This window comes from Lysobacterales bacterium (assembly GCA_016721845.1).
Lineage (GTDB): Bacteria > Pseudomonadota > Gammaproteobacteria > Xanthomonadales > Ahniellaceae > JADKHK01.
Map to the genome: position 1 here is coordinate 1,258,529 of JADKHK010000013.1, position 57,080 is coordinate 1,315,608.

Genomic DNA, 57,080 nt, shown 5'->3' on the forward strand with positions numbered 1-57,080 from the left:
TTCGTCCACAGCTGGCCGACGGCATGGAACACCATGGTCTGGCCGTCGGGACTGGTTGCGACGTCGCGGATCATCTTCGCGGTGAATTCGCCCGCATCGAGTTTCTGTTCGAAGCGCAGGGGCGCGGCGACGGTCTGGTCGACGGCGGCACTGAACGGAATCGCGGTCGGCGCACCGGATCGGGCATCGACATGCCAGATCTTGCCCTGCGCCCAGATCACGACAGCGCTCGAATCCGGCAGCCACTGATAGTTCGCATACGGGCCGAACACCGCCCAGCCTTCCTGCTGGTCGTGCGACAGGCCATTCCACAGCGGTTTCACCTCGCCACTCGCAAGATCGATCGTGTGCAGCACCGATTTGTCGGCGACGCGCTTCACGAAGGCCAGCGTCTTGCCGTCCGGCGAAGGCTGCGGACGCACCGCGCCGCCGGGCGTCGCGACGATGGTCTCGATCTCGCCGGTCTCGCGGTCCAGACGCTTGATCGCGTAGACCACACCGTGTGGATTCTTGTTGTACTCGAACGTGCTGCCGCCGCTCACGTCCTCGGAGAAATAGATGTAGCGGCCATCGGCGCTGACCGCCGGCTCGCCGAGATCCTGCTGGTCGTTCTTCTTCTTGGTCAGTTGCAGCCCGGCACCGCCGCTCTTGTGGAACATCCACAATTCGCCGGCACCGAGCGAACGCTCCGACGTGAAATGCTTGCGACCGACCAGGTACTGGCCATCGGGCGTCCACGCCGGATTGTTGAGCAGGCGGAAGTCCTCCTTGCTGACCTGGGTCGCAGCACTGCCATCACGCTTTGCACGCCACAGGTTGTTGCCGCCGGCGCGGTCGGACGTGAATGCGATCTCGCTGCCATCGGGCGAAAAGCGCGGCTGCACGTCCCAGGCCGGACCGGAACTGATGCGCTTCGCGTTGCCTCCGGCGATCGGCAACGTGTACAGATCGCCGAGCAGCGAGAACACGATGGTCTGGCCATCGCGGCTCACGTCGAGGTCCATCCAGGTGCCTTCGTCGGTCGTGAACCTGATCTGCTTCACCGGACCATGCGCCGCATTCACGTCCCACTTCGGCGCATCCTTCTTGTCGCCGGCATTCGCCGCAACGGAGAGCGCCAAGGCCACGGCCAACACGAGGGAACGATGCAGCATGCGAATCTCCGGCCAGGAAAGTCGGTCATGCTAAACGATGGTCCATGAAGATGGCGCGGCCGATCGTCACAGGCAGCGCACGGCTGATCCGAATGGCCGACGCCCGGCGCAGGGCCGGGCGTCGTGCGACCGATCGGACGGGATCAGGACTTGCCGTCGACCGTGATCAAGTCGCGGTTCTTCTCGACCAGCTTCAGGCCGATGCCCTTGACGTCGACGAGTTGGTCGACCGACTTGAAGGGGCCATTGGCCTTGCGGTATTCGACAATGGCGGCGGCCTTGGCCTCGCCGATGCCATTGAGCGCGGTCAATTGTTCGGCGCTGGCGGTGTTGATGTTGATCGGCGCGGCGAACACGCCGAACGAGGCGAAGCCGAGGACGAGGGCGAGGAACAGCGACTTGATCATGTTCATGGTGTGTCTCCAGTAATTGAGTGCGGGTTCCGGCGCAGGCATTGCCTCACCGGATGTCGCACATTCTGGAGATCGATCCGTAGCGATTCCTGCGCGCAGATCGGAAGCACGCATCAGTGAAGACCGATGGCCGCCTGCGACAATTCGCAGTTCGGAATCGCGACCCGCAAAACGCGAAGCCCGCCGTGCGGCGGGCTTCGCTGCCATCACCTCAAGGCGGGTCAGGCCTGGGGTGCGGGCGCTGCTTCGACCGGGCCGGCCGTCGGCGCATTCGGCTTGCCGCTGTCGTCGCCCTTGTTCCAGTCACGCGGCGGGCCGGGCTTGCGGCCCTCCATGATGTCGGTGATCTGGTCGCCGTCGATGGTTTCCCATTCCAGCAGCGCATCGGCCATCGCATGCAGCTGCACGAGATGATCGGTCAGGATCTGCTTGGCGCGGTGGTATTCGCGGTTGAGGATGCTGCGCACCACTTCGTCGATGCGCCGCACGGTGTCGTCGGATACCGATTTGTGCTGCGTTACCGAACGACCGAGGAATACTTCCTCTTCCTCGTCGCTGTAGGCCACCGGACCGAGTTCGTCGGACAGACCGTACTTCGTGACCATGTTGCGGGCAAGTTGGGTCACGCGCTGGATGTCGTTCGAGGCACCCGTGGTGACCATTTCCGCGCCGAAGATGATCTCCTCGGCCACACGGCCGCCGTACAGCGACGCCATGCGGCTTTCGAGGTACTGCTTGCTGTGGCTGTAGCGGTCCTGCTCGGGCAGGTACATGGTCACGCCGAGCGCACGGCCGCGCGGGATGATCGAGACTTTGTAGACCGGATCGTGGTCCGGCACCATGCGTCCGACGATGGCATGGCCGGCCTCGTGATAGGCGGTGAGCTTCTTCTCGTCCTCGCTCATCACCATCGACTTGCGCTCGGCGCCCATCATGATCTTGTCCTTGGCGCGCTCGAAGTGCTCCATGCGCACGTTCTTCGCGTTCTCGCGCGCCGCGAACAGCGCCGCCTCGTTGACGAGGTTGGCGAGGTCGGCGCCGGAGAAGCCCGGTGTACCGCGGGCGATGCGCGACGGATCGATGTCGTCGCCCAGCGGCACCTTGCGCATGTGCACCTTGATGATCTGTTCGCGACCCCGCAGGTCCGGCAGCGGCACCACGACCTGGCGGTCGAAACGGCCCGGACGCAGCAGCGCCGGATCAAGCACGTCCGGTCGGTTGGTCGCGGCGATGACGATGATGCCTTCGTTGCCTTCGAAACCGTCCATCTCGACCAGCAGCTGGTTCAGGGTCTGCTCGCGCTCGTCATGGCCGCCGCCGAGACCGGCGCCGCGATGACGACCGACCGCATCGATCTCGTCGATGAAGATGATGCACGGTGCGTGCTTCTTGGCCTGCTCGAACATGTCGCGCACGCGGCTCGCGCCGACGCCGACGAACATCTCGACGAAGTCGGAACCGGAAATGGTGAAGAACGGCACCTTGGCCTCGCCCGCGATCGCCTTCGCGAGCAGGGTCTTGCCGGTACCGGGAGAACCGACCATCAGCACGCCGCGCGGAATGCGGCCACCGAGACGCTGGAACTTGCCGGGATCGCGCAGGAATTCGACCAATTCCTTGACGTCGTCCTTGGCTTCGTCGACGCCGGCGACATCGGCGAAGGTGATCTTGACCTGGTCCTCGCCCTGCAAGCGGGCGCGCGAACGACCGAAGGTCATCGCACCGCGGCCACCGCCACCGCCCTGCATCTGGCGCATGAAATAGAACAGCACGCCGATGAACAACAGGAACGGCAAAGCATTGAGCAGGAAGCTCAGCACGATGCTGTCCTTCGGCACCGGCTTCTGCACGATTTCGACCTTGTGCTTGATCAGGTCGGCGAACATGCCGAAATCGCGCACCGGCGCGATCGTCGTGAACTTGTCGCCGCCCTTGCGCTCGCCCGAGATGGTGCTGCCATCCTCGGAGATCGTGACCCTGGAGACGCCGTCATTGCGCACTTCGGCCAGGAATTCCGAGTACGCGAGTTCATCGCGACTGCCGGTTCCCTGGCTGAGGCTCTGGAACACCGACAGCAGGACCACCAGGATCACCAGCCACAGCAGGAGTTGTTTCGCCCAGTCGTTCAACACTGTCTTGCTCCTTCATCATTCTCTGTTCGAACTCGCCGCCGCCGCACGGAAGCCGCTGCACAGCGCGTAAACCTCGGGGCTGCGTGCCCGCGAGGCCTTCGGCTTGCGCATCGTCACTTTGGTGTAACGCTTGCGCAAGTCCCGCACGTAATCGTCGAATCCGACGCCCTGGAACAACTTCACGAGGAAGGTACCACCCGGCTTCAGATGAACCTCGGCAAAGTCGCGGGCCAGCTCACACAAATGCATGGTGCGCGCCTGATCCACCGAATCGACACCGCTCATATTGGGGGCCATGTCGGACAAGACAAGATCGACCGGACGACCGCCGACCATGACCTCGAATGCCTTCAGCACGGTGTCTTCACGAAAGTCGCCCTGCAGGAACTCGACGCCGGGAATGCTCGGCATGTCGAGGATGTCGAGCGCGATGACATCGCCGCTTCGGCCGAGTTCGCGCCTGACCATCTGTGACCACCCCCCCGGTGCGGCACCGAGGTCGACCACGACCATGCCCGGCTTGAGCAGATGGTCGCGCTCGATCAGTTCTTCCAGCTTGTAGGCCGCGCGGGAGCGCACGCCCTCGGACTGGGCGCGTTTCACGAACGGGTCGGAGAAGTGTTCCTTGAGCCAGCGATGACTGGACTTGCTGCGCGCCACGGGCGGTTCGGGGAGGAGTCAGGGCCGCGCATGATACCCTCGCGCCCGTTTTCTTTCCTGAAGGTGTGCCCGTGGCACTCGACGCTCTCCAGCTCCGCTTCCTGCGCGGCCTCGCGCATGACCTCAATCCGGTCGTGATGGTCGGTCAGAAAGGCATGTCCGATGGTGTGCGCGTCGAACTCGACGAGGCGCTGTCGCGTCACGAACTGGTGAAGATCCGCGTGATCGCCGAGGAACGCGAGGAGCGCGACGAGATCATCAAGGCACTGGCCCGCGACACGAAGTCCGAACTGGTGCAGAAGGTCGGCCATACCGCGACGTTCTATCGCCGCGCCAGCAAACCGAAAATCCTGATGCCGGGCGAGAAGCCGGCGAAGCGGGAAGAGGGTTTCGGCGAGCGTCCGGCGCGCGATGGCCAACGTCCGTTCCGTGCACGTCGCGACGATGTCGGCGGCGGTTACGGCGAACGCCCGAAGCGCGCGCACGATCCGGCCGATACGCGTCCGGCGCGTCGCGAGGACACCCGACCGCCGCGCCGCGAAGGTGGCAAGTACGCCAAGCCGCCCGCGCGCAGCAGCGCCGGCGGTTTCAACAAGCGTCCGCCGCGCGCCGAGGACATCGTCGGCGGCGCGCCTCGCCGCGAGCGCAGCTTCGGCGGTCGTGCCGACGGCCCGACCCATCGCACCGCGCGCCCGCCCCGTGACTTCGCGGACCGCCCGAAACGTGACTTCGGTGACCGTCCGGCACGCCCGGCCGGCAACTACGCGGACCGCCCGAAGCGCGACTTCGGTGATCGTCCGGCCCGCCCGGCACGTCCCGCGGGCAACTTCGCCGACCGGCCCAAGCGTGATTTCGGCGACCGCCCGGCACGCCCGGCCGGCAACTACGCGGACCGCCCGAAACGCGACTTCGGTGATCGTCCCGCCCGCCCGGCACGTCCTGCAGGCAACTTTGCCGATCGACCCAAGCGTGATTTCGGCGACCGTCCGGCACGCCCGGCCGGCAACTACGCGGACCGCCCGAAGCGTGATTTCGGTGATCGCCCGGCGCGTCCCGCGGGCGCCAAGCCGGCGTACAAGTCCGCACGCCCGGCGTACAAGGCTTCATCGCCGAAGCCTGCGGGCAAACCGGCGGGGTCGCCCTACAAATCCCTGGGCGCCAAGCGCCCGAAGCGTGAAGCCGACGAGGACTGAGTCGCTCGATGCAACTCAGCCAGGAAACGCAAACCGGCGGCGACCACGTCCGCTTCGTGGCCTCCGACCGCATCCTGCTTGCCAGCGGTGAACGCCGCGGCAGTTTCGTGATCGCCGCCGGCGTCGATACCTTCGACTGGCCGGTGCGCAACGCGAAAGCGATGGCGCCCGGTGACTGCGATGCCTTGCTCGCGCTGCAACCTGCGGTCGTGATCGTCGGCACCGGTGCGACCCAGGTATTTCCATCGCGCGAGATCATGGCCGTCTTTCTGACCCGCCGCGTCGGCGTCGAATTCATGGACAACGCCGCCGCCGCGCGCACGTTCAACGTGCTGCTCGGCGAAGGGCGCAAGGTCGCGGCCGCGTTCATTCTGCCCTGATGCCGCTGCTGGCGGCATTCGCTAACATCCAGGCGATGCCCCGAGCCGATCGCCAAGCCCATGGATGCTGAGCGCTGGCGCGCCGTGCGCAAGCTGCTCGACGGCGCGCTGGACCGCGAGGGCGTCGAGCGCGTCGCCTTCGTCGAAGACATCGCCGACCCCGGCCTCCGCGCCGACGTCGTGCGTCTGCTCGGCAAGCACGAAATCACCACGCCGCTGGATCGTCCGGTGGTCGACCTGGTCGCGCCCGCCATGGCCAACGATGTGCGCGAGCGCGATTGGGACCGCGAACAGGTCGGGCGGCGCATCGGTGCCTTCGTGCTCGACGACCTGCTCGGCTCCGGCGGCATGGGAACGGTGTATCTCGCGCACCGTGTCGACGGCCGCTTCGAACAAAAGGTCGCGATCAAGCTGGTGCTGACCGCGCACGCGGGCCTGCGCGACCGCTTCCGCAAAGAGCAGGAAATCCTCGCCGGCCTGCGCCATCCGAACATCGCGCAGCTGATCGATGGCGGCGAAGCCGACGACGGCACGCCCTTCCTGGCCATGGAATATGTCGAGGGCGTATCGATCACCGACTATTGCCGCGACCACCTGCCCGATGTCGAAGGCCGCCTGCGCCTGATGCTGCGCGTGGCCGGCGCGCTGGCGCATGCGCACCGCAGCCTGGTGATCCATCGAGACATCAAGCCGTCGAACATCATTGTCACCCGCGACGGCCATCCGAAACTGCTCGACTTCGGCATCGCCAAGCTCATCGGCGAGGAACGTTTTCGCCCGGTCACGGCGCAACGCATCGGCCCGATGACGCCGCAGTACGCGGCCCCGGAACAATTCCGCGGCCAGCCGATCACGGTCGCCACCGACATCTACCAGTTCGGCGTGTTGCTCTATCGCATCATCACCGGCCGCTTGCCCTACGACGCGAATCCCGAAGACGCCCACGCCTGGGGCCGCGCCGTGGTCGAGACCGATCCGGTCACCCTCGGTCGCGCGCTTGCGCGCCGCGGCGGCGATGCACCGACGACGCGGGATGCGGTGCGCACCCTCGGTCGCGAACTCGATCGCGATCTCGATGCGATCGTGCGCACCGCGCTCGCGAAGGAGACGAATGCCCGCTACAGCTCGATCGACGCGTTCGTCGCCGACCTCGAAGCCTTTCTCGACGGCCGTCCGGTGCAGGCACGACATGGCGGCACGCTGTACCACGCGACCCGGTTCATGCGTCGCCACCGTATCGCGATCGCCGCTGCCGGCCTGACCGTGTTCGGCTTGCTCGGCCTCAGTGCCTATGCCTTGCAGCAGGCCCGTCAGGCACGCTTGGAAAGCGAACGCGCGCGCGCCGCGGTCGCGTTCGTGCACGAAGTCTTCCGTGCGGCCGATCCGGCCAATGGCCGTGGTGGCGCACGCAGCGCCACCGACATCCTGGAAGCCGCTGCCGCCCAGATCGAGCCCACCTTGAAGCGGCAGCCGGAATTGCGCGGCCCGATCGCCGTGGTGATGTCCGGCGCATTCTTCAACATGGGCGATGCGCGTCGTGCCATGACCCTGATCGAGCGCGCGATCGAGGACATGCGCCAGTTCGACGACACGCCGCCTCTGGAACTGACTGCCGCGCTGGAGCTTGGCGCCGCGGTGGCACAGCGCAACGGCCGCCTTGAGCAGGCGATTGCCTGGCTGGACGAAGCCGATCGGATCGACCTGCCCGTCGGCCCCACGACACGTCGCATCCGCGATGGCCAGGCCAATACCCGCTACAACATCGCCCGCGACGGCGGCGATCCTGCCGCTGCGCTGAGAGTCGCCGAGGCGGCACTGCGGGCGACGGAGGCGGCAACCGGCGAAGAACGCGAACGCCTGCGCAGCCGAGCGCTGCATCGGGTCGGCGTCTCGTTGCGCGACATGGATCGATTCTACGAATCGGAGGCCACCCTGCGCGAGGCCATCGACCTGTGCCAGAAACAGTTCGGCGACAACGATTTCCGGACCTTGCGCGCCCGCCAGTCGCTGGGCTGGATGTTCATCGGCCGCGGCCAGCCGGCGCGCGCACTGGGTGAACTGGAGCCCGTTGGCGAACGTCTGCGCGAACTGTTCGGCGAGCGCAGTCAGGACTACGGCGCGAACCTGCACAATCGCGGCCTGGCCTACCGCGCCCTGGGCCAGCTCGATCGCGCCTACGACAGCTTCCGCGCCTCGGCCCAGGCCTACTCGGCCTCTTCCGCTGCCGGCGCCGCGCAGATCGGCTGGGCACTCTGGAATGCCGCCAGCGTCCGCAGCGAACAGGGCCAACACGCGGCGGCGCGCGAGATCTACGACGACATCGAAGACAACTGGCGCAACTCGATTGCCGAGGACGCGCGCGCACGTGCCTTGCTGTACATGGCGATCACCGAAAACCGCATTGCCCTGGGCGCATTCGGCGAAGCCGAAAGTTATGCGGACCGCGCCTACACCACGCTCCGTCGCAGCGACGGTGAATCGATCGATTCGACCAAGGCGCTGGGGTTGCTCGGTGATGTTGCTGCGGCGAGACAGGATGCACCGCGAGCGGTGGCGCGCTACGAAGAAGCGCTCGCCATGCTCGGCCGGGTTGCGCCCGATCAAACCGAACTGCGCGACCAATGGCAACGGCGCATGGCCAGCCTGAGCCCCCACTGACCGGCAAACCCCGATCGGAATGTCCCTGCGTTGCTGCCCTTGCCGGACCGGATCCGGTCACTACGGGGACAGCCATGATCAGTTACGCCGCCGACTTCGACACCCGCCGCATCAGCCCTGCCCGCACCCTCGCCATCGCTGTCGCGCTGGTCCTGCACATCGCCGCCTTCGCCCTGCTGATCGCACCGGTGCGGCCGCCGGCACCCGACCTTGCCTTCGACGTGCCGGACATCCAGATCGTGATGCCGGAACGCCTGATCCCGCCGCCGCCCTTGCCGCCCGTCGTCCCGGCCACGCCGCCACGGACGACACCCGTGGCGGAACGCCGCACGCCTGCACCCGTGCTGATCCCGAATCCCGAGCCGGCGCAAACCCGGGACGATGTCGTACAGGAAATCGTGCCGCCGACGCCGGATCCGGTCGTCGATGGCGCAGGCGACACGGGGGACGCGTTCACGCCGGCACAAATCGGCAGCCTGTCCTATCTCGAAGCCGCCGCGCCGCGCTATCCGCTGGCAGCGATCAAGCGCCGACTCCAAGGCGAGGTGCTGCTGATCGTGACCGTCGGCCCCGATGGGCGCCCGGAAGCAGTCGACGTCCAGCGCAGTTCCGGTCACGCCATCCTCGACCGTGCCGCCATCGATCAGGTGCAACGCCGCTGGCGCTTCCGTCCGCTGATCGTCAACGGCCTGCCGACCCGCGCCCGCGGCCTGGTGCCGATCCGTTTCGACCTGCTCGATCGTTAGACCGAATCCCGCGCCCTGGCCCGCAGCCGGGCCAGGGCCTCGGCCTCGATCTGGCGTACGCGTTCGCGCGATACGCCCAGTACCTGCGCCACTTCCGCCAGGGACTGCGCGGCATGTTCGTGCAGGCCGAAACGACGCTCCAGCACTTCGCGACTGCGCGCGCTCAGCTCCGACAACCACACATCCAGGCGCGCATCGTTGGCGATCTCGCCGAGCCCGTCACCCTCGCCTTCGTCCGGCATCGCCACCAGTTCACCAAGCACGCGCTCGTCGTCTGCAGCGAGCGCGGCATCGAGCGAATCGACACGGGCATTGAAGCGATACAGGCGCGCGACCTCGGCAACCTCCTTGCCGGCCGCCTTGCCGATTTCATCCAGGGTCGGCGCACGACCGAGCGTACGCGTCAGCTCGCGACTGGTGCGCAACACCTGGGCCAGTTCACGCAGCACATGCACCGGCAGGCGCACCGCACGGGTCTGCCGCATCAACGCGAACTCGATGGCCTCGCGGATCCACCACATCGCATAGGTCGAGAAGCGAAAACCACGACCGGGATCGAATTTCTCGACCGCGCGGATCAAGCCGAGATTGCCCTCGGCGATCAAGTCGATCATCGGCAAGCCACGCCCGAGATAGGCGCGCGCGGCATTCACCACCAGGCGCAGGTTGGCTTCGATGAGCGACTGCCGCGCTGCCAGCTCGCCGCCGCGAGCGCGTCGCGCGAGGTCGCGTTCGGCCTCGGCATCGAGCAGGGGAATCAGTCCGATTTCGTTGAGATAGACCGTGGTTGAATCGCGCTCGACCACGTCCTTGTCCGCCGGCCCGAGCCACTCGAACAAGTCGTCGGTCGGCAATTCGTCGTCGGGCGGCCGTTGCATCATGGCGTCAGCGGCTGGGCAGATAGCCGAGCGGATCGACCGGCTTGCCGTTGTGGCGGACTTCGAAATGCAACATGTCGATGCCGCCGCGCCGGCCCATTTCCGCAATGGGCTGGCCCGCCTTGACCTTGCTGCCCTCCAGCACCAGGCGCTTCTGGTTGTGGCCATAAGCGCTGAGGAAACCCGGGCTGTGCTGCACGATCACGAGTTCGCCGTAGCCGATCAGGCCATTGCCGGAATACACGACCTGACCGTCCGCTGCGGCGAGCACGGCCTGTCCCAGGCTGCCGCCGACATCGATGCCCTGCTGGGTCGGGTCGCCTTCGACGAAGCGGCCAATCAGGCGTCCGTCGGCCGGCCAGCGCCAGCGCACGCCATCACGGGAACGGATCGGCGCCTTCGGATTGACCACGGCACGCGGCGTGGTATCGACCGCAACGGGCGATACCGCCACCGGATCGGCCGCCGGCGTGGACACGGGCGCCGGCGTTTCCGCGACGACAATCGCCGATGCGGCCGGCGGCGGACCGGGTTCGACCGGGGTCGGCGCGGTGGCCGGCAAACCGATTGCCGCAGCCGGCGAATGGGCAGTCGTCGACGCCTCCGTCGCTGGCGCACTGTCATCAACGATCGCGAACGTCTGCGTGTTGCCGGTGTCGCTGGCCGGGGTGTCCGGTGTCGTCACCGGCTGCATCGGCACGGCCGCGACCTCGACCTGATGTTCGCGCGGACGGCCGGGTGCGACGGGTACGGCCGGCGGAACCGCGGTCGCAGCCGTCGCCGTCACCCGGGTCGTGCGCGAGGGTGGCGTCAGACGCAGACCCTGGCCCGGATAGATCGTGTGCGGCGGGTTGATGTTGTTCCAGGCTGCGAGATCGCGGACATCGAGCTTGTTGCGGAACGCGATGCCGTACAGGGTGTCGCCGCGCACGACCGTGTAGTCGGCCGCCTGCGCCGATGGCGGTGTCTGCACTCGCGCAGGCCGCGCCGCCGTGCCGGGCGCCGGCGCCGTTTCATGCGTTTCCACCGAAACCCGCGGCTCGAAGCCCGCGCATCCGGCCAACAACACGGTCAACACAGCGAATCCCTGCAGACGCATGCTCATCCCTTCCACACGAACAACGCGGCCACGCCGGCCAAGAGCAACACCAGCGCCGTCCAGCCGACCGGTTCGATATATCGATGCAAGGCGCGCTCGGCACGCTCGCCGCCCAGCCGGATCGCTCCGGCCACCAGATACACGCGCTTGCCGCGACCGATCACGACGGCGGCAACGAACGGCAGCAGCGGCATCGACACCGCGCCCGCGGCGATCGTGAACAGCTTGAACGGGATCGGCGTGAAGCCGCCGACCAACATGATCCAGAAGCCATGCTCGCGCAGCGAATCACGTGCCTGATTGAACGAATCGCCGAAACCGAGTTCGATCAGATGGGGTTCAACCAGACCGATCGCGAACAGCCCGAGCGCGTAGCCGATGAAGGCCCCCAGCGTCGATCCGAGCAGACTGAGGCTGGCGTAACGCAGCCAGGCTTTCGGCTGCGCCAGCGTCATCGGTGCCAGCATCACTTCCGGCGGCACCGGAAAGAAGATGGCCTCGATGAAGCTGATGAACGTCAGCCACAGCGGCGCATGCCGATGCCGCGACCAGCCCAGCGCCTTCTGATACAGGGGCTGGAAGACCGCCATCAGATCCGGCCTCCGAGCAGGGGCACGAAGCTGACCGGCTCCAGCATCGACTCGTGCAGGCCATCGGCGTCGCGGGTCACGCGCATCAGCTTCTGCTCGCCGCCCTGCGGACCGACTGGTGCGATCAGCACGCCACCGGGCGCGAGCTGCTCGGCCAACAAGGGATCGATGTATTCGCCGGCGGCCGTCACGATGATCGCGTCGAACGGCGCCTCTTCCGGCCAGCCGCGACGGCCATCGTCATGGCGAGTGCGAATGTTCTCGATGCCGATGCTGCGGAAGCGTCGGCGCGCGTTGCGCAGCAGCGATTCGATGCGTTCGACCGAATACACCTGCGGCACCAGATACGACAGCACGGCCGCCTGATAACCGGAGCCGGTGCCGATTTCGAGCACCTTGCGCGGATTCGCGGCAACGACGTGCTCGGTCATGCGTGCGACGATGTACGGCTGCGAGATCGTCTGCCCTTGCCCGATCGGCAACGGCGAATTCTCGTAGGCACGCACTTCCAGACCTTCATCGACGAACAGGTGCCGCGACAGGTTGCGCATCACGTCGAGCACGCGGGGGTTCTGGATCCCGAGCGTGCGCAACTGTTCGACCATGCGGTCGCGCGCACGTTGCGAGGTCATGCCGAGACCCGCCGGGTCGCGCCGCATCATCATGCGCGCTTGGCCCCCAGGGTGTTCGACAAGGCACCGACCCAGGAGGCGACATTTTCCAGCGCGGTGTAGCGCGTCAGATCGACCTGCAACGGCGTGATCGAAATGAAACCGCGACGCACCGCATCGAAATCGGTACCGGGACCGGCGTCCTGCTCCGGACCTGCCGGGCCGATCCACCAGATGTCGCGCCCGCGCGGGTCGTTGGCGCGCACGCAGGGTTCGGCACGATGGCGATGACCCAGTCGCGTGACTTCGAAGCCGGCGATCTCGTCCCAGGGCCGGTCCGGCACGTTGACGTTGAGAATCGTGTCGGCCGGCAACGGATCGGCGACCAGTTTCTTGACGATCGCCAGGGCCGCGCGCGCGGCCGTGGCGTAATGCTTCGGATCATGGTCGCGCGAGGCCAGCGACACCGCGACCGCGGGATGGCCGAGGAATCGGCCCTCCATCGCTGCCGCGACCGTGCCGGAATACAGCACGTCGTCGCCCATGTTGGCCGAGGTGTTGATGCCGGACACGACGATGTCGGGTTCGTCCTCAAGCATTCCGCACAGGGCGAGATGCACGCAGTCGGTCGGCGTGCCCGCAACGCGGTAGCGGCCGGATTCGAGCTCGATCACGCGGATCGGGCCATCGAGGGTCAGCGAATTGCTGGCGCCGCTGCGGTCGCGGTCGGGCGCGACCACGGTGACCTTGCCGAGCGCACGCATGGCATCGGCGAGGATGCGGATACCGGGCGCGTCGACGCCGTCATCATTACTAACCAGGACATGCATGTTCGGGAGCTTCCGGAAAACGGCCAATGATAGCCGAGCCGCCATTGCACCGACGCGCCGCAGGCACCAGTTCTGCTACAACCGGTTCAATCGCCATTGATCCCGCCCGATGTCCAAGCAACGTCCCGACCCGCGTTCAGCGCCCGCCAGACCGCCCCCGGTCGCCGAGGAGGACCGTGCCCTGTTCCTGGACGCGATCGGCGCAGTGCGCCGCATCGAGACCGACCGCCTCGATGCGCGCGCACCGGGTCCGAAGCCGGAACCGGTGCAATCGCGACGCGACGATGCGCGCGTGATCGAGGAGCTGCTGCGACCGCTGCCGAGTTCGCTCGACCCGGACGCGGCCGAACCCTTGCGTTATCTCAAGAACGGCATCGCGCCGCGCGTGCTGCTCAAGCTCGGACGCGGCCAGTACAGCGTGCGCGACGAACTGGACCTGCACCAGATGACGGCAGTCGTCGCCAAGGACGCGATCTCGCGCTTTCTCGCCGAGTGCAAGTCGCGCGACTTCCTGTGCGTGAAGATCATCCACGGCAAGGGCCTGCGCTCGAAGCACGACGGCCCTGTCCTGAAAGCCCTGACCGACCGTCTGCTGCGCCAACGCGGCGACGTACTCGCCTTCCGTTCGGCACGCTGGAACGACGGTGGCAGCGGTGCGGTGATCGTGTTGCTGAAGGGCAATCGCTGAGCGCCACCACGGACGCGCTGTGGTAGTTTTTCCGGCACGGGAGTCGCCATGAAAGCCAAGCCCAAAGCCAAAGCCAAACGCATCGTCGTCAGCGCATCGGAACTGCGAAAGCTCGACGCAGCAGCGCGCAAGCGCGACCTTCGCGCGATGGCGGAGCATCCCGATTCGCCGGTACCGCTGTTTCTGGAAGCCAAGGCGCCCGGCGTACGTATCAAATGGCACGGGCGGATCTGAAGCCACTTAACCGTAGCGAGCGCTCGGAGATCATCGCGGCCGGGCCCAAAGGCATACTTGTCGGCGGCATGGCGCTGGCATTCTGGGCAGACGAATTCAGTGTTCTTCCTTCCGGATTGCTGGAAGCTGGAATTACCTTCGATGTCGATTTTCTCGGAACCCGCAAAGAGGCGGAGACAACGGCCAACCAGCTTGCTGGATTGATGCCGGGCCGAGTGGAAATTCTGCTTCCGGACATCGATCGTCAGACGGCGAATTCGGCGAAGATTCTCGTCCAGACGTTTCATGATCGCACCACTGCATTGGAGATCGATTACGTGTCCGGTCTCTTCGGTTTTACCCCAGAAGCCGAGCAGCGGCTAAGAATGCGCGCCTTTTCCGTCGAGACATCACGCGGCAGCGTCAAAGTAATGCATCCGATCGACTGCCTGATCAGTCGCGTGATGAATCTGGATGGCCTGCCCAGCAAGCAGAATCCTGCCGGCGTCGCTCAATGCCGACTCGCCGTCACGGTGACGCGAGCGTTCATCCATCGAGCGTGTGGTGATCCGTCGAGACAGGTGATGAAAACTGCCTTGAAAGCAGCAGAAGTAGTTGCGGAACTCGCAATGCTTGCGCCAGCGAGAAGAATCGCCAACGAGTACGGCATCGACTTGCTCGAAGCAATTCCTGCCGATGCGATTCGTTCGGAACAGTTCCAATTGCAGCGCTGGCCGCAGATCCAGCAAGCCGTCGCCGAAGGCATCGAGAAACTGAAGCGCCAGCGCGAACGGCGGCGCAAGCGTGCGAAGACGGGCTGATCCGCAAACGACAACGCCCGCACGGGGCGGGCGCGTCGTCGCGGATATCGCGAGTATCAGGGCTGTGGCTTGCGTGCCGGTGCGGCGACCGTCATCTGGTCGCGGTTCTTGGAGACGGTCTTGTCGCCGATGCCCTTCACGTTCGCGAGCTCGTCGACCGACTTGAAGCCGCCGTGTTCGCTGCGATAGGCGACGATGGCCTCGGCCTTGGCGGCGCCGACGCCGTTCAGCGTTTCCAGTTCCGCGGCGCTGGCGGTATTGAGGTTGATCTGCGCGGCGAAGGCGGCGAGAGAGGCCAGCGACAGCGACAGGCCGAGGACAAGGGACTTGATCAGGTTCATGGCGTGGATTCCTTTTGAATGGTTGAAGGTCGTGCCGGTGTGCTCACCGGACGGACACCATTCTGCGGATCTCGCCCTTGCCCTTCCTGCGTGCGGATCGGAACGCGGGCTGCGTGTTCCGAGCGACATCGACTAGGAGATTTCCGAGACGCTCAACGGGGCGGCAGCATGCCGCCCGGACCACCCATGCCGCCCTGCCCCATCATGCCTTTCATGTTGCGCATCAGGCCCTTGAGCCCGCCGCCGGAGAGCTTCGACATCATCTTCTCCATCTGCTGATACTGCTTGAGCACGCGGTTCACATCGGCCGGCTGGGTGCCCGAACCACGTGCCACGCGCGCCTTGCGCGAACCATTCAGCAGATCGGGATGACGGCGTTCCTTCTTGGTCATCGATCCGATGATGGCGATCATGCGGTCGACGTCCTTGTTGTTGACCTTGTCCTTCAGGTTCTGCGGGATCTGGCCCATGCCCGGCAACTTGTCGATCAACCCGGTCAAGCCACCCATGTTCTGCATCTGCAGCATCTGGTCGCGCATGTCGTTGAGGTCGAACTTCTTGCCCTTCATCACCTTTTCGGCGAGTTTCTGGGCTTTCTCCTGATCGACCTTGCGCTCGACTTCCTCGACCAGACTGAGCACATCGCCCATGTCGAGGATGCGCGACGCGGCGCGATCCGGATGGAAGGGTTCGAGCGCGTCGGGTTTCTCGCCGGCACCGACGAACTTGATCGGGCGACCGGTGATGTAGCGCACCGACAGCGCCGCGCCACCGCGGGCATCGCCGTCAGTCTTGGTCAGGATGACGCCGGTCAGCGGCAACGCGGCGGCAAAGGCCTTGGCGGTGTTGGCGGCATCCTGGCCGGTCATCGAGTCGACCACGAACAGGGTTTCGATCGGCTTGGCGGCCTCGTGCACCGCGGCGATTTCTTCCATCATCGCGCCATCGATCGCGAGACGACCGGCCGAGTCGATGATCAGCACGTCGGCGAAACTCTTGCGCGCATCGTCGAGCGCGCGGTTTACGATCGTGACTGCGGCCTCGCCGGGTTCGCTGGGATGGAACAAGGCATCGACCTGTCCAGCCAGTGTCTTCAACTGGTCGATCGCGGCCGGACGATAGACGTCGCAGCTCACGACCATGACTTTCTTCTTCTTGCGCTCACGCAGGTGTTTCGCGAGCTTGGCGACGGTGGTGGTCTTGCCCGCGCCCTGCAGGCCGGCCATCAGGATCACCGCCGGTGCCGGGCAATTCAGGTTCAGCTCGCTGTTCTGGCTGCCCATCACCGCGGTCAGTTCCTGCTGCACCACTTTCACCAGGGCCTGGCCCGGCGACAGGCTTTTCAGCACATCCTGGCCGACGGCGCGCTGCTTGATGCGTTCGACCAGCGCCGATACCACTGGCAATGCGACATCGGCCTCGAGCAGGGCGATGCGCACGTCGCGCATCGCCTCGCGGATGTTCTCCTCGGTCAGGCGCGCGCGACCGCGCAGCTTCTGGATGGTCGAGGACAGGCGATTGCTCAGGGATTCGAACATGACGGAACCAGCGGAAAAACGGGCGCGGAGTATAGCCGCAGCAGACAGCGGCCACTCCCGCCCTGCGGCCGCCCATGCCAAACTGAGCGGATGACACTCGCGCTCGCCCTGTTTGCCGCTCTGCTCTACGCGCTTGGCGCCGCGGCCGCATTGGCGCCTGCCGCCCGGCCCGAACGCCTGCGCTGGGTCGGCCTGTTCGGCTGGGGTGCCTGGATGGCGCACGCCACGATCCTGGGCTGGCGAGCCAACCACCATGGCGTCGACTTGCAGTTCTTCAGCGCCCTGTCACTGGTCGCCGCGGCCTGCGTGCTGGCGCTGCTGGTCTTGATGCGCTGGCAGCGCCTGCAGCGACTCGCGGCGGTCGTGTTCCCGATCGCCGTCGTGGCCGTCATTTCGGCCGCCCTGTTCGATCGTGCCGCGACGGGCAACGAGATCGATGACTGGCGCATTGCGGCACATGCCCTGCTCGCCCTGCTCGCCTTCGCCACGCTCGCGATCGCGGCGGTGGTCGCGATCCAGCTCGGCGTCCAGGACCACGCATTGCGCACGCACCGGCTATCGCGCTGGTTTTCGGGTGCGCCGCCCCTCGTCCAGGTCGAACAGCTGCTGTTCCAGCTGATCGGCGCCGGGTTCCTGCTGCTGACCCTGGCCCTGGTCACCGGCGTGCTGTTTGTCGAGGACCTGATGGCCCAGCATCTCGCGCACAAGACCGTGCTCTCGGCGCTGGCCTGGGCGGTGTTCGGCGTGTTGCTGTTCGGGCGCATGCGCTTCGGCTGGCGCGGTCGGCGCGCGGTACGTTTCGTGCTCAGCGGGATCGTGTTGCTGGTGCTCGCCTATTTCGGATCGAAGTTCGTGCTGGAACTGGTCTTGCAGCGCCAAGGCTAGGCAGAAATTCCGCGACGGCGCGCACACTTCGGCAAACTTCCTGAGCTAGACTCTCGCCTCGTTTCCGTCACGATCGAGCGCATGTCGAATCCTTCCGGGTCAGAACGTCGTCGCTTCCACCGCTTCCGGTTCGAGGGCAGCGTCAAGCTGTATTCGGACCGCGCGATGTGGGACGCCGAACTGATCGATATCTCGCTCAAGGGCGCCTTGACCACACGCCCGGCCGACTGGTCGGCCAAACCGAATTCGATGCATCGCATCGAACTGCGCCTGGGTGACGGCCTCAAGATCAGCATGGGTGCAAGTTCGGCCCATGCGACCGAAGACAGCATCGGCTTCCGCTGGGAAAAAATCGACCTCGACAGTTTCACCCAATTGAAGCGCCTGATCGAGTTGAATCTGGGCGATCCCGAGCGCCTCAATGCGGAGCTGTCGGCGCTCGGTTAGGCGAGATAGCGGCCGGAAGCCGCTCTCACGTCATTGTTTCGGCGCCGGTTCGGCGATCAACTTTTCCAGCATCCCGACCAGTTCCTGGTCGTCCGGCTTGGTGCGGGTGCCGAAACTCTTGACGACCTTGCCGTTGCGGTCGACGAGATACTTGTGGAAGTTCCAGCTGGGCTGTTCGCCGGTGGCTTCCTTGAGCCGCTTGTAGAGCAGGCTGGCATCGGCGCCCTTCACCTTCGTCTTCTCGAACATCGGAAATTTCACGCCGTAGGTCAGCGTGCAGAATTCCTTGATTTGCTCCTCGGTGCCGGGTTCCTGGCCCATGAATTCGTTGGACGGAAAACCGAGCACGGAGAATCCTTGTGCCTCGTATTTGGCGTGCATCGCCTCCAGGCCTTCGTACTGTGGCGTGAAGCCGCACTTGCTGGCGGTATTGACGATCAGCAGGACCTTGCCATCGAACTTCTCGCACAGATGCACGGGTTCCTTGCCCGCCAGCGGGCGCATCGAGACGTCGAGCAGGGGACTGCAAGCCAGGGCCAGCGGTGCAGCCAGCGTCATTGCAACGGCGAATATCCAGCGTTTCATGGTCGATCTCCTGTGGGCGAAACGAATCTAACCGGTCAGATGCATGACCGATGTCATGGTCGACTCCTTTCGGGTTGACGAATCGAAACTAGGTGTTATAGTTCACTACAACACGCAACCGCAGGAGCGCCCGCCATGACCACCAGCCTTCTCGATCTCGCCCTGAGCCTGCTGCTCAGCACCGCCGCCAGCATTGGCCAACCTGCGCCTGCTGCGCAGTTGCTGGATGCCGCCCCGACGAACATCGGCGGGCCGTCCAGCGCCGAGGCCGCCGCCACGCGCCGCCAGGCACGCGCTGCACGCGTCAGCCTGATGGACCCCTATTACAGCTTCAGTCGCGCCAAGCGCGCCGCCGCAAAGGACTGATCCATGTCGATGCAATGGAATGAAAGCGCGCCGATCTACCGCCAACTGCGCGACTACATCAAGGCGATGATCCTCGACGAGGCCCTGAAGGAAGGCGACGCCCTGCCGTCGGTGCGCCAGGTCTCGGCCGACTTCCAGCTCAACCCGATCACGGTGTCGAAGGCCTATCAGGAACTGGTCGACGAGAATCTCGTCGAGAAGCGCCGCGGCCTCGGCATGTATGTCAACCAGGGTGCGCGCGACGCCCTGCTGAAGAACGAACGCGAGCATTTCATGCGCGAGGAATGGCCGGTATTGCGTGACCGGCTGCGTCGCCTCGGGCTCGATCTCGCAACGCTGACGACGATGAACACCACTGGGGAATCGAAGCAATGAACAAGGTCATCGAAGCGCGAGGACTGCGCAAGCGATACGGCAAGACCGAAGCGGTCAAGGGCGTCGATCTGAGCATCGAAGCCGGCAAGATCGTCGGACTGATCGGCCCGAATGGCGCCGGCAAGACCAGCGTGCTGAAAGCGATGCTGGGATTGACGGATTTCGAGGGCGAACTGAGTGTCCTCGGTCGCAACCCGCATACCGAGCGCCATGCACTGATGCAGGACGTCTGCTTCATCGCCGATGTCGCCGTGCTGCCGCGCTGGATCCGCGTGCGCGAGGCCATCGAATACGTCGAAGGCGTGCATGCACGCTTCTCGCGCGCCAAGTGCGAAGCCTTCCTCGCCAAGACCAAGCTGAAGCCCGAGATGCGCGTGCGTGAAATGTCCAAGGGCATGATCGTGCAGCTGCACCTGGCCCTGGTCATGGCGATCGACGCCAAGCTGCTGGTGCTCGACGAACCGACACTCGGCCTCGACGTGCTGTATCGAAAGGATTTCTACCAGACCTTGCTGAACGACTACTTCGACAGCGAGAAGACGATCATCGTCACTACGCACCAGGTCGAGGAGATCGAACATATCCTGACCGACGTGTTGTTCATCAAGGACGGCGTGATCTCGCTGTCGGCGACGATGGACGAGCTTGGCTCGCGCTTCACCGAGGTGATGGTGCCGGCCGACAAGCGCCAGGCCGCGCTGGCGTTCAAGCCGCTGGACGAACGTCAGGTCTTCGGCAAGTCGATCCTGCTCTACGACGGCGTGTCGCGCGATCAGCTCGATGCGCTCGGTGAAACACGTACCCCCGGCCTTGCCGACATCTTCGTGGCCACGATGAAGGGAACCTATCAATGAACACGTTCGTGACCCAACTGAAACGCGAATACTGGGAAAACCGCGGCGGTTTCTTCCGCGCGCCGATGATCGTCGTCGGGGTGGTCGTGCTGATCACGATCATGGGCCTGATCACGGGCCAGGCGTCGATGACCGACAACGTGAAGATCATCGGCATTCCGATCGCGAAATCCATCGCCAGCATGCCCGCCGACAAGCTCCAGCAGTTGGCGACGGGCATCAATGTCGGTCTGGCCGGCATGTCGATGCTGGTGCAGTTCGCGCTCGGCATCGTGCTGTTCTTCTATCTGATCGGCTCGTTGTTCGACGAACGCAAGGATCGCTCGGTGCTGTTCTGGAAATCGATGCCGGTGTCGGACCTGCAAACCGTGCTGATCAAGATCGTGGCCGCCACCTTGCTCGCGCCGGCCATCGCCTGGGTCGCCGGCATCCTGCTGCATCTGTTGATGCTGGGTGTCATCGGTTCGTTCTTCTGGTTCAACGGCATCAGCCCGGTGAATCTGCTGTGGGGCCCTGCCGAACCGCTGAAGCTGTGGGGCGTGATGCTGATCGGCATTCCGGTGAACGCACTCTGGGCACTGCCGAGCATCGGCTGGCTGATGCTGGTGTCGAGCTGGGCGCGCGGCAAGCCCTTCCTGTGGGCGGTGTTCGTCCCGGTCATCACCGGCATCCTGCTGACCTGGTTCGACGCGCTGTCGACGCTGTCGATCCCGGACACCTGGTACTGGAAGGAAGTGTTCGCCCGCGGCCTGTTCAGCATCTTCCCTTGGACCTTTGACGCTTCCGGTGCTTTCCGCTTCGGCCTCGAATTCTCGAAGGACAGCACGCCCGCCGACGTGGTTTCGTTGCAGTCACTAGGCATGGTGCTGACGATGATGAAGACCTGGCTTGGCGCCGCCGTCGGCATCGCGATGATCGCCGGCGCGGTGTACTTCCGTCGCTATCGCGAGCTGACCGACTGAGTCCCACTCGCCTGCCGAACGCCCCGCCGTGCGCAAGTATGGGCGGGGCGTTCCATTTAAGGGATCGACCGCTGCTAGGATACCGTTGACGGTATTTTCCTGACGGTATTCTTTATGAAAACCTCGATCGACATCGATGAAGCCCTGCTCGAACGCGCCCGCAAGCGCGCACGGCGCGATCGCGTCACCATCAAGCAACTGGTGGAGACCGGGCTGCGGCTGGCGCTACGCGAACCATCAGTTGATCGCTCGAAACCTGACTATGTCTGGCCTTCGGCCAGTGCCGGGCTGAACCAGCCACTCGGGACCTGGTCGGTCAACGAGATGATCGACGCCGTTCGCGACGACGCGTTTCCGTCACCGTGATCGCCGTAGACACCAACATCCTCGTCTATGCGCATGTCGAACACCTCGACCGCCATCGTCCCGCACGTGCAGCCATCGAGCGTCTGATTGCACGCGGCAAGCCTTGGGGCATTCCGTGGCCCTGCGTGCACGAATTCCTGGCCGTCATCTCGAACCGGAAGTTCCACGCCGACGCGCCGAATGTCCGCTCAATGCTCTCGATCATCGACCGCTGGCATGAAGCACCCGGATTGCATTTCATCGGCATCGGCGATCAACACTGGACGCATCTGCGCCGGTTGCTGGAACATGCCGACGTGCGCGGCGGGCAGATTCACGACGCGCGCATCGCCGCCGTCTGCGAGGAAGCCGGGGTCACCGAGTTGTGGACCGCGGACCGCGATTTCTCGCGTTTCCCAGGTCTGCGCGTTCACAACCCGCTGTAGCGGTCAGCCCCCCGCCGAACTGCCGAACGACCCGCCACGCGTGAGCGTGCGCGGGTCGAGCAGTTTCTGCAGCTTGGCGCGCGGCCAGCCGGTCTCTTCGACAGCGACATCAAGCACCGGCCGGCCTTCCTTGTAGGAACGCTTTGCAATGGCGGCGGCGCGTTCGTAGCCGATCAGCGGATTCAACGCGGTCACGAGAATCGGATTGCGGGCCAGCGCTTCGTCGATGCGCGCGTGCCGTACCGTGAATCCGGCGACGGCCTTGTCGGCCAGCAGGGTCGAGGCGTTCGACAGCAATTCGATCGACGTCAACAGATTCCACGCGATCACCGGCAGCATCACGTTCAACTGAAAGTTGCCGCTGGCCGCGGCGAATGTGATCGCGGCATCGCAACCGATCACCTGCGCGGCCACCATCGCCGCAGACTCCGGAATCACCGGATTGACCTTGCCCGGCATGATCGACGAACCGGGTTGCAGGGCCGGCAGTTCGATTTCGCCAAGCCCCGCCAACGGACCCGAATTCATCCAGCGCAGGTCGTTGGCGATCTTGGTCAGCACGATCGCGGCACTGCGCAACACGCCCGACAGTTCCACCGCCGCGTCCTGGCTGGCGATGCCGTAGAAGCGGTCGCGATGCGCGGCGAACGCGACGCCAGTCTGCGCCTTCAACGCCTTGCAGACTTCGCCACCGAAACGCTTCGGGGCATTGATGCCGGTGCCGATGGCGGTGCCACCGATCGGCAACTGGCGTGTGCGTTTCAGCGCGTCGGCGAGCCGCGCTTCGACTTCGGAAAGCTGAGTCGCCCAGGCACCAAGTTCCTGGTCGAAACGCAGCGGCATCGCATCCATCAGGTGGGTGCGTCCGGTCTTGGCGATCTTCGCGAGTTCGCGCGCCCGCCGCTCGATGGTCTGGCGCAGATGCACCAGGGCCGGCCGCAGGCGTACGCTGCATTCGAGTACCGCCGCGACCTGGATGCAGGACGGAATCACGTCGTTCGATGATTGCGCCATGTTCACGTCGTCGTTCGCATGCACGGTCTGGCCGAGCGCCTGCGACGCGAGCCGAGCAATCACCTCGTTCGCATTCATGTTGCTCGACGTGCCCGAACCGGTCTGGAACACGTCGACCGGGAACGCGTGATCGAACTCGCCTTTCGCCACGCGCGATGCCGCGACGCGGATCGCCTTCGCGCGCGCCTTCGGCATCGCGCCCAGCGTCGCGTTGGCCTCGGCACAGCTGGCCTTGAGCAATCCGAGTGCGCGCAGGAAGGCGCGCGGCATGGTCCAGCGGGACACCGGAAAGTTGTCGACGGCGCGCTGCGTCTGGATGCCCCAGAGTGCGTCGGCGGGAATCGCGAGTTCGCCGAGGCTGTCGGTCTCAGTCCGGGTGCTTCCGATGCGCGTCTGGGTCATGGGTGGCTCCGATGGATGCCGCATCTTCGCGCGATGATTGCGGCATTGCGAATTATCTGAGCGCACCTTCCGATTCGCCCGCAAGACGACGCGAGCACGCTTGCGGAGACTGCAGGTATCCGACCTAGGAGTTCGCCATGCGTCTGTTCCTACTGTTCCTGCTGGTCTGCGCCCTGCCCTGTCATGCCGGCAAGCTGTTTGCGTGTCGGGATGCAGACGGCCGGATGAGTTTCGTCGATCACGGCTGTCCGGGGGCACGCGATCGCCATGAGGTCATCTTGCCGGCCGCTGTCGCGACGGCCAAGTCGCTCTCGGACGCGGACGCGAAGCAGATCGCCGCATGGGAAAAGGCGTCGAACGCCCGGCTTCCGGCCTCGCTTGGCGGTACCACGCGATCCGGAACCGGCACCGCCGGGCGCGACCGCAACCCGCGTCGCGCACGCGACGACGCTTGCTCGACGGCAAGGGCAGCCCAGACCAAGGCCGAACGCGAGCGCAGCTTCCAGACGGGTTTCGACGAACGCCGTCGGCTATCGGATGCGGTGCTGTCGGCCTGCGGATTGCGCTAAGTCATCCCGTCGCCATGCGGTGCTTCGCTAGAATCGCGGCCTCTCCCGTTCCGGATGACCGCGATGTCGCTCGATCCCCTGATCGCCCTGTGCCCGCTCGATGGCCGCTACGCCAGCAAGATGGAGCCGCTGCGCGGCGTGTTCAGCGAATACGGCCTGATGGCCCGGCGCGTGCGTGTCGAAATCGAATGGCTGATCGTGCTGGGCAGCGAACCCGCGATTGCCGAAGTCCCGGCCTTCGACGACGCCGCCAAGGCGCAATTGCGCGCGATCGGCGCCGGTTTCGGGCTGCCGGAAGCGGCCCGCGTCAAGGTCATCGAGGCAACCACCAACCACGACGTCAAGGCGATCGAATACTTCATCAAGGAGCGCATGGCCGAATGCCCGGCATTGGCGCCGTATCGCGAATTCGTGCACTTCGCCTGCACCAGCGAGGACATCAACAACCTCGCCTATGCATTGATGCTCAAGGATGCCCGCGATGCGGTCTTCGCACCGACCCTGAAGCGCCTGCGCGACAAGCTGGCGCAACTGGCGAAACAGGCCGCCGCCAAGCCGATGCTGTCGCGCACGCATGGCCAGACGGCGTCGCCGACGACGCTCGGCAAGGAAATCGCGAACACTGTCGCCCGCCTCGACCGCCAGTGCGCCCAGCTCGACGCCTGGCAGTCGCCGGGCAAGATCAATGGCGCCGTCGGCAACTACAACGCCCATGCCGTCGCCTATCCGGAAGTCGACTGGCGGGCGTTGTCGCACCGCTTCGTTGCATCGCTCGGCCTGCAATGGAATGCGTACACGACGCAGATCGAACCGCACGACGGCATCGCCGAGATCAGCGACATCCTGCGGCGCATCGACACGATCCTGATCGATTTCTGCCGCGATGCCTGGGGTTACATCTCGCTCGGCTACTTCAAGCAGATCGTCAAGGCCGGTGAAGTCGGTTCCTCGACGATGCCGCACAAGGTCAACCCGATCGACTTCGAGAACGCCGAGGGCAACTTCGGCATCGCCAATGCCTTGTTCGAACACTTCGGCAACAAGCTGCCGATCTCGCGCTGGCAGCGGGATCTGACCGATTCCACCGTGCTGCGCACGCTCGGCGTCGCCTTCGGCCATGCCCTGGTCGGGCTCGATGCGCTGATCCGCGGCCTGACCAAGCTCAGCATCAACGACGAGCGCCTCGCCGCCGACCTCGACGCCAACTGGGAAGTGCTGGCCGAGGCGATCCAGACCGTCATGCGTCGCTACGGCCTGCCTGAACCCTACGAGCAATTGAAGGCACTGACGCGCGGCAAGGGCATCTCGCGCGAGAGCCTGCGCGAATTCATCGCCGGTCTGGAACTGCCCGAGGATGTGAAACGCAGCCTGATGGTCATGACCCCGGCCGATTACACCGGCCTCGCGACGGAGCTGGCCCATGCGATCTAGAGCGACCAACCCGCGTCCGGCGATCGAGGTGCATGCGCAACCGGGGCAGCCACTCGGCATGTCGGTCGAGAAATTTTGTCGACCTACTGGCAGAAACGCCCGCTGTTGATCCGCGGCATGCTCGGCGCCGATTTTGCGTCGCCGATCACGCCGAACGACCTCGCCGGCCTGGCCTGCGAACCGTATGCGCTGGCACGCCTGGTCACCCACGATCCGAAACGCGATCGCTGGACACTTGAATGCGGCCCGTTCGAGGAAGCGCGCTTTTCGAAGGTGCCGAAGTCGCACTGGACCTTGCTCGTGCAGGATGTCGACAAGTGGGACCGGGATGTCGGTGCGCTGCTCGCGCACGTCGATTTCCTGCCGCGCTGGCGCATCGACGACATCATGATCTCCTACGCCGTCGAGGGCGGTTCGGTTGGCGCCCATGTCGATCAATACGACGTATTCCTGATTCAGGGCCTGGGACAACGCCGCTGGCAGATCGATGTCGAACCGAATGCACCGAGAGAATTCCGGCCCGATGTCGAACTGAAGCAACTCAAGCAGTTCACGCCCTCGCATGACTGGGTGCTGTCGCCGGGCGACGTGCTCTATCTGCCACCGGGCGTGCCGCATCATGGCGTTGCGCTGGACGAGTGCATGACCCTGTCGATCGGCATGCGCGCGCCCTCCGAAGCGGAATTGCTGGTCGAACTGTCGGATCAGATCGCGGAAACCCTCGACGAAGCCCAGCGCTACAGCGATCCGGAACTGCATGCACGCGGCGACGCCCATGCCATCGACGCCAGCGACGTCGGTCGTGTCCGCCGCGCACTGTCGCGATTCCTGCAGATGGACGACGACGCACTCGGTGCCGAGTTCGCGCGCTTCATCACCCGCTACCGCAACGCCCAGACCCCGGCACCGCGCCCACGCCCGCTGACTGCCGCGCAGTTTGCGGCCCGCATCGGCAAGGGCGCGGCACTGGCACGACATCCGTTCGCGCGCATGGCGACCTGTGCGGGCAAGCGTGGGCGGGTATCGGTGTATCTCGCCGGCCAGGCTTTCGACACCAGCGCGCGGATGGCACGATTGCTGGGCGGCGACGAGATCGTGGCGCCTTCCGTGACCGCGCTGAACGACGCCGAACGCGCCGATCTGCTGAAATGGCTCAACCTCGGCCTGATCGGATTCGTGTCATGACTGCGAACCTGCGCGTTGTCGATGCCCATTACCCGGCCGATTTCGAACGCCTGCGTGCCGTGCGCGAACCGGTCTTCGTGATCGAGCAGCATTGTCCGATCGAAGAAGAATGGGACGCCCTCGACGCGCCATCGGCGCATGCCCTGGTGTTGAACGAGCGCGACGAACCCGTGGCCACCGGCAGGCTGACCCCGGACCACAAGATCGGCCGCATGGCGGTGCTCGCCGATTATCGCGGCAGCGGTGTCGGCGCGCTGATCATGGAACACCTGATCGCCAAGGCCCGCGCGCTCGGTTATCCCGAACTGGCATTGTCCTCGCAGGTCCATGCCATTCCGTTCTACGAGCGCTTCGGCTTCATTGCCGATGGCCCGGAATACCCGGACGCGAACATCCCGCACCGGATGATGTATCGGCCGCTGCCAGCGACGTCACCGACCGGCCTGATCCAGTTCGATCGCGCCGCCGCCGCACGCGTCACCGCGATGGACCTGATGCGTGCGGCGCGCCATCGCATCGGCATCGCCAGCCATTCGCTCGACGCCGAACTGTTCGACCACGACGCGGTGATCGCGCTGATCAAGCGTGTCGCGATGTCCGGGCGCGGCGCCCGTATCCAGATTCTGGTCGAGGACATCACGACCGCGGTGCAGAACAGCCATCGCCTGGTCGGCTTGGCGCAGCGCCTGTCCAGCCTGGTCGAAGTCCGTCGGGCGAACCGCCGAGCCGATCCCGAATTCGGACCTGCCGTCGTGTTGAGCGACCATGGCGGCTGGCTGCGCCGCCCCGACCCGACTCGCTTCGAAGGCGAGGCCTGTCTCGACGACCGCCCGCGTGCCCGCGAAATGTGGCTGTCTTTCGATCGTTCCTGGGAACGCGCCGAGCCGGAAAGCGCCGTCCGCGCGCTGAAACTTTAGTCGCATTGCCCTGGAATCGCCGCCCGCAGCGGAAGGCCTTGCGGCTATAATCGCGGGCCGTTTCCGCGCCGCACCATTTGCGTGCGCAAGCCTCGGATTCCCTTCATTTTTTCGCTGCATCGACAGCAGAGTGACCGGCATGAGTCTTCTCGAACAATTCAGGGCGTCGTCCCAGCTCGGTACCGGCAATGCCGCGTACGTGGACGAGTTGTATGAACTCTGGCTGGCTGACCCGAACGGGGTCGGCACGGAATGGCAGCGTTACTTCGACACCCTGAAAGGCCGCGAAGCCGGTGATCGCGCGCACGGCCCGGTGATCGCCGGATTCGCCGAGGCCGCGAAGCAGCGCCCGGCCTTGGCCGCCACCGCGCCGGCCAGCAACGAATACGCAGAGAAGCAGGCGGCTGTGCTGAAGCTGGTGACCGCCTATCGATCGCGCGGACATCTCGGTGCCGCGCTCGACCCGCTCGGCATGACCGCCAAGCCGGAAGCGCCTGACCTCGACCTGCCTTTCCACAGTCTGTCGAACGCCGACCTCGATACCGAATTCACCACAAACTCCCTGGTTGGCGCGCCCCGCATGACGCTGCGCAACCTGCTGGCCAAGCTCAAGGCGACCTATTCGAACACGATCGGCGCCGAGTTCATGCACATCAGCGACTCGGTACAACGGCGCTGGTTCTACGATCGGCTTGAAACTGCGGCTGGCCGCTTCGGCTTCGACGTCGCGAAACGGCAGCGTCTGCTCGAACGCCTGACCGCGGCCGAGGGACTGGAACGCTATCTGCACACCAAGTACGTCGGCCAGAAGCGCTTCTCGCTGGAAGGCGGCGAATCGCTGATCCCGATGGTCGATGGCGTGATCCAGAGCGCAGGCAGCCAGGGCGTCAAGGAAATCGTCATCGGCATGGCCCATCGCGGCCGCCTCAACCTGCTGATCAATACCTTGGGCAAGGCACCGGGCCTGCTGTTCGACGAGTTCGAAGGCAAGCACGCGCATCACACCGATCCGGCCCACACCGGCGATGTGAAGTACCACATGGGTTACTCGGCCGATGTGCGCACTCCGGGCGGCGCCGTGCATCTGGCGCTGGCCTTCAATCCCTCGCATCTCGAAATCGTCGATCCGGTGGTGGCCGGCTCGGTGCGTGCGCGCCAGGCGCGTCGCAACGACGACAGCGGCGCCCAGGTACTGCCCATCCTGATCCATGGCGACTCGGCCTTCGCCGGTCAGGGCGTGATCATGGAACTGTTCAACATGTCGCAGGCGCGCGGTTTCGCGGTCGGCGGCACCGTGCATCTGGTCGTGAACAACCAGGTCGGGTTCACCACCAGCCGCCCGGATGACACGCGTTCGACGCTCTACTGCACCGATGTCGCGAAGATGGTGGGTGCACCGATCATCCACGTGAATGGCGACGATCCGGAAGCCTGCCTGTTCGTGGCCGAGCTTGCGTTCGCCTATCGCAAGCAGTTCGCTCGCGACATCGTGATCGATCTGGTCTGTTATCGCCGCCACGGCCACAACGAAGCCGACGAGCCGGCGGCGACACAGCCGCTGATGTACCAGAACATCCGCGCCCGCAAGACCACGCGCGAACTGTATGCCGAGCAGCTTGCCGCCGCAGCGGTGATCCAGCCCGCCGAAGCCAAGGCCCTGGTCGACGGCTATCGCGCCAAGCTCGATGCCGGCCAGTCGGTGGCTGAACTGTCGAAGCCGGACGACGGCCTGCCGCATATCGAATGGCACCACTTCCACGATGGCAAGCTCGACGATGCCGTCGTCACCGGCGTCCCGGCGACAAGCTCAAGGCGCTGTCGGATCGCATCAACACCATTCCGGCGAACTGGTCCCTGCATTCGCGCGTCGCCAAGGTCTACGAAGACCGGCTGAAGATGGCCAGCGGCGAACTGCGCATGGACTGGGGCTTTGCCGAAACGCTGGCCTACGCGACGCTGATCGACGAAGGTCACAAACTGCGCGTCGACGGTCAGGACGCCGGGCGCGGCACCTTTTTCCATCGCCATGCCGTCATCCACGACCAGAAGACCGGCGAAGCGCATTTCCCGCTGCGCGCCCTGGCCGAGAATCCGAAGTCGGTGGCGGTGATCGATTCGGTGCTCAGCGAAGAAGCGGTGATGGGCTTCGAATACGGCTATTCGACCACCGACCCGCAAACGCTGGTGATCTGGGAAGGCCAGTTCGGCGACTTCGCGAACGGCGCCCAGGTGGTGATCGACCAGTTCATCTCCTCGGGTGAAGCGAAGTGGGGCCGCCTCTGCGGCATGGCCCTGTTCCTGCCGCATGGCTACGAAGGCCAGGGGTCCGGAGCACTCCTCGGCGCGCCTCGAACGCTTCCTGCAACTGTGCGCGGCGAACAACATGCAGGTCTGCACGCCGACCACGCCGGCGCAGATGTTCCACATGCTGCGCCGGCAAATGGTTCGCAACGTGCGCAAGCCGCTGGTGGTGATGACGCCGAAGTCGATGTTGCGCCACAAGCTCTCGACCTCGACCATGGAGGAATTGGCGAACGGCACGTTCCAGCGCCTGATCCCGGACAGTTACGCGAAGGACGCCAGCCTGGTGTCGCGCGTCATCGTCTGCGGCGGCAAGGTCTATTACGACCTGATCGAGGAAGCCGAAAAGCGCGCGCTGAAGGATGTCGCGATCGTGCGTGTCGAGCAGCTGTATCCGTTCCCGCGCAGCGAACTTGGTGCCGAACTGAAGCGTTTCGCGTCGGCGAAGGACGTGGTCTGGTGTCAGGAAGAACCGATGAACCAGGGTGCCTGGTACCAGATCGGCCATCATCTGCGCGCCTGCCTCGGCGACAAGCACAAGCTCCATTACGCCGGGCGCGTGCGCACGCCGGCCCCGGCCTGCGGCCACTTCTCGACCCATGTGATCGAGCAGGCTGCATTGATCGAACAAGCGCTGGTTGCCAAGCTCAACGGCGACCTGAGTCACGACTAACCTGATCCAACTTACAGAGCAGAGGACGCACGCATGTCCATCGAAGTCAAAGTCCCGGTCCTGCCCGAATCGGTGTCCGACGCCGTCATCGCCACCTGGCACAAGCAGCCCGGCGACGCCGTGCGCCGCGACGAAAACCTGGTCGATCTGGAAACCGACAAGGTCGTGCTGGAAGTGCCGGCACCGGCCGATGGCGTGCTCAAGCAGATCATCAAGAACACCGGCGACACAGTCGGTTCGCAGGAACTGATCGCGATCATCGAAGCCGGGGCCGTCGCAGCGGCACCCGCGCCCGCAGCGGTCGCCGCTGCGCCGACCGCTGCGGCTCCGTCGGTGCCTGCCGCGACGTCGGCCGAACTCTCGCCGGCCGGTCGTCGCGTCGCCGAAGAAAACAGGATCGATGCGGCCAATGTCGCCGGCACCGGCCGTGGTGGTCAGGTGACCAAGGAAGACCTGGTCAACTTCATGCGCAGCGGCGGCACCGTGACGCCGGCCGCGAAGCCGGCTGCTGCAGCGCCCGCGGCGGTTGCGGCACCGACCGGACCGCGCAGCGAACAGCGCGTACCGATGACACGCATGCGCACGCGCATTGCCGAACGCATGATGCAGGCGAAGAATTCGATCGCGATGCTGACCTCGTTCAACGAGATCAACCTCAAGGCGGTCTCCGATATGCGCAAGGCGCATCAGGAAGCCTTCGAGAAGGCGAACGGGATCAAGCTCGGCTTCATGAGCTTCTTCGTCAAGGCCGCGGCCGATGCGCTGAAGCGCCATCCGATCGTGAACTCGTCGGTCGATGGCAATGACGTGATTTATCACGGCTACAGCGACATCTCGATCGCGGTCGCCACCGAAAAGGCCTGGTCACCCCGGTGCTGCGCAACGCCGAAACCCTGGGCTTCGCCGACATCGAGAAGGCCATCGCCGGATATGCGAAGAAGGCCCGCGAAGGCGGCCTCGCGCTCGAAGACCTGCAGGGCGGCACCTTCACGATCACCAACGGCGGCACCTTCGGCTCGCTGTTCTCGACGCCGATCGTCAACCCGCCGCAGTCGGCCATCCTCGGCATGCACGCGATCAAGGAGCGCGCCATCGTCGAGAACGGCGTCGTGGTGGCCGCACCGATGATGTACGTCGCACTCAGCTACGACCACCGCATCATCGACGGCAAGGACGCGGTGCTGTTCCTGGTCGACATCAAGAACCAGCTCGAAAACCCGCACCGCATGCTGTTGGGGCTTTGAGACCATGAGCGATCAACAGTTTGATGTCATCGTCATCGGCGGCGGTCCCGGCGGGTATGTCGCGGCGATCCGCGCGGCGCAACTGGGTCTGAAGACGGCCTGCGTCGACGCCTTCCTCGGCAAGGACGGCAAGCCCGCGCTCGGCGGCACCTGCCTCAACATCGGCTGCATCCCGTCCAAGGCGATGCTCGATTCGTCCAAGCAGTTCCACAACCTGACCCACGGCTTCGCAGCGCACGGCATCAGCGCCGACAACGCGAAGATCGACGTCGGCACGATGGTCGGGCGCAAGGACAAGATCGTGAAGCAGTTCACCGGCGGCATCACGATGCTGTTCAAGGGCAACAAGGTCACGCCCTTCGCCGGTTGGGGCAAGCTGCTGCCGGGACGCCAGGTCGAAGTGACCGCGCATGACGGTTCGAAGCAGACGCTGTCGGCGACGAACGTGATCATCGCCTCGGGTTCGGTGCCGATCGAACTGCCGTTCGCGAAATTCGACGGCGAACACATCGTCGACAACGCCGGCGCGCTCGATTTCACTGCGGTGCCGAAGCGCCTTGGCGTGATCGGTGCCGGCGTCATTGGTCTCGAACTCGGCTCGGTGTGGAAGCGCCTCGGCGCCGACGTCACCGTGCTCGAAGCGCTGCCCGATTTCCTCGCCGCAGCCGATGCCGATATCGCCAAGCTCGCCAAGCGCGAATTCGACAAGCAGGGCCTGAAGATCCTGCTCGGGGCGAAGTGCTCGAAGTCCGAGATCAAGAACGGCGAGGTGCACCTGACCTGGTCCGACAAGGACGGAGAGAAGACCCAGGCCTTCGACAAGCTGCTGGTCGCGGTCGGCCGTCGCGCCTGTACCGAGAAGCTGCTCGCGGACGGCACCGGCGTGAAGCTGGACGAACGCGGTCGCGTCATCGTCGACGAGCACAACTGGACCGGTGTCGAAGGTGTTTGGGGCGTCGGCGACTGCGTGCGCGGCCCGATGCTGGCGCACAAGGCCTCCGAAGAAGGCATCGCCGTCGCCGAGATCATCGCCGGCAAGCCCGGCCACGTGAACCTCGACACCGTGCCGTGGGTCATCTACACCGAGCCGGAAGTCAGCTGGGTCGGCAAGACCGAACAGCAGCTCAAGGCCGAAGGCGTGCCGTACAAGACCGGCAGCTTCCCGTTCGCCGCGATCGGTCGCGCCGTCGCGATGAACGAGACCGCGGGCATGGTCAAGGTCATCGCCCACGCCGAGACCGATCGTCTGCTCGGCGTGCACATGGTCGGTCCGGTCGTCTCGGAGCTGATCCACGAAGCCGTGGTCGCGATGGAATTCCACGGATCGGCCGAAGACCTCGCGCGCATCTGCCACGCCCATCCGACCCTGTCTGAAGCCGTGCACGAAGCCGCGCTCGCGGTCGACAAGCGGGCGATCCACAAGGCGAATTGATCAGACCATCGCGGTGCGCTGATAGCGCAACTTGGCCTCATGCGCGCGGATCAAGGCCGCGCGCAATTCGTCGATGATGATCGGCTTGGCAACGAAATCGTTCATGCCGGCCGCGAGAAAACGTTCGCGGCTGCCGGTGAGTACATGTGCGGTCACCGCGACGATCTGCGGCGCATCCTGATGCCCGACCCGCAATCGCACCGCCCGTGACGCCTCGATCCCGTCCATTTCCGGCATCTCGACGTCCATCAGGATCAGGTCGTAGGCCTTTTTCTCGATCGCGACCAGCGCCTCGCGCCCATGATTCGCGATGTCGCAGCTGTAGCCCAGCGCCTCGAGCATCATCTGCATCAGCATCTGGTTGATCAGGTTGTCTTCGGCCACAAGAATGCTGAGCGGATGCCGTTCTGACAGCTTGGCGATGGCCTGGGCCCCGGCATCGCGGACCAGCGTCTTGGGCGCCGCATCGAATTCGTGCAGCAGCCCGAGCAATACGCTCGGCCGGATGGGCCGGATGATGGTGCCGAGGTCGCGCACCCAGTCCGGCAAATTGCGCTGGGTGACATCGCGCAGCGACACCATGCGTGCGATCGCGGGATCTCGCTGATGGCGCGCGAGGATTTCGTCGACCAGTTCCGGGTAGTCGGCGAACAGGCGGTCGTCGAGCAGCAGCAGTTGCTGCTCGACCAGGATCGATTCGGGCAGTGGATCGCTGCCATTGCAGCTCATCACCGATACCCCGAAACGGCGCAACTGGGTGACCGCCGCATCGCGTGACGTCCGATGCGGCGACGCCACCATCACCTGCACGTTGCGGATCTCCGGCAGGACGCTGCCGTGGTCCTCGAACGGCAGGCGAATGTCGAAATGGCTGCCTTGCCCGGGCAGGCTGGTCGCATTGATCTCGCCATTCATCAGTTCGGCCAACCGCCGGCAAATGGCCAGCCCCAGCCCGGTGCCGCCGTGTCGCCGCGTCATCGAACCATCGCCTTGACGGAACGGCAGGAAGACCTGGCCGATCAGTTCGTCGCTCATGCCGATGCCGGTATCGCTGACCTGGAAATTGAATTCGACGCGCCGGTCGTCCTGCGGATGCGCCTGTACGGTCAGACGGACCTCGCCCCGATCGGTGAACTTGATCGCGTTGACCAGCACGTTCACCAGGATCTGGCGCAATCGGGTCGGATCGCCACGCACGCGTCGGCAGGCTTCGGGCGCGACATCCAGGAACAGGTCCAGCCCCTTGGCCTCGGCCTGTTGCGCGACGATCTCGATCGACGACTCGATGCAGGCGAGCGTGTCGAACTCGGTCGCGTCGATCGGCATTTCGCCGGCCTCGATGCGCGAGAAGTCGAGGACATCGTTGATCAGGCGCAGCAACAGGTCGCCGCTGGAACGAATGGTTTCGAGCAGCTCGCGCTGGCGGGCATCGAGATCGGTATCCACCAGTAGCCTAGTCATGCCGAGCACCGCATTCATCGGCGTTCGCAGTTCGTGGCTGGTTGCGGCGAGAAAGCTCGACTTCGCACGCGACGCTTGCTCGGCCGTCGCCAGCGCCAGCGCCATCGCCTGGGCCTGTTCGCGCCGCTCGGTGATGTCGTACGTCACGCCGACCAGCTTGTCCGGCCGGCCATCGTGGCCGCGCACCAGTTGCCCGAGCGCCGAGAACCAGCGGCGCTGCCCGCAGTCCTTGCGCACGCCGTATTCGACTTCGTAGTGACCCTGGTCGGCGATCGCGCGCTGCATCGCGGCGTCAAGCCGCGCGGCGTCCTCGGGCTCCACGATCCGCGCGAAGTCGTCGTGTGCGCGCGGGCTGAAGCCGTAGAAATCGATATCGCGCGGTCCGCCGTGGCGGATGCCGCTGCGCAGGTCGATCTCCCAGATGTTCAGTCCGGCACCTTCGATCGCGAGCTCCTGCAAACGCCGGCTTTCGATCAGGGCCGCCTCGGCCGCCTTGCGCGCGGTAATGTCCCAGACCAGACCCGACAGACGCACGACCCGACCGCCGGTGTCGCGCATCGGGGTACCGCGCGACAGCAGCCAGTGCACGCTGCCATCCGGCCAGATCACGCGGAACTCGCTCTGGTAGTCATTGCCCGAGCGCAGGCTCTGGTCGATATCGGCCTGATGGCGTTCGAGGTCGTCGGGATGCACGCGGGTCTTCGCGGTATGGATGGTGGCCGGCGATTCGCCGAGCACCGCAAGATCGTCGCCGATGGCATGGCGCGTGCCACTCACCAGATCCCATTCCCACGAGACCATGCGCGCCGCATCCAGCGCACGCCGCAACTGAGCCTCGGATTCGCGCAGGGCAATGTCCGCGCGCTTCTGTTCTGTGATGTCCCAGGACAGACCGACCTGGCGCAGAGGGGCATCACGGGCGTCCCGCTCCAGTCGCCCCACGGCCTTGATCCAGCGCACATCGCCGTCGGCTCGCAGGATCCGGAATTCGATCTCGAACCGATCCACCGGCACTGCGCCCTCGCCCCACAGCGCGCGCACCCGCTCGCGATCATCCGGATGGGTCAGCGCGACGAGTTGCTCGCCACTGTCGATCTTGCAACCGAACAAGTCGACATCGCGTTCGCCGCCGGAGGCGCGCTGCAGGGCGAAGTCCCATTCCCAGGCATTGAAGCGGCCGGCATCCAGCGCCATCGCGCGACTCGCGGCCATGCGCTCGGATTCGATCTGTGCCAGCTTGCGCGCGGTGATGTCCCAACTGGCGCCGACCAGGCGACCGGACTGTGCGCATCACGCCCGATCACCCTCGCCACCACGCATCGCCAGCGCGGACTGGCGCCCGCACCGACGCGATATTCGATGCTGCCGTGGTCCTCGCCCGCCATCACCGCGTTCAGGGCCAGGGTGAACTGGTCGCCGTCATCGGGATGCACGAAGCGTTCGCGCATGTCGGCCAGGTCGACCGGATGGTCGCCGAACAGCTCGACATCACGCATGCCGACGACGCGACGACTGGTCGCGAGGTCGTACTCGAACAGGTTCAACTGCACCGCATCCATGACCATTTCGAGATGCCGCATCGCCTCCAGGCGTTCGGCTTCGGCGCGCTTCTGGTGCGTGGTGTCGAAATGGCAGATCACCGCCCCGCCGTCGCCACCGAGGCGCACGATCGAGAGCAGGAAATGTCGGCGCGCACGCTCGCCCTGACCGAGGCAGTACTCGTGCTCGAAGCGCATGCGGTCACCGCGCAGCACGTCGGCAAGACCACGACAGACTTCCGCGGCGTGACCACCGCCGCTGCGGGCCGAGCGTTCGCACAAGTCTCGGTAGTTCCATCCGACGACGGCTTCCGCCACCACGCCTTCGTGCAGTCGCCAGGCCCGGTTGCCCATCAGGATATTGCCCTGCGCGTCGACGACGCAGACCTGGGCCGGCAAGGCGTCGATCATCGCCAACTGCGCTTCCGACTGCGCGGCGCTGCGCGCCACCCGCAATTCGGTGCAGATCAGATGCTTGACCTTGGCGCACAGCCAGCGCGGATGCAGCGGCTGGCGCATGAGGTCCCAGTGACCGTCCGGCGGTTCCGCCAAAAGGCGATCTACGGCATCGTCGCTGTCGGCGATGAACAGCACCGGCGCAGACTCGATGCCGGGCATGCGCCGCAACTTCTCGACCACCAGCGCCCAGCCTTCGGCGTGGGCGAGATCGACCACGACGCAACGGATCGGCCACACGGTCAGCGACGCCAGCGCGCGGCCGGCATCGGTGGCGCGTTCGAGCCGCGCATCCAGTCCTGCAAGCGCCGCGGTCACCGCATCCTGAAAGGCGGGGTCGGCACTGAGGATCAAGCAGACGGGGCGTGAGCCCTCGCTCATCGCAACGGGTCCTTGATTCGTCGCCGGATTATGCCGCCGCCCAAGCCGCACGCGTGCAAATGATTGCAGCGGCCCGCGATAATGGCGGATCGACCGCAGCGGAGCCGCCCATGACCATCCCCGAACGATTCCGCGCCTACCGCGTGCATGCCGAAGGCCAGTCGGCACGCGGGCGCATCGACGACATCGGGCTGGATGACCTGATGCCGGGCGAGCTGGTCATCCGCACCGCCGGTTCCAGCGTCAACTACAAGGACGCGCTCGCCGGCAGCGGCCAAGGCAAGATCCTGCGCCAATACCCGCTGGTCGGCGGAATCGACGTCGCCGGGCACGTCATGCAATCCAGCGACCCGCGATTCAAGGAAGGCGATGCCGTGCTCGTGACCGGCTGCGGGCTGTCGGAAACCCGCGACGGCGGCTACAGCGAATACGCACGCGTCGAGGCGGCGTGGGCAATCCCGCTGCCGCCCGGCCTGAGTCTGCGCGAAGCAATGATCCTCGGCACTGCCGGCTTTACCGCGGCGCTGTCGCTGTACCGCATGGAAGCCAACGGTCAGACGCCGGAGATGGGTCCGATCGTCGTCACCGGCGCGACCGGCGGCGTCGGCATGATCGCGATCGACCTGCTCGCCACCGCTGGCTACGAGGTGCACGCGATCAGCGGCAAGACCGACCAGTTCGACGCACTGATCGCACTCGGCGCACGACAATGCATCGCCCGCAGCCAGCTCGACCTCGGCCAGCGGCCGCTGGAAACCGCGACCTGGGCCGGCGCGATCGACAATGTCGGCGGCGACCTGCTCGCAGCGCTGACCCGCGTGATTCGCCCCTACGGCAACATCGCCAGCTGTGGCATGGCCGGCGGCAGCGACCTGCACACCACGGTGATGCCCCTCATCATCCGCGGCGTCAGCGTGCTTGGCATCGCCTCGGCGGGCACCGCATACAACATCCGCCGCGTCTTGTGGGAGCGCCTGGCGTCAATGTGGAAGCCGAAACACTTGGAAACGATTCTCACGAAGACCGCAACGCTGGATGAATTGGACGGCGTTTTTGCTAGGATGCTTTCCGGCGGCTCGTTCGGACGCACCTTGGTGCAGTTTTGACGGGTTCTGCAACAACAACGACAACCATACGCAACGAGGGAGCCATGGGTCGCATTCTTATCGTGGACGATTCACCGTCGCAGATCGAAGGCCTGCGCCGCGTTGTGCAGAAACTGGGTCATGACGTCATCACGGCCGAAGACGGCCAGCAGGGCATCGAAGTCGCCAAGCGCGAATTGCCCGACCTGATCCTGATGGATGTGGTCATGCCGAACCTCAATGGTTTCCAGGCGACGCGACAGATCAGCAAGGATCCGAAGACCAGCCATATCCCGGTCATCCTGGTCACCACCAAGGACCAGGAAACCGACAAGGTCTGGGGCATGCGTCAGGGGGCGAAAGCTTACGTGACCAAGCCGATCAACGAATCGCAGCTGGTCACGACCATCAACGAGCTGTTGCCGAAGTGATCATTCGAGCGTGGCGCGCGGCTTGAAGGCCGGGAACGCGTCGCGCATCGATTCATAGAAACGCCGCTCCGCGTCGCTTGATGCGGGCGGCGTTTGCACATCCAGCAACACGTATTGATCGCCCGGTGGCTGCCCCGGCAAGCCTTTCTCGCGCAGGCGCATCTTGCGCCCGCTTTGCGATCCTTCCGGAATGCGCAGACTGACGCGTCCCGCAAGCGTCGGCACATCGATGGTCGCACCCAGTGCCGCCTCCCACGGTGCGATCGGCAACTTCAGCACCACGTCGCGCCCCTCCAGGCCGAACCAGCGGTGCGGCGCGATCTCGACGCTGATCAGCAGATCGCCGCTACCCGCCGGGCCGGGCTCTCCCTGCCCCGCGAGCCGGATCGTCTGCCCGTTCGCGATCCCGGCAGGAATGCGCACATCCAGGGTCTTCGGGCCATCGCGGCGGGTCACCGTCACGCGCTGGGTGCCGCCGGCATGGGCCATTTCCAGCGGTACCGACAAGCGCGCTTCGAGATCCCGGCCGCGACGTGTCGGGCCGCGCCGCGCGCGTCCGCCGCCACCGAACAGGGATTCGAAGAATTCGCTGAAGCCACCCGCGTCGTTGTCGCCGAAATTGAATTCGTGTCCCTGGCCGAAATCCGGCGGCGGACGGAAGTCGTCGCCGGAGCGGAAGCCACGCCGCTTGAGTTGATCGTAGGCCTTGCGCTTCTCGTCGTCCTTGAGCACCTCGTGGGCTTCGTTGATCGCCTTGAAGCGTTCCTCGGCATCCGATTCCTTGCTCACGTCCGGGTGGTACTTGCGCGCGAGCTTGCGGTACGCCGACTTGATCTCGTCGGTCGTCGCGCCCTCGGCGACCCCCAGGGTTTCGTAGTAGTCACTGAACTTCATGTCTGGTCCCTGATGCGCAACCTCATGCGACGCGCCCCGTGCGCACTTCGACAAACTCAGTGCGAACGGGGCGTTCCGATGTCGCAACTATGCACGAACAAGGTCGATGAGGCGATCAGCTGTTGATCGTGATACGGCGTGGCGCCGCCTCGGCCTTCTTCGGAATCACGATCTCGAGCACGCCATGCTTGCCGCTGGCGCTGATCTGCTCGGCATCAGCCGTGTCCGGCAACGCGAAGCGCCGGTGAAAACTGCCATGCACGCGCTCCACGCGGGTGAACTTGCCGTCCTCACTCCGGGTTTCGGCGCTGCGTTCGCCCTTCAGCGTGAGCACGCCCTTGTCCATGTGGATCTCGATGTCCTTCGGATCGACACCGGGAATGTCGGCCGCGATCACGAAGCGCTTCGGCTCTTCCTTGATGTCGACGCGGGGCTGCCACTGGCTGGTGACGACATTGCTCTGGTCGTCGGCTTCGGGAGTGAAGAACTGGTCGAGCAGCTGCTTCATGCCGCCCTCGAAACCACGAAACTGGGGTTGGGTGTTGTAGCGGATCGAGCTCATGGTGTTTCTCCGTGAAGTTGCGGCACCGTGCCGCGTCGGAGCGGAAATGTGAACGTCGTCCGCCGCTTCAAGTCCCTTGAAACGAGGCGCTTTGACCACAGTTCCATGCGTCTGCGCGCGCGCAGCCCACCCCACGAACAGGAGCAGGACCATGACCATCGCGATCGGCGACCGCATTCCCTCGGCCACGCTGAACTATCTCAAGGACGGCGTCCAGGCCATGCGCAGCGACGACCTGTTCGCCGGCAAGTCGGTGGTGCTGTTCGCGGTACCGGGCGCGTTCACGCCGACGTGTTCGGCCAAGCACTTGCCGGGCTACGTCACCCATCTCGATGCGATCAAGGCCAAGGGCATCGACACCGTGGCCTGCATGGCCGTCAACGACGCCTTCGTGATGGAAGCCTGGGCCAAGAGCCAAAATGCGCCGCAGGACATCCTGATGCTGGCCGACGGCAACGGTGCCTTCTCGAAGTCGCTGGGACTGGAGATGGACGCTACCGCTTTCGGCATGGGCTTGCGCTCGAAGCGTTTTGCGCTGGTCGCGAAGGACGGCATCGTCACCAAGCTGTTCGTCGAGGCGCCGGGCGAATTCAAGGTTTCGGCCGCCGAACACGTGCTCGACAACCTCTGAGCAAGACGTTGTCGCGGGTGCGCCTCGCAATCGCACCCACGACCGACCGATCGCCCTACTCCGCTTCCAGCAAGGACTTGGCGCGCTGCGTCGCGGAAGCAAGGCGTGAGGACGAGGTCATCAGCATGCGCGGATTCTGACGTGCACCCGCGCTGGCGCTGTCGCTCTCGTCGAAGTCCATCGACACATAGCCGAGCACGTCGCCTTCGGCATTGAAGGCCAGACCGGCTGCCCCGGTGCCGACATGCGCCTGCTGCGGCACCGACACGCTCCCCTGCAACACGCCCCAGGACACGATCGGAGCGTCGCCATAGCGCTCTTCCAGTCGTTCCAGCACGTAATAGGCGGTCCCCGGTTCGGCCTCGGCACGCTGCTTCAAGTCGATCGGCTTGAGCAGCTTCGCGTTCGGCTCGGTGATGCGTAGCCAGGCGATGCCTTGGTCCGCGTCGGTGGTCAACGCTTCCGCTTCGAAGGGCTGGTCCTGCCCGGCAAAATGCACGCGGAAGTCGCGTGACTCCAGCTTGAAACCCATCTTCTGGTCGGCGCTCATGCGGCTCATGCCCGGAAAACTCGGGTCGACGACGAGCTTCGGCACCAGCACCAGACCCGAGGCATCGACGATCGCACCGGTGACGCTGGACTCCTGACGCTGCTCCTGTCCGCCATACGCCGACACGATCACGAAGCTGACGCGCACGACGCTGTCGGCATGGGTCTTCAGCAAATGTGCGAAGACGGCCTTGGTTTCCTCATCCGATTCGCTGGCGCCCGCACGCGGCACCAGCATCACTGCAGCCAGCACGAAGGCCACGCCACGCACTATCGATTTCATCGGCCCTGCTCCCATTCGGCGTCGAGGTACAACAGGCGCGTGCGCGAGCCGCGCAGCACCAGGAAAGATAAAGGCGTGCCCGCCTGACGCGCCTTGCGATCGGTCAGTTGTTCGAAACGATCCACGTCGGACACCACGGTGCCGTTCACGCGCAGCACGACATCACCGGCTGCCAGATGTGCCAGACCCGCCAAACCGCCCGGCGCGACGTTGTCGACGATCACACCCTTGCTGTCCGCTGCAATGCCGCGCGAGACGCGATCGTAGAAGCCGATGTTGCGCACGCCGAGATCGAGCCAGTCGATGCTGCGCGATGTCAACGACGACGCTGGTGCCGGCGCAGCCACCGGCGTCACCCGCACCTGCAGCGCCTTGCCGGAACGCCAGAGTCCCAGTGCCAGCGGTTCATCCAGCAGGGTTTCGCGTATGCGCTGCTGCAGCGGCTCGTCGCCACTGTCGCCGGTGACCGGCACGGCGGCACCCGCCAGCGATGTCAGCACGTCGCCGACCTGCACGCCCGCCTTGGCCGCCGGCGCATCGTCGTAGACGCGGGTGATGCGGTAGCCGCCGCTGCTCGGACCTGCGATCAAGGCCGCGGTAGTGGCCGTGATCGGCTGCGTCTCGATGCCGATCCAGGCCTTCGGCAACTCGCGCAGCTTCTTGTCCTCGTCACGTGCCGGCTTGGCGTCGAGCACGCTGATCAACTGCGCACCATTGCGTTCGATATCGACGACCCGACGCGGCGCGGCGCCACCGTTGTCCAGATCCAGTGCCTGCATATCGATGCGCCGACCGACCGGCTTGCCGTCGATGGCATGCACGACGTCGCCGACCAGCCAGGGCGGATGCGCCGTCGCGGCGCGCTTGCCCGGCAACACGCCGGTCACCAGCAGACCGACATCACGATTGAGGTAACGCGAGCGCGCAACGCTCGGCGTCAGTTCGGTGAAGGTGACGCCCCAGGCCTTGACCTCCAGATCATGACCCAGATCAGGCGGATAGCTGGTCGAGACCAGGCTCGTCTTGCGCTCCGTGCCATCGCGCAACAGCGTCACTGCCATCGCCGCGCCAATGCGGCGTTCGGTCAGTGCCCGCAAGAACGGCGGTACCTGTTCCGGTTCCGCGACGGTGACCGCTTCACCATCGATCGCGATGATGCGATCGCCGGCCTCGAGACCGGCCTCCGCTGCGGGCGATTCGCGGATCACCGAACTGACCAGCACGCCACGATCGAATCCGGAGCGCTTCAGCGAGCGCACACCGAACCCGAAGAAGCTGCGCGGCACCGTACCTTCGCGAATCAGGTCAGCCACGATCCTCGCAGCCACCGGGGACGGAATCGCAAACGCCATGTCGCCGCCCATCGAATTGCCGCGGGTGTTGATGCCGACGATTTCGCCGTCCATGCTCACCAGCGGACCACCCGAATTGCCCGGCGAAATCGAGGCGTCATGCTGGATCCAGGCGTAGAAGCGCGCCGTCGGCTGGTTCTGTCCAAGCTGCTGTTCGTAGTCGGCTTCGTCCTGAAACAACGACAGCAACAAGCGTTCGGGATTGTTCACGACGCCTTGCGACACCGAATGCGCCATGCCCCAGGGCGCGCCCATGGCCATCACCACATCGCCAGCTTGCAACTTGTTGTCGCCGGCGAAATGCGCAAATGGAAACCCGGCTTCAGGCACATCGCGGATCTTCAGCACGGCGATGTCGGACAGGGCGTCCTCTCCGACCAGGATCGCGCTCAATTCTCGCTTGTCGGCGAGCACGACGCGGAAACGCTTGCCGTTTTCGGTGACATGGGCATTGGTCGCGACATGGCCGTCGCGCGAAATGATGGTGCCGCTGCCAGCAGACACCCGCAGTTCGGCCCGACCCTGCACGGCATCCTCGCGCACCACGAAGATGCTGACGACATAGGGCAGCACCGCATCGCGTGCGGACTGCATGCGCGCCTGCGTCGCGGCGGCGACTTCGGCGGCCAGCCCGGCATCGGCCTGGACCAGGGTCGACCCCAATCCCAGCAACAACGCGATCAGTCCATGTCGCATCGCACGCATCCTCATCCGGCGTTCTCCGGTGCCGATGTGCCCTCGCCTTCAACCGCGTCGTCGCCCGCCGATTCATCCGGCAGGGATTCGACCTTGGCCAGGCCAACCAGGGCCTCGTCGGCCGGCAAACGGATCAGGGTGACACCTTGCGTGTTGCGACCGACCTGGGCCACTTCGGCGACGCGCGTCCGCACCAGCGTACCCTGGTTGCTGATCAGCATGATCTCGTAGGCCTCGGTGACCTGCAGCGCACCGACCAGGGCACCGTTGCGGTCCGAGGTCTGGATCGCGATCACGCCCTGGGTGCCGCGACCCTTGCGCGGATAGTCGTCCAGCGGCGTGCGCTTGCCGAAACCACGCTCGGTCGCCGTCAGGATGTCGCCGACATCGGCGACGATCATCGTCACCACGCGCTCGCCTTCGGCCAGGGTCATGCCACGCACGCCGCGCGCACTGCGCCCGACCGCACGCACGGCATCTTCGGCAAAACGCACCGCCTTGCCGTTGGACGCGAACAACAGGACATCGCGCGAGCCGTCGGTGATCGCGACATCGACCAGGCGATCGCCCTCGTCCAGCTCGACGGCACGGATGCCGATCGAACGCGGGCGCGAGAAGTCGCTGAGCGGCGTCTTCTTGACCACGCCGGCCTGGGTCGCGAAGAACACGAAACGGTCGTCGCTGTATTCGCGGACTGCCAGCATGGCGTTGACCTTCTCGCCTTCGTCGAGCTTGGGCAGCAGGTTCACGATCGGGCGGCCGCGCGAATTCGGACCGGCCATCGGGAACTGGAACGTGCGCAGCCAGAACACGCGCCCGCCCGAGGTGAAGCAGAGGATGGTGTCGTGGCTGTGGGCGACGAGGATGCTTTCGACGAAATCGAGCTCCTTGATCGCGGTGGCCGAACGCCCCCGCCCGCCGCGACGCTGCGCGCGGTAGTCGGTCACCGGCTGGGCCTTCGCATAACCCGAATGCGACAGCGTCACGACCAGGTCCTGCTTGTCGATCAAGTCCTCGTTCTTCAGGTCTTCCTGATTGTGCTGGATGACGGTACGACGTTCGTCGCCATAGGCTTCCTTCATTTCGAGCAATTCGTCGCGAATCAGGCTCAACAGCAGCGCGGGGTCGGTCAGGATCGCGATCAGTCCGCGGATCGCCTCGAGCAGTTCCTTGTACTCGTCGGTCAGCTTTTCCTGCTCCAGCCCGGTCAGCTTCTGCAGGCGCATGTCGAGGATTTCCTTGACCTGCACTTCCGACAATTGATAGCCGTCCTCGAACAGGCCTTCGTGGGAGGCCAGGTCTTCAGGTCGCGACAACGCCGCGCCGGCCTCGCCGAGCAAGGCGCGCACCAAGCCGGGCTCCCAACGCCTCGACAGTAGTCGTTCCCGGGCCTCGGCCGGGTTCGGCGAGGTCTTGATCAGCTCGATCATCTCGTCGATGTTGGCGAGCGCGACCGTCAAGCCTTCCAGCACATGGGCGCGGCTGCGCGCCTTGCGCAGTTCGAAAATGGTACGGCGCGTCACCACTTCACGACGATGGCGCACGAACGCGACCAGGATCTCCTTGAGGTTCAGCACCTTCGGCTGGCCGTCGAGCAAGGCCACCATGTTGATGCCGAACACGGTTTCCATCTGCGTCTGCTGGAACAGGTTGTTCAGCAGCACGTCGGCCTGCTCGCCGCGCTTGACCTGGATGAAGATGCGCATGCCGTCCTTGTCGGACTCGTCGCGCAGGCCATCGGGTGCGATGCCCTCGATCTTCTTTTCCTTGTGCAGCTCGGCGATCTTCTCGATCAGCCGCGCCTTGTTCACCATGTACGGCAGTTCGGTGACGATGATGGCGTCGCGACCATCGCTGTCGGTTTCGATGTCGGCCTTGGCCCGCACCAGGATGCGGCCGCGGCCGGTGCGATAGGCCTCGATGATGCCGGAGCTGCCGTTGATGATGCCCGCGGTCGGAAAGTCCGGACCGGGCACGTGCTGCATCAGCGCGTCGATGCTGATCTCGGGATCGTCGATCACCGCCAGGGTGGCGTCGATCACTTCTCCGAGGTTGTGCGGCGGGATGTTCGTGGCCATGCCGACCGCGATGCCGGCGGAGCCGTTGATCAGAAGGTTCGGCACCCGCGTCGGCAGGACCGTCGGCTCCAATTCCTTCTCGTCGTAGTTCGGCGTGAAGTCGACCGTTTCCTTGTCGATGTCGGCCAGCAGGTCATGGGTGAGCTTGGCCATGCGCGCTTCGGTGTAACGCATCGCTGCCGGCGAGTCGCCGTCGACCGAACCGAAGTTGCCCTGCCCGTCGACCAGCATGTAGCGCAGCGAAAACGGCTGTGCCATGCGCACCAGGGTGTCGTAGACCGACGCATCGCCGTGCGGGTGATATTTACCGATCACGTCACCGACGATACGCGCCGACTTGTAGTACGGCTTGTTGCTGTGCGCACCGAGTTCGTTCATCGCGAACAGCACCCGGCGATGGACCGGTTTCAGACCGTCGCGCACATCGGGAAGTGCGCGTCCGACGATCACGCTCATGGCGTAATCGAGGTAGCTCTGGCGCATCTCGTCTTCGATGTTGACGCGGATAATTTCCTTGGCGAACTCGGACATCAGGAATCCCTGCAGAATCAGTCGATTGCACGCCGCCCGGAACGGCTGAAAAAGAGCGGTGCGAAGTCTCGGATTCTAGCAGGGAAAGCGGCTGAAGCGCCCGTGTTTTCAGGCGTTTCCGAACATCTGCAGCATCTTCGCCGCGTCGGGTGTTTCGATGACACCGCGCTCGGTCACGAGGGCATCGATCAGCACGGCCGGCACGACGTCGAACACCGGATTCCAGGCATCGACGCCCTCGGCGGCGACGCGCTGACCAGCGTGTTCGAGCAGTTCGCGCGGCTCGCGCAATTCGATGTGGATATCGCCACCGTGCGGCATCGCCATGTCGACCGTCGAACTGGGCGCGACGACCATGAACTTCGCGCCGAAATGGCGCGCCGCGACAGCCAATTGCAGCGTGCCGATCTTGTTCGCGGTGTCGCCGTTCGCGGCGATGCGATCGGCACCGACGATGACCCATTGCACCGCGCCGGTCGACATCAGGTGCGCGGCAGCGGCGTCGGCGATGAGCTTGGCCGGAATGCCGTCGGTCAGCAGCTCCCACGCGGTCAGTCGCGTGCCCTGCAGCCAAGGCCGTGTCTCGGTATTGAATACGCGCGAAAGACGGCCCTGCGCATAGGCGGCACGAATCACGCCAAGCGCGGTGCCGAAGCCGGCCGTCGCCAGCGAGCCGGTGTTGCAGTGCGTGAGCACGCCGGAACCGGGCGCGATCAGGCCTGCGCCGAGTTCGCCCATGTGCCGGTTCGCGGCCAGATCCTCGCGCTCGATCGCGATGGCTTCGGATTCCAGAACATCGGCCGAAACCGAATCACCCAACACGCGCGCCATCCGGTCCAATGCCCAGAACAGGTTCACCGCCGTCGGACGCGATGCCCGCAGCACCGCGAACGCTTCACGCAACGCAGCGGCATGCACGCGGCCGGTCGATCGATCCGCGAGCGAACGCGCCGCCAGCGCGACGCCGTAGGCTGCCGCGATGCCGATGGCGGGTGCGCCGCGCACGGTCAGGTTGCGGATGGCCGTCGCGACTTCGTCCGCAGTCGCGCAGGTGACGAATTCCGTACGCAGCGGCAACACGCGCTGGTCCAGCAGACGCAGCGCCTCGCCCTGCCATTGCACCGCACGGATGCGGTCGTAACGGTCGTAATCGATCATCATGCGGTTCCGGGCAACAGGCCGCGAAGCGTAGCGAGTGAGGGCCTCGGCCGCATCCGTGGCGAACGTCCGCGACTATCGTCATGATCGGCACATGCGCCAATCCAGACTGTCATTGTGGGACGCCGTCACCCATGCCGATCGCGATGCCGCGATCAGGCGCGTCGAGCGTCTGCGCAAGGTTCATCCGAAGGCCACCCGCGAAAGCCTGCACAAGATGCTGGTGCGATCAAAGTGCCTGCAGGCTGGCGCAGTCGGGGCCTTGTCGGCACTGACCGGCGCGATCCCCGGCGTCGGTCGGCTTGCCGCGTTCGCACTCGGACCCTTGGCCGATACCGCGCTGGTCAGCGTGTTGCAGGCTGAACTGGTGCTGGAAACGTTCGCGCTCTACGAGTTCGAACTGCCCGCGGGCGCGGAGAAGATGGCCGTGCTCGGCATCGCTGCATCCAACATCGGCGCCGACGAGATCGCCAAGCGCACCGGACAGATCATCGCCGAGACCCTGGGCAAGGGCCTGGCCGCGCGCCTGCTGATCAAGGCCTGGCCGTTGGCGAAGATCGGCACGGCGGCGGCGACCAATATTGCCGTGACCTACGCCATCGGCAGCCGCGCGCAGAAACTCTGCAAGATGCGCGAAGCCAGCCTCAAGCAATGGCCGGAGCTGATGCGTTCCGCAGTGATGATCAATCCGGCGCAATTGACCGACTGGGCGACGAAGTCGGCGCGCACCGCAGTCGACCAGGCCTTCGACATGATGCGCGGCTGGCGCGAACGCATGACGCAACTGGCGCCGGCGGCCGATGTGCTGCCGTTGTCCGAAACTACTGCCGCAACACCGAAGCGCAGGCGCGCGACGGCACCGGTTGCCGCGACACGCAAGGCTGCGGCCCAACGGAAGCCTGCAAAAAAGGCTGCTGCGACGAAGGTCGCTTCGAAGCGCGCCGCGTCCAGGAGCGCGGCACGCTGATCAGTTCACCAGGAATTCCGCACGACAGCCGTTGTCGACCCAGATCGCCTTGTCGTCGAAACCCCAGCTGACCTGAAAATGGCAGCGTTCGCGACTGCGTTCATAGACCAGATCGGCATTCTTCAAATCATCCACCGGGCAGACCACGCGGCGCTTGCTGCGGGACTCGCAGACAACACGTTCGGACCCACCCGGCTGAGCGTGTGCACCATCGCGGTAATAACGGCCATAACCCCGCTGCGAACTCCAGCCACGGCCGCTGCTGTACGCGCGCGGCACGTCGAAATCGGCGCGACAACCCTTGCGCACCCAGATCCCGGTCTTGTCGTAACCCCAGCTATCGCCCTCGACACAGGCCGAATCGCTCAGGACTTGCCGAAGCTTGACGCCGCCGCTGGTGTCGGCCGTGCAGTAGTTGTCGCGATCACGCTTCGACTGGCAACGAATCACGTATCCGTCTTCAGCCGCGCGCACGCTGTCCGAGAACACGCCACAGGCGAACGCCAGCATCAGACCCGCAACACCGGAATATCGCAACATGATCCACCTCCGAAACCGAACTTGCCGTGAGTCTAGTCCGCAACCGTGAAACGCGAGCGAAACGGCCGCCGCCGCACCGAGCCCTTTCCGCCATCCTGCATCCGATACGGGCCGCGCACACCGGGCACAAGTCCGGTTGACCTCGGCACGCCCGCCCCGTATAGTCCGCGCCCCGAAATTCGGGCAACGAATCCGGGCGGTTAGCTCAGCGGTAGAGCACTGCTTTCACACGGCAGGGGTCGCAGGTTCGAAACCTGCACCGCCCACCACTTCAAAAAACCTGCCTCCGGGCAGGTTTTTTGTTTTATGGTCGGCACTTTCGCGCATCGCCCGAGGACTCCATGGCCGCACCCGCATCATCCGGCAGCAGCAACACGCTCACCCTGTGGATCCTGGTCGCGCTCGTGCTCGGTGCACTGGCCGGTCTAGCGCTCTACTACAGCGGCATCGATACCGCCGAACCGGTGGCCTACCTCGGACTGGTCACGACGATGTTCCTGCGCCTGATCAAGATGATCATCGCGCCGCTGGTGTTCGCCACGTTGACGGTCGGCATCGCCAAGATGGGCGACATGGCCGTGGTCGGACGGCTCGGCCTGAAGGCGATGCTGTGGTTCATCGCGGCGTCGCTGATGTCGCTTGGTCTTGGCCTGCTGCTGGTGAACCTGTTCCAGCCCGGCATCGGACTGAACCTGCCGTTGCCGGAAGCGACGGCGAACTCGGGCATCGCCGCATCGTCGATGTCGCTGGCCGATTTCATCACCCACCTGATCCCGATGAGCATCGCCGACGGCATGGCGAGGAACGAGATCCTGCAGATCGTGGTGTTCTCGATCTTTTTCGGCATCGGCTGCGCCGGTGTGGGCGACAAGGCCCGGGTGCTGGTCGATGCGCTCGAAGGCCTGTCCTACGTGATGCTGAAGGTGACGATGCTGGTGATGGGGTTCGCTCCGTTCGCAGTTTTTGCGGCGGTGGCGGCAGCAATCGCGAAGAGCGGTCCCGGCATCTTCGAAACGTATTTCTTTTTCATGGCCGAGTTCTACCTCGGCATCGTGATCCTGTGGCTGCTGCTGTTCGGCGCCGCCAGCGCCGTGATCGGACGGCGCGCGATCGCGTTGTTCAAGGCGGTGCGCGAGCCGACCCTGCTTGCGTTCGCGACCGCCTCCAGCGAAGCGGCCTATCCGAAAACCCTGGCGCAACTGGAAAAATTCGGTTGCAGCAACCGCGTCGCGGCCTTCGTGCTGCCGCTCGGCTATTCATTCAATCTCGATGGTTCGATGATGTATTGCACCTTCGCGGTGATGTTCATCGCCCAGGCCTACGGCATCGAATTGAGCGCCGCACAGCAACTGACCATGCTGCTGGTGTTGATGGTCACCTCCAAGGGCATGGCCGGGGTGCCGCGCGCGTCGCTGGTAGTGATCGCGGCGACGCTCGCACAGTTCAATATCCCTGAAGCCGGCCTGCTGTTGCTGCTCGGCATCGACCACTTCCTCGACATGGCGCGCTCGGCGACGAACGTGATCGGCAACTCGGTCGCAACGGCCGTGGTGTCGAAATGGGAAGGACAGTTGCGCAGCGAAACCGAGGTCGCGGCCGACCTCGCGAACGCGACCTCGACGGAAGCATCGACGAAGGCCTAATCGCCGACGCGGCGTCGACAGGCAAGCCAACCGATCATCAGGATCGATCCGGCCATTGTCCCCATGGCGCCGCGCGACAGGGCGTCGACGGGATGCGTGGTCTGCGCGACGGCGGCGACCACCTGCAGACTGCCGGTGGCCCAGGTGAGATACGGCCCGCCGTTCTCGGAGACCCGCAGGTTGAGCACATAGTCGCCGGCCGCGATCGGCGACAACGCCAGTTCACCGCTCAGGCCACTGCCGACCGAAAAATCTCCGGCCTGGATGTCGAGCATCAGATCCACGGTCTGGTCATGGACCTCGAAATGGTTTCCCGTCAGCACCGTGGGCGAACCGCCGCGCCAGATCGCGTAAGGAATCCAGACCGCGTGGGCATCGCTGGCCATGATCGGCACGCCGCCACCGATGCTGCCGCCGCCCGACTGCGCCACGCAGTCGCCAGCCGTCGCCAGCATGACGAGCCCACCCAGCAGTCCGATCCACAATCCACGCATCGCGTTTGCTCCCCGGTCGATTGCCCGGACGACGCCCCCGCCTGCTGTTTCCCCCAAGCGGCGTTCAGGCCCGGCATCAATCTCCGCCGCCGCCACCACAACCGCCGCAGCCGCCGCCGGAATCGCCCCCGCCGGAATCACTGCTACCGGAATCGCTGGAACCGCTGTCCGACGAGGACGAGGAACTGCTGTCGCTGCTGCTCGAGGTCGAGGCCGGCTGGCGATAGTCGTGAAAAGCCGCGTAGGCGGTGCCGGCGAGCACGCTGGAACCGACCAAGGCGAGTGCGATCGGCCATTCGTGGTCGCGCGGGGCACGCACGGCGCGGGCGTGCTGCTGACGCAATGCGGCGAGTGCGTCGCGTCCCGCCTGCGTCTGGCCGGGGCGCTTGAACCACAACACCAGCGTCGCGATCGCGAGCAGCACGCACAACACGACCAGCAGTGCCACAGGTCGGTCGCGGGCGATGCCGATCGCGATCTTCGCCACACCAAGGCCAAGCACCAGCAGCGGCGCCACTGCCGACCTGCGTGCGAATGCAGCCGCGGCATCGCGATCCCACATCAGCCCGCGTTGCTCCAAGCCACGCCGCAGCGGAGCCATCGCGCCCGCACTGCGCGTCGCCAGTGTGCCGAGGTTGCCGTCGCGTTGCAGTTCGCGAGTGATCGCGTCGGCCGTCGCGTCCAGGCCGTCGGGCACATGCTTGATCTGCAGGTGCGCGCTGCGCGCATCGAACTGCGCTGCGTTGCGTGCCAGCAACTCGCCGACGACCCGCTCGACCACGCGCGACTCGCCACCCGCCAGTAGTGCCACGGCCGAAGGATCGAGCCCCGATACCGAGGACGCACGTGCAACGCCGACCTGCCGACGTTGCGCCAGTGCGAAAGAGAGGCTGATGATCATCAACACCATGAACAGCAGCAGGAACTTCGGCCCGGACCAGTCGAGCGGATTCAGCGACGCGGCTTCGGCGAACGAACTCGCCATCAGAGCCGTCACGGTGGCCGCGACGCCCGCCGTGATCGCCGTGGGCCGACGCGGCCAGACCGGCTTGCGCACGAGCCAGACCTGTTCGGTGTCGACGCGACGAAAGCGCGCCGGCGCGCGGAATCGTTCCGCCGTCCCCGGCCACCAGCGCTCGGGCGGTGCGCCGAACCAGCGCTCATAGTGGGCCAACGTGTCCGCATACCCGCGTCGATACTGTGCCGAGTCGCCCCGCACGAGCCCGCCCGGACGATGATGGAACGCGAAGCCCAGGGCCGCCGGGCAGAAACGCAGCCAGTAGTCTTCGCTATAGGTGAGGTGCAGATGCCAGACCTCGTCGACCGCCACGCTCGGCACCACCATCCCGGCCTCAACGCTGGCGAGAAAACAGTAGCGTCGATATTCCTCGATGGCGGCCAACGCTTGATCGCGCGACCAACCCTGTTCGCATGCCAGCTTGGCGGCGAAATCGAGCGGCGCTTGCGCATCCTCGAAGGCATGTTCGCGAAGGCGCTGCCACTGTGCGCGCGTCGACTCGGTCCAAGGCGATTCGAGGGTCTGGCCCGTTCGATCAACGCTCATCGTTGCGCTCCACCCGTGGGGTGGCGCGCAGATTATCACCGGCGTGCTGCGGTCACGCTGCCAGCGCGCGCACTGCCGCCGGGATCTCGGCGGCGCTCGCTACCGTGCGCAGGCGCGCCGAAGCGGTATCGAAGCCCTTGCCCTGCTCCATTGCCCACAGCAAGTGATACGGCACGTAGACCGCGCTCGCGCCGAGTTCGAGCACGGGCGCGATGTCCGAGCCCGGCGAGTTGCCGACCATCAGGAACTGCTCTGGACGGATGCCGACTTCATCGAGCACGCGCCGATAGGTCGGCCCATCCTTCTCGCTGACGATCTCGATGCGGTGGAACCAGTTGCTCAGGCCCGACTTCGCGATCTTGGCCTCCTGGTGGAACAGGTCGCCCTTGGTGATCAGCAGCAGCGTGAAATCCTTCGCCACGTCAGCTACCGCGTCGACGATGCCCGGCAGCAGCTCGACCGGATGTTCGAGCACGGCCACGCCGAGGTCGACGATACGCTGGATGTCGGTCGCGCTGATGCGCGCCTCCGTCATCGCGATCGCCGCCTCGACCATCGACAAGGTCATGCCCTTGGCGCCGTAGCCGAAGCGCTTGATGTTGCGACGCTCGACATCGAGCAAGCGCGCATGAACATCGGCATTCGCGATGTCGATGTAGTCCGCCAGCAGTTTCTCATACGCCGCCTGCGCATCGCGGTAATGCCCTTCGCTGTGCCAGAGCGTGTCGTCGGCGTCGAAGGCGACGTGGGTAATCATGCCGACACCAGCTTCAACGCTGCTTCGAGCACGGTGGCATCGGTCGGCAGGATCAGGTTCGCGGCACCCGCGAGCGGCGTGTAGGTGTCGTCACCGACGACGCGCACCAGCGGCTTGGCGCCGTGGCCGCCTTCGACGATGGCGGTGATCACGCCTTCGCCGATGCCGGCGCTGCGACGGCCTTCATCCAGCACGAGGATGCGCTCGCAATCGCCAGCATGTTTGGCGATCGCCTTCGCATTCAGCGGCTGCAGCCAGCGCAGGTCGATGACGCGCGTCTTCTTGCCGGTCTGGGCCTCGACCGCCTTGGCGGTGCGCAGCGCGAACGGCACGCCGTTGCCGAAGGTGACGATCAGCAGGTCCTTCGCATCCTCGTGGTAGACGCGTTCGGCGCCGAACTCGAGCGCCTGATCCGGTGCCGGATACGGCGTCGACCACAAGGCGTCGCCGGCCTCGTACAAGTCCTTGGTCATGTACAACGCGATCGGTTCGAGAAAGGCGCAGACGCGACCGTCGACCTTGGCCATCGCGGTCAGGGTGCGCAGCATCATCGCCGCATCATCGCCACGACTCGGGCAGCCGACGATCAGTCCCGGGATGTCGCGCAGCGCGGTCACCGAATTGTCGTTGTGGAAATGGCCGCCGAAGCCGCGCTGGTAGCCGAGACCGGCGACACGCATGACCATCGGGTTGCGGTACTGGTCGTTCGAGAAGAACTGCAACGAACAGGCTTCGCCGCGGATCTGGTCGCAGGCGTTGTGGAAATACGCGAGGTACTGGATCTCCGGGAACGGCAGCATGCCCATGTTCGCGAAGCCCTGGGCGAGCCCGAGGATCGAGGTCTCGTCGAGCAGGGTGTTGAACACGCGGCTCGACTTGAACGCCTTGTGCAGGCCCTTGGTCACGGTATACACGCCGCCCTTCGCCGCCACGTCTTCGCCGAACAGCAGCGATTCCGGGTACTTCGCGAACAGGTCGTGCAGGGCCTGGTTGATCTGGATCGCGAGATGCTTGGGCGGCTGGCTCTCGGGCAACTGCTTCTCGGAACCGAATACCGCGAGGCGCTGCTCGGGCGTCGGCGTGCGCGCAGCTTCCGCCCTCACCTTCTCGGGCGAATACGGCGCGAGCGGCGCCATCACTTCTTCCTTGGTCTGCAGCTTCGGCGTCTTGTCGGCGTGCTCGGCCGCCGCCATGCACTTGTCGCGAATGGCTTCATAAAGACCCAGCAATTCATCCTTGGTCATCAAGCCGGAAGCGAGCGCAATCTCGGCCGAACGCAACAGCGGATCGGTGGCCTCGACGCGCAGCAACTCCTCGATCGGGCGGTATTCGATCTCGAAGTCGGTACCGGCGTGGCCCATGATGCGCGTGGTGCGCAGGTGCAGGAAGGTCGGGCGGCGCGTGGTGCGGCAATGCAGGACCGCGGCGGCCACCTGTTCGTAGCCTTCGGCGACATCCAGGCCATTGGCGTAGAAGTAATCGAGGCCTTCGCGGTTGCGGAACGCGGCGCCGACCCAGCCGCCCGGCGTCTTCGTCGAGATGCCGATGCCATTGTCCTCGCAGACGAACAGCACCGGCGCGGGCAGGTTCTGGTACGCGCTCCACTGCGCGGTGTTGAAGGCGCATTGCGCAGTCGCATGGTTGCTGGAGGCATCCCCGAACGAGCAGATCGCGATCGAATCTGCGGGAATCGGCAAGGTGTGGCCGACGCGTTTCGCGGTCTCGATGGCGACGGCGGTGCCGAGCGCCTTCGGCAGGTGCGAGGCAATCGTCGACGTCTGCGGCAACACCCACAACGGTTTCGAACCCCAGACCTTGTGGCGTCCGCCCGAGGCCGGATCGTTCTTGCTCGCGGCAAAGCTCAGCGCCGAATCCATGATCGGATCCATGCCCGGCAGCTTGCGGAAGCGCTCGGCCATGAAGCCGCCGGACCGGTAATGCAGGAAGGCCGGGTCGGTGTGGCGCGTCAGGCGCGCGACCATCGCGTTGCCCTCGTGGCCGCTGGATCCGATCGTGTAATAGACCTTGTTCTGCACACGCAGCACGCGCGCCATCAAATCCAGATGGCGCGAGATCAGCTGCGACTCGAACAGCTTCAGGAAATCGTCGGCCGTGCAGAGGCTGCCTGGCAGCACCGCGTCGCCCGGCCGCGGCTTCACGGCCACCGGCCCGGCGTAGTGGCGTACGAACTCCTGGAAGTTCTCGTCGCAGACCTTGGCGCGGTTGACGTCCTTCAGTCGGGCGGGAATCGGGTTCGGGATCGGGTTCAGGTTGAAAGACGGGATCGCGGACATGGTCGGCCACTTCGAAAAAGAGCCGCATTCTACGGGGTCGCGCGACCCGAGTCCGGGGCTTAATCAGGGCTTGGGCGGTGCCGGAAAGGTCACGACCGGGCCGCGGACCGCGCCACCCGGCGGCACATAGGCCGGCGCCGGCTGGCCGCTCGGGCCGAGTTCGCGCACAAAGCGGTAGAGCGAGCGCAGGTCGGACTCCTCCATGTCGCGCAACGCGAACCACGGCATGGGCGGGCGGAACTTCGTGTTCTTCGCGACCTGCACCCATTCGTCCTCGCGCCACTTCGCGAGACTCAGACGCAGGTTCGCGGGATAGGTCGTACCCCAGGGGCCTTGCCAGCCCAGTGCATCGCCCGTCAGCCAGGTCGATTCGGGCACCGCGCCGCCGGTCATGGCGTAGGCCGGCGTGTGGCAGTCATTGCAGCCCGCCACTTTCGCCAGATAACGCCCGCGCGCCACCGACGGCGATGCCTGGGCGGCGGCCGCATGAACCACTCCCGCCTCACCGGCACGCGGGTCGGCCGCGACTTGCGCCCATCCCAATGCTGCAGCTGCGACCACGCTCGCGGCCAGGATCGCTTTCGTCATCGTGTTCATCTCGTTTCCGTCGTTGGGGGGTTCCCGGTCCTGACGAAATCGCATGCAGAATCGTGTCATCGCCCCGCGACATCGCTGAATGCCGGCGCCGGACGCGCTACGCTGCACGGATGTCCCCAAAATCCACTGTCTACAAAGTCGAGCTGCAGATCTCCGATCTGGACCGGCACTACTACCAGGAACACAACCTCACGCTGGCCCTGCATCCCTCGGAAACCGAGGAGCGGCTGATGGTGCGCCTGCTGGCCTTCGCGATGAATGCGGACGAGCGCCTGAGCTTCGGGCGTGGCCTGAGCACGGACGACGAGCCCGACCTGTGGCAGCGCGACGACACCGGCGAGATCGCGTTGTGGATCGAAACCGGGCAACCCGAAGAGGCCGACATCCGCCGCGCCTGCGGTCGCGCGCGCCAGGTGCTGATCTACACCTACAGCGGCCGCAGCGCGCAGGTCTGGTGGGACAAGGTCGGCAGCAATCTCAACCGCAAGAACCTCACCGTCATCGACCTGCCCGCGGAATCGGTGCAAGCACTCGCCGGCCTCTGCGAACGCACGATGCGCCTGCAATGCATGATCGAAGACAAACACGTGCAACTGATGAACCAGAACGGCTCGGTGTCGATCGATCCGGTGGTCCGCGTCGCCACAAGCGTGCGCTGACGACGCGGCACACCGGACGCTATTCGAAGTTCCCGGGCGATCCACCGAACACGGTATCCAGCGGACCGCCCAGCACGTAGGTCGGAACGGGCGTTTCATAG

The 57,080-nt window shown here is 65.3% G+C and carries 52 protein-coding genes, 1 tRNA gene and 3 pseudogenes (2 of these 56 running past the window's edge); 29 read left to right on the forward strand and 27 right to left on the reverse strand.

Features of this window, described 5'->3' with window-relative positions:
- From IPP28_13080 to rlmE, 4 genes are all read right to left on the reverse strand, one after another.
- Positions 1–1,154, reverse strand: the 5' end (the start) of a protein-coding gene (locus IPP28_13080) for a PD40 domain-containing protein (protein MBL0041948.1). Its footprint begins 2,113 nt before the window's first position; 1,154 of the gene's 3,267 nt are visible here — the first part of the coding sequence; the start codon lies at positions 1,152–1,154; the stop codon falls past the left edge of the window.
- Between the two features lie 143 nt (positions 1,155–1,297).
- A complete protein-coding gene (locus IPP28_13085; GenBank protein MBL0041949.1) occupies positions 1,298–1,567 on the reverse strand; it encodes a ComEA family DNA-binding protein in 270 nt (89 codons plus the stop codon).
- A 221-nt stretch (positions 1,568–1,788) separates the two neighbouring features.
- Positions 1,789–3,696: an ATP-dependent zinc metalloprotease FtsH gene (gene ftsH / locus IPP28_13090; GenBank protein ID MBL0041950.1), complete on the reverse strand. Its 1,908-nt coding sequence runs from the start codon at positions 3,694–3,696 to the stop codon at positions 1,789–1,791.
- Positions 3,697–3,714: 18 nt separating this feature from the next.
- Positions 3,715–4,359: a 23S rRNA (uridine(2552)-2'-O)-methyltransferase RlmE gene (gene rlmE / locus IPP28_13095; protein ID MBL0041951.1), complete on the reverse strand. Its 645-nt coding sequence runs from the start codon at positions 4,357–4,359 to the stop codon at positions 3,715–3,717.
- A 71-nt stretch (positions 4,360–4,430) separates the two neighbouring features.
- Here rlmE and yhbY point away from each other — a divergent pair, with 71 nt between their 5' ends.
- The 4 genes from yhbY (at position 4,431) to IPP28_13115 (ending at position 9,336) form a co-directional block, all read left to right on the forward strand.
- Positions 4,431–5,552: a ribosome assembly RNA-binding protein YhbY gene (yhbY, locus tag IPP28_13100; protein ID MBL0041952.1), complete on the forward strand. Its 1,122-nt coding sequence runs from the start codon at positions 4,431–4,433 to the stop codon at positions 5,550–5,552.
- Positions 5,553–5,560: 8 nt separating this feature from the next.
- Entirely contained in the window at positions 5,561–5,932 is a 372-nt protein-coding gene (locus tag IPP28_13105) for a hypothetical protein (protein ID MBL0041953.1), read from the forward strand.
- A gap of 60 nt (positions 5,933–5,992) precedes the next feature.
- Positions 5,993–8,590 (forward strand): protein kinase, encoded by a 2,598-nt coding sequence (locus tag IPP28_13110; GenBank protein ID MBL0041954.1) that lies wholly within the window; start codon positions 5,993–5,995, stop codon positions 8,588–8,590.
- 74 nt (positions 8,591–8,664) lie between these two features.
- Positions 8,665–9,336, forward strand: coding sequence for a TonB family protein (locus IPP28_13115; GenBank protein ID MBL0041955.1), 672 nt, complete (start codon positions 8,665–8,667; stop codon positions 9,334–9,336).
- Here the strand turns inward: IPP28_13115 and IPP28_13120 are convergent.
- The 5 genes from IPP28_13120 to surE are packed head-to-tail and all read right to left on the reverse strand — an operon-like array spanning position 9,333 to position 13,344.
- A complete protein-coding gene (locus IPP28_13120; protein MBL0041956.1) occupies positions 9,333–10,217 on the reverse strand; it encodes a sigma-70 family RNA polymerase sigma factor in 885 nt (294 codons plus the stop codon). The genes IPP28_13115 and IPP28_13120 overlap by 4 nt on opposite strands.
- A gap of 4 nt (positions 10,218–10,221) precedes the next feature.
- Positions 10,222–11,319: a peptidoglycan DD-metalloendopeptidase family protein gene (locus IPP28_13125; protein MBL0041957.1), complete on the reverse strand. Its 1,098-nt coding sequence runs from the start codon at positions 11,317–11,319 to the stop codon at positions 10,222–10,224.
- Positions 11,316–11,903, reverse strand: coding sequence for a DedA family protein (locus tag IPP28_13130; protein MBL0041958.1), 588 nt, complete (start codon positions 11,901–11,903; stop codon positions 11,316–11,318). Before IPP28_13130 ends, IPP28_13125 begins: the two co-directional genes overlap by 4 nt.
- Positions 11,903–12,568, reverse strand: a complete 666-nt coding sequence (locus IPP28_13135) for a protein-L-isoaspartate(D-aspartate) O-methyltransferase (protein MBL0041959.1) — start codon at positions 12,566–12,568, stop codon at positions 11,903–11,905. Before IPP28_13135 ends, IPP28_13130 begins: the two co-directional genes overlap by 1 nt.
- Positions 12,565–13,344, reverse strand: a complete 780-nt coding sequence (gene surE, locus IPP28_13140; GenBank protein ID MBL0041960.1) for a 5'/3'-nucleotidase SurE — start codon at positions 13,342–13,344, stop codon at positions 12,565–12,567. The genes IPP28_13135 and surE overlap by 4 nt, the downstream gene beginning before the upstream one ends.
- Before the next feature lie 109 nt (positions 13,345–13,453).
- Here surE and IPP28_13145 point away from each other — a divergent pair, with 109 nt between their 5' ends.
- From IPP28_13145 to IPP28_13155, 3 genes are read left to right on the forward strand one after another with little or no spacing between them, the layout of a single operon-like run.
- Entirely contained in the window at positions 13,454–14,032 is a 579-nt protein-coding gene (locus IPP28_13145) for a Smr/MutS family protein (GenBank protein MBL0041961.1), read from the forward strand.
- A 48-nt stretch (positions 14,033–14,080) separates the two neighbouring features.
- The gene (locus IPP28_13150; GenBank protein ID MBL0041962.1) at positions 14,081–14,266 is read left to right on the forward strand and encodes a hypothetical protein; all 186 of its coding nucleotides are present in this window, start codon (positions 14,081–14,083) and stop codon (positions 14,264–14,266) included.
- Positions 14,248–15,066, forward strand: coding sequence for a hypothetical protein (locus IPP28_13155; GenBank protein MBL0041963.1), 819 nt, complete (start codon positions 14,248–14,250; stop codon positions 15,064–15,066). The genes IPP28_13150 and IPP28_13155 overlap by 19 nt, the downstream gene beginning before the upstream one ends.
- A 56-nt stretch (positions 15,067–15,122) precedes the next feature.
- Here the strand turns inward: IPP28_13155 and IPP28_13160 are convergent, their stop codons facing one another.
- Positions 15,123–15,407, reverse strand: a complete 285-nt coding sequence (locus IPP28_13160) for a helix-hairpin-helix domain-containing protein (GenBank protein MBL0041964.1) — start codon at positions 15,405–15,407, stop codon at positions 15,123–15,125.
- A gap of 152 nt (positions 15,408–15,559) precedes the next feature.
- Positions 15,560–16,945: a signal recognition particle protein gene (ffh, locus tag IPP28_13165; protein ID MBL0041965.1), complete on the reverse strand. Its 1,386-nt coding sequence runs from the start codon at positions 16,943–16,945 to the stop codon at positions 15,560–15,562.
- A gap of 90 nt (positions 16,946–17,035) precedes the next feature.
- Here ffh and ccsA point away from each other — a divergent pair, with 90 nt between their 5' ends.
- Both ccsA and IPP28_13175 read left to right on the forward strand, forming a co-directional pair.
- On the forward strand, positions 17,036–17,830 hold the full coding sequence (ccsA, locus tag IPP28_13170; protein ID MBL0041966.1) for a cytochrome c biogenesis protein CcsA: 795 nt from the start codon (positions 17,036–17,038) through the stop codon (positions 17,828–17,830).
- Between the two features lie 81 nt (positions 17,831–17,911).
- Entirely contained in the window at positions 17,912–18,277 is a 366-nt protein-coding gene (locus tag IPP28_13175) for a PilZ domain-containing protein (protein ID MBL0041967.1), read from the forward strand.
- A gap of 30 nt (positions 18,278–18,307) precedes the next feature.
- On the opposite strand, the gene IPP28_13180 is transcribed toward IPP28_13175, so the two are convergent.
- Entirely contained in the window at positions 18,308–18,862 is a 555-nt protein-coding gene (locus tag IPP28_13180) for a glutathione peroxidase (GenBank protein MBL0041968.1), read from the reverse strand.
- A gap of 135 nt (positions 18,863–18,997) precedes the next feature.
- On the opposite strand from IPP28_13180, the gene IPP28_13185 reads away from it, so the two are divergent.
- The 6 genes from IPP28_13185 (at position 18,998) to IPP28_13210 (ending at position 22,210) form a co-directional block, all read left to right on the forward strand.
- Positions 18,998–19,228, forward strand: coding sequence for a hypothetical protein (locus IPP28_13185; protein MBL0041969.1), 231 nt, complete (start codon positions 18,998–19,000; stop codon positions 19,226–19,228).
- Positions 19,229–19,231: 3 nt separating this feature from the next.
- Positions 19,232–19,603, forward strand: a complete 372-nt coding sequence (locus IPP28_13190) for a GntR family transcriptional regulator (protein ID MBL0041970.1) — start codon at positions 19,232–19,234, stop codon at positions 19,601–19,603.
- On the forward strand, positions 19,600–20,457 hold the full coding sequence (locus tag IPP28_13195) for an ABC transporter ATP-binding protein (GenBank protein MBL0041971.1): 858 nt from the start codon (positions 19,600–19,602) through the stop codon (positions 20,455–20,457). Before IPP28_13190 ends, IPP28_13195 begins: the two co-directional genes overlap by 4 nt.
- Positions 20,454–21,419 (forward strand): hypothetical protein, encoded by a 966-nt coding sequence (locus tag IPP28_13200; protein MBL0041972.1) that lies wholly within the window; start codon positions 20,454–20,456, stop codon positions 21,417–21,419. The genes IPP28_13195 and IPP28_13200 overlap by 4 nt, the downstream gene beginning before the upstream one ends.
- Positions 21,420–21,533: 114 nt before the next feature.
- Positions 21,534–21,785 carry a hypothetical protein gene (locus IPP28_13205; protein MBL0041973.1) on the forward strand — a complete coding sequence of 84 codons (252 nt, stop codon included), beginning with the start codon at positions 21,534–21,536 and terminating at the stop codon, positions 21,783–21,785.
- A complete protein-coding gene (locus tag IPP28_13210; protein MBL0041974.1) occupies positions 21,782–22,210 on the forward strand; it encodes a type II toxin-antitoxin system VapC family toxin in 429 nt (142 codons plus the stop codon). Before IPP28_13205 ends, IPP28_13210 begins: the two co-directional genes overlap by 4 nt.
- Positions 22,211–22,213: 3 nt before the next feature.
- On the opposite strand, the gene IPP28_13215 is transcribed toward IPP28_13210, so the two are convergent.
- Complete coding sequence (locus tag IPP28_13215; GenBank protein MBL0041975.1) at positions 22,214–23,626, reverse strand: class II fumarate hydratase; 1,413 nt, start codon at positions 23,624–23,626, stop codon at positions 22,214–22,216.
- Between the two features lie 137 nt (positions 23,627–23,763).
- On the opposite strand from IPP28_13215, the gene IPP28_13220 reads away from it, so the two are divergent.
- The 7 genes and pseudogenes from IPP28_13220 (at position 23,764) to lpdA (ending at position 33,378) form a co-directional block, all read left to right on the forward strand.
- The gene (locus IPP28_13220; GenBank protein MBL0041976.1) at positions 23,764–24,195 is read left to right on the forward strand and encodes a DUF4124 domain-containing protein; all 432 of its coding nucleotides are present in this window, start codon (positions 23,764–23,766) and stop codon (positions 24,193–24,195) included.
- A 63-nt stretch (positions 24,196–24,258) separates the two neighbouring features.
- A complete protein-coding gene (gene purB, locus IPP28_13225; protein MBL0041977.1) occupies positions 24,259–25,626 on the forward strand; it encodes an adenylosuccinate lyase in 1,368 nt (455 codons plus the stop codon).
- Positions 25,616–26,811: pseudogene (locus tag IPP28_13230) on the forward strand (cupin domain-containing protein). The gene purB and the pseudogene IPP28_13230 overlap by 11 nt, the downstream one beginning before the upstream one ends.
- Positions 26,808–27,728: a GNAT family N-acetyltransferase gene (locus IPP28_13235; GenBank protein MBL0041978.1), complete on the forward strand. Its 921-nt coding sequence runs from the start codon at positions 26,808–26,810 to the stop codon at positions 27,726–27,728. Before IPP28_13230 ends, IPP28_13235 begins: the two are co-directional and overlap by 4 nt.
- 139 nt (positions 27,729–27,867) lie before the next feature.
- Positions 27,868–30,702: pseudogene (locus IPP28_13240) on the forward strand (2-oxoglutarate dehydrogenase E1 component).
- Positions 30,703–30,735: 33 nt separating this feature from the next.
- A pseudogene (odhB, locus tag IPP28_13245) lies at positions 30,736–31,946 on the forward strand (2-oxoglutarate dehydrogenase complex dihydrolipoyllysine-residue succinyltransferase).
- A 4-nt stretch (positions 31,947–31,950) separates the two neighbouring features.
- Positions 31,951–33,378 (forward strand): dihydrolipoyl dehydrogenase, encoded by a 1,428-nt coding sequence (gene lpdA, locus IPP28_13250; GenBank protein MBL0041979.1) that lies wholly within the window; start codon positions 31,951–31,953, stop codon positions 33,376–33,378.
- Here the strand turns inward: lpdA and IPP28_13255 are convergent, their stop codons facing one another.
- The gene (locus IPP28_13255) at positions 33,379–36,051 is read right to left on the reverse strand and encodes a PAS domain-containing protein (GenBank protein MBL0041980.1); all 2,673 of its coding nucleotides are present in this window, start codon (positions 36,049–36,051) and stop codon (positions 33,379–33,381) included.
- A 1,273-nt stretch (positions 36,052–37,324) separates the two neighbouring features.
- Here IPP28_13255 and IPP28_13260 point away from each other — a divergent pair.
- Together IPP28_13260 and IPP28_13265 are read left to right on the forward strand one after the other, a co-directional pair.
- Entirely contained in the window at positions 37,325–38,320 is a 996-nt protein-coding gene (locus tag IPP28_13260) for a YhdH/YhfP family quinone oxidoreductase (protein ID MBL0041981.1), read from the forward strand.
- A gap of 44 nt (positions 38,321–38,364) precedes the next feature.
- A complete protein-coding gene (locus tag IPP28_13265; protein MBL0041982.1) occupies positions 38,365–38,730 on the forward strand; it encodes a response regulator in 366 nt (121 codons plus the stop codon).
- Here IPP28_13265 and IPP28_13270 read toward each other — a convergent pair whose 3' ends face one another.
- Entirely contained in the window at positions 38,731–39,624 is an 894-nt protein-coding gene (locus IPP28_13270; protein MBL0041983.1) for a DnaJ domain-containing protein, read from the reverse strand.
- 115 nt (positions 39,625–39,739) lie between these two features.
- Positions 39,740–40,186 (reverse strand): Hsp20/alpha crystallin family protein, encoded by a 447-nt coding sequence (locus IPP28_13275; protein ID MBL0041984.1) that lies wholly within the window; start codon positions 40,184–40,186, stop codon positions 39,740–39,742.
- A 151-nt stretch (positions 40,187–40,337) separates the two neighbouring features.
- Here IPP28_13275 and IPP28_13280 point away from each other — a divergent pair, with 151 nt between their 5' ends.
- Positions 40,338–40,817, forward strand: a complete 480-nt coding sequence (locus tag IPP28_13280; GenBank protein MBL0041985.1) for a peroxiredoxin — start codon at positions 40,338–40,340, stop codon at positions 40,815–40,817.
- A 55-nt stretch (positions 40,818–40,872) separates the two neighbouring features.
- On the opposite strand, the gene IPP28_13285 is transcribed toward IPP28_13280, so the two are convergent.
- From IPP28_13285 to mtnA, 4 genes are all read right to left on the reverse strand, one after another.
- Entirely contained in the window at positions 40,873–41,649 is a 777-nt protein-coding gene (locus IPP28_13285; GenBank protein ID MBL0041986.1) for a hypothetical protein, read from the reverse strand.
- Positions 41,646–43,706 (reverse strand): PDZ domain-containing protein, encoded by a 2,061-nt coding sequence (locus IPP28_13290; GenBank protein ID MBL0041987.1) that lies wholly within the window; start codon positions 43,704–43,706, stop codon positions 41,646–41,648. The genes IPP28_13285 and IPP28_13290 overlap by 4 nt, the downstream gene beginning before the upstream one ends.
- 2 nt (positions 43,707–43,708) lie before the next feature.
- Complete coding sequence (gyrA, locus tag IPP28_13295) at positions 43,709–46,306, reverse strand: DNA gyrase subunit A (protein MBL0041988.1); 2,598 nt, start codon at positions 46,304–46,306, stop codon at positions 43,709–43,711.
- Between the two features lie 108 nt (positions 46,307–46,414).
- Positions 46,415–47,467, reverse strand: coding sequence for an S-methyl-5-thioribose-1-phosphate isomerase (gene mtnA / locus IPP28_13300; protein MBL0041989.1), 1,053 nt, complete (start codon positions 47,465–47,467; stop codon positions 46,415–46,417).
- Positions 47,468–47,558: 91 nt separating this feature from the next.
- Between mtnA and IPP28_13305 the strand changes: the two genes are divergently transcribed.
- The gene (locus tag IPP28_13305; GenBank protein ID MBL0041990.1) at positions 47,559–48,431 is read left to right on the forward strand and encodes a hypothetical protein; all 873 of its coding nucleotides are present in this window, start codon (positions 47,559–47,561) and stop codon (positions 48,429–48,431) included.
- Here the strand turns inward: IPP28_13305 and IPP28_13310 are convergent, their stop codons facing one another.
- Entirely contained in the window at positions 48,432–48,971 is a 540-nt protein-coding gene (locus tag IPP28_13310) for a DUF3011 domain-containing protein (protein ID MBL0041991.1), read from the reverse strand.
- A 194-nt stretch (positions 48,972–49,165) separates the two neighbouring features.
- On the opposite strand from IPP28_13310, the gene IPP28_13315 reads away from it, so the two are divergent.
- Positions 49,166–49,240: transfer RNA gene (locus tag IPP28_13315), tRNA-Val, on the forward strand.
- 72 nt (positions 49,241–49,312) lie between these two features.
- Positions 49,313–50,614: a dicarboxylate/amino acid:cation symporter gene (locus IPP28_13320; GenBank protein MBL0041992.1), complete on the forward strand. Its 1,302-nt coding sequence runs from the start codon at positions 49,313–49,315 to the stop codon at positions 50,612–50,614.
- On the opposite strand, the gene IPP28_13325 is transcribed toward IPP28_13320, so the two are convergent.
- The 5 genes from IPP28_13325 to IPP28_13345 all read right to left on the reverse strand — a co-directional run bounded on the left by IPP28_13325 (position 50,611) and on the right by IPP28_13345 (position 56,311).
- The gene (locus tag IPP28_13325; protein ID MBL0041993.1) at positions 50,611–51,108 is read right to left on the reverse strand and encodes a hypothetical protein; all 498 of its coding nucleotides are present in this window, start codon (positions 51,106–51,108) and stop codon (positions 50,611–50,613) included. The two genes, IPP28_13320 and IPP28_13325, sit on opposite strands and share 4 nt — an antisense overlap.
- A 76-nt stretch (positions 51,109–51,184) precedes the next feature.
- Positions 51,185–52,672: a TIGR04222 domain-containing membrane protein gene (locus IPP28_13330; protein MBL0041994.1), complete on the reverse strand. Its 1,488-nt coding sequence runs from the start codon at positions 52,670–52,672 to the stop codon at positions 51,185–51,187.
- Positions 52,673–52,724: 52 nt separating this feature from the next.
- Positions 52,725–53,429 (reverse strand): HAD family hydrolase, encoded by a 705-nt coding sequence (locus tag IPP28_13335; protein MBL0041995.1) that lies wholly within the window; start codon positions 53,427–53,429, stop codon positions 52,725–52,727.
- A complete protein-coding gene (locus IPP28_13340; GenBank protein ID MBL0041996.1) occupies positions 53,426–55,723 on the reverse strand; it encodes an MFS transporter in 2,298 nt (765 codons plus the stop codon). The genes IPP28_13335 and IPP28_13340 overlap by 4 nt, the downstream gene beginning before the upstream one ends.
- A 63-nt stretch (positions 55,724–55,786) precedes the next feature.
- Positions 55,787–56,311, reverse strand: a complete 525-nt coding sequence (locus IPP28_13345) for a cytochrome C (protein MBL0041997.1) — start codon at positions 56,309–56,311, stop codon at positions 55,787–55,789.
- Positions 56,312–56,430: 119 nt separating this feature from the next.
- Here IPP28_13345 and IPP28_13350 point away from each other — a divergent pair, with 119 nt between their 5' ends.
- Positions 56,431–56,979, forward strand: a complete 549-nt coding sequence (locus tag IPP28_13350) for a YaeQ family protein (protein ID MBL0041998.1) — start codon at positions 56,431–56,433, stop codon at positions 56,977–56,979.
- Positions 56,980–56,998: 19 nt separating this feature from the next.
- On the opposite strand, the gene IPP28_13355 is transcribed toward IPP28_13350, so the two are convergent.
- Positions 56,999–57,080, reverse strand: the end of a protein-coding gene (locus IPP28_13355; GenBank protein MBL0041999.1) for a chromosome condensation regulator RCC1. Its footprint extends 1,121 nt past the window's final position; only the last 82 of its 1,203 coding nucleotides appear in the window; its start codon lies beyond the right edge, outside the window; its stop codon occupies positions 56,999–57,001.

Bases quoted from the DNA above. Each gene is read 5' to 3' on its own strand.
- IPP28_13085 (MBL0041949.1), bottom strand. From the start codon at position 1,567: ATGAACATGATCAAGTCGCTGTTCCTCGCCCTCGTCCTCGGCTTCGCC.
- IPP28_13320 (MBL0041992.1), top strand. From the start codon at position 49,313: ATGGCCGCACCCGCATCATCCGGCAGCAGCAACACGCTCACCCTGTGG.
- IPP28_13270 (MBL0041983.1), bottom strand. From the start codon at position 39,624: ATGAAGTTCAGTGACTACTACGAAACCCTGGGGGTCGCCGAGGGCGCG.
- IPP28_13145 (MBL0041961.1), top strand. From the start codon at position 13,454: ATGTCCAAGCAACGTCCCGACCCGCGTTCAGCGCCCGCCAGACCGCCC.
- ffh (MBL0041965.1), bottom strand. From the start codon at position 16,945: ATGTTCGAATCCCTGAGCAATCGCCTGTCCTCGACCATCCAGAAGCTG.
- IPP28_13325 (MBL0041993.1), bottom strand. From the start codon at position 51,108: ATGCGTGGATTGTGGATCGGACTGCTGGGTGGGCTCGTCATGCTGGCG.
- IPP28_13155 (MBL0041963.1), top strand. From the start codon at position 14,248: ATGGCACGGGCGGATCTGAAGCCACTTAACCGTAGCGAGCGCTCGGAG.
- purB (MBL0041977.1), top strand. From the start codon at position 24,259: ATGTCGCTCGATCCCCTGATCGCCCTGTGCCCGCTCGATGGCCGCTAC.
- IPP28_13130 (MBL0041958.1), bottom strand. From the start codon at position 11,903: ATGGCGGTCTTCCAGCCCCTGTATCAGAAGGCGCTGGGCTGGTCGCGG.
- IPP28_13200 (MBL0041972.1), top strand. From the start codon at position 20,454: ATGAACACGTTCGTGACCCAACTGAAACGCGAATACTGGGAAAACCGC.
- IPP28_13340 (MBL0041996.1), bottom strand. From the start codon at position 55,723: ATGTCCGCGATCCCGTCTTTCAACCTGAACCCGATCCCGAACCCGATT.
- IPP28_13135 (MBL0041959.1), bottom strand. From the start codon at position 12,568: ATGATGATGCGGCGCGACCCGGCGGGTCTCGGCATGACCTCGCAACGT.
- IPP28_13115 (MBL0041955.1), top strand. From the start codon at position 8,665: ATGATCAGTTACGCCGCCGACTTCGACACCCGCCGCATCAGCCCTGCC.
- IPP28_13120 (MBL0041956.1), bottom strand. From the start codon at position 10,217: ATGATGCAACGGCCGCCCGACGACGAATTGCCGACCGACGACTTGTTC.
- lpdA (MBL0041979.1), top strand. From the start codon at position 31,951: ATGAGCGATCAACAGTTTGATGTCATCGTCATCGGCGGCGGTCCCGGC.
- IPP28_13110 (MBL0041954.1), top strand. From the start codon at position 5,993: ATGGATGCTGAGCGCTGGCGCGCCGTGCGCAAGCTGCTCGACGGCGCG.
- IPP28_13150 (MBL0041962.1), top strand. From the start codon at position 14,081: ATGAAAGCCAAGCCCAAAGCCAAAGCCAAACGCATCGTCGTCAGCGCA.
- IPP28_13275 (MBL0041984.1), bottom strand. From the start codon at position 40,186: ATGAGCTCGATCCGCTACAACACCCAACCCCAGTTTCGTGGTTTCGAG.
- IPP28_13185 (MBL0041969.1), top strand. From the start codon at position 18,998: ATGACCACCAGCCTTCTCGATCTCGCCCTGAGCCTGCTGCTCAGCACC.
- IPP28_13330 (MBL0041994.1), bottom strand. From the start codon at position 52,672: ATGAGCGTTGATCGAACGGGCCAGACCCTCGAATCGCCTTGGACCGAG.
- IPP28_13190 (MBL0041970.1), top strand. From the start codon at position 19,232: ATGTCGATGCAATGGAATGAAAGCGCGCCGATCTACCGCCAACTGCGC.
- IPP28_13290 (MBL0041987.1), bottom strand. From the start codon at position 43,706: ATGCGTGCGATGCGACATGGACTGATCGCGTTGTTGCTGGGATTGGGG.
- IPP28_13235 (MBL0041978.1), top strand. From the start codon at position 26,808: ATGACTGCGAACCTGCGCGTTGTCGATGCCCATTACCCGGCCGATTTC.
- IPP28_13175 (MBL0041967.1), top strand. From the start codon at position 17,912: ATGTCGAATCCTTCCGGGTCAGAACGTCGTCGCTTCCACCGCTTCCGG.
- IPP28_13350 (MBL0041998.1), top strand. From the start codon at position 56,431: ATGTCCCCAAAATCCACTGTCTACAAAGTCGAGCTGCAGATCTCCGAT.
- IPP28_13305 (MBL0041990.1), top strand. From the start codon at position 47,559: ATGCGCCAATCCAGACTGTCATTGTGGGACGCCGTCACCCATGCCGAT.
- IPP28_13195 (MBL0041971.1), top strand. From the start codon at position 19,600: ATGAACAAGGTCATCGAAGCGCGAGGACTGCGCAAGCGATACGGCAAG.
- IPP28_13310 (MBL0041991.1), bottom strand. From the start codon at position 48,971: ATGTTGCGATATTCCGGTGTTGCGGGTCTGATGCTGGCGTTCGCCTGT.
- IPP28_13205 (MBL0041973.1), top strand. From the start codon at position 21,534: ATGAAAACCTCGATCGACATCGATGAAGCCCTGCTCGAACGCGCCCGC.
- ccsA (MBL0041966.1), top strand. From the start codon at position 17,036: ATGACACTCGCGCTCGCCCTGTTTGCCGCTCTGCTCTACGCGCTTGGC.
- IPP28_13255 (MBL0041980.1), bottom strand. From the start codon at position 36,051: ATGGCCGCGAGTCGCGCGATGGCGCTGGATGCCGGCCGCTTCAATGCC.
- IPP28_13335 (MBL0041995.1), bottom strand. From the start codon at position 53,429: ATGATTACCCACGTCGCCTTCGACGCCGACGACACGCTCTGGCACAGC.
- IPP28_13105 (MBL0041953.1), top strand. From the start codon at position 5,561: ATGCAACTCAGCCAGGAAACGCAAACCGGCGGCGACCACGTCCGCTTC.
- IPP28_13125 (MBL0041957.1), bottom strand. From the start codon at position 11,319: ATGAGCATGCGTCTGCAGGGATTCGCTGTGTTGACCGTGTTGTTGGCC.
- surE (MBL0041960.1), bottom strand. From the start codon at position 13,344: ATGCATGTCCTGGTTAGTAATGATGACGGCGTCGACGCGCCCGGTATC.
- IPP28_13180 (MBL0041968.1), bottom strand. From the start codon at position 18,862: ATGAAACGCTGGATATTCGCCGTTGCAATGACGCTGGCTGCACCGCTG.
- IPP28_13260 (MBL0041981.1), top strand. From the start codon at position 37,325: ATGACCATCCCCGAACGATTCCGCGCCTACCGCGTGCATGCCGAAGGC.
- IPP28_13280 (MBL0041985.1), top strand. From the start codon at position 40,338: ATGACCATCGCGATCGGCGACCGCATTCCCTCGGCCACGCTGAACTAT.
- gyrA (MBL0041988.1), bottom strand. From the start codon at position 46,306: ATGTCCGAGTTCGCCAAGGAAATTATCCGCGTCAACATCGAAGACGAG.
- IPP28_13215 (MBL0041975.1), bottom strand. From the start codon at position 23,626: ATGACCCAGACGCGCATCGGAAGCACCCGGACTGAGACCGACAGCCTC.
- mtnA (MBL0041989.1), bottom strand. From the start codon at position 47,467: ATGATGATCGATTACGACCGTTACGACCGCATCCGTGCGGTGCAATGG.
- IPP28_13285 (MBL0041986.1), bottom strand. From the start codon at position 41,649: ATGAAATCGATAGTGCGTGGCGTGGCCTTCGTGCTGGCTGCAGTGATG.
- IPP28_13265 (MBL0041982.1), top strand. From the start codon at position 38,365: ATGGGTCGCATTCTTATCGTGGACGATTCACCGTCGCAGATCGAAGGC.
- IPP28_13345 (MBL0041997.1), bottom strand. From the start codon at position 56,311: ATGACGAAAGCGATCCTGGCCGCGAGCGTGGTCGCAGCTGCAGCATTG.
- IPP28_13160 (MBL0041964.1), bottom strand. From the start codon at position 15,407: ATGAACCTGATCAAGTCCCTTGTCCTCGGCCTGTCGCTGTCGCTGGCC.
- IPP28_13220 (MBL0041976.1), top strand. From the start codon at position 23,764: ATGCGTCTGTTCCTACTGTTCCTGCTGGTCTGCGCCCTGCCCTGTCAT.